This window comes from Luteococcus sp. H91 (genome assembly GCF_038433135.1).
In the GTDB taxonomy this organism is placed as follows: Bacteria; Actinomycetota; Actinomycetes; order Propionibacteriales; family Propionibacteriaceae; genus Luteococcus.
This window is the reverse complement of sequence record NZ_JBCDMV010000008.1, coordinates 111124-166405: the sequence shown is the minus strand read 5'-3', so window position 1 is coordinate 166405 and position 55282 is coordinate 111124. Positions and strand designations below refer to the sequence as shown.

The following is a 55282-nucleotide window of genomic DNA, read 5'->3' as shown; positions in this document are numbered from 1 at the left end:
CAGCCCGGCGGCGTCCTGCACCAGCGCGGCCAGCTGGCCGGTGGTGGCGGCCTCGGCCCTGGTCTGGCCCTCGGCGGTGGCTTTGGCCCACTGATCGGCCAGCGTGATGGCGGGCACTACCAGGGACGACAGGTCAACACGATCACTCATGACTACTCCTGCGGTGTGATGCTGCGCGGTGCTCGGACGTCGTCGTCCGAGGATGTTGCCCACTGTAGAAGCAGGCTCCGACAAATTTCAGGCGCTTGGTGGGTTTGGCGAAAGATCAATCGGTTGCGGAGCCGGTTCAGGTGCCGCATAGACTTGTGGATGCTGCCGCAGCGGCAGCCCCACGTCCTTGGAGGAATCCTGACCAGTCCCGAGTTTGCCCCGCGTGAGTCCCGCGAGATCTCCAGGCAGAGCGCCACCCGTCGGCTCAGCGTCCCCGCGTCCATCCCGATGGTCAACGTGCTGGGCCCCCGCGACGACTTCCTGCGGGTGCTGGAGGAGGAACTGGACGCCGACATCCTGGTGCGCGGCAATGAGGTGATGCTCACCGGCACCGCCGCCGACATCCAGCTGGCCGCCGACGTGTTCACGGAGATGATCACCATCCTGCGTACCGGCCAGGGGCTCACCAAGGATGCGGTGGAGCGGATCGTCGGGATGACCGCCGCCAGCGACGAGGTGAGCCCCGCCGAGGTGCTCACCCACAACATCCTGTCCACCCGGGGCAAGTCGATCCGTGCCAAGACGCTCAACCAGAAGCGCTATGTGGATGCGATCGACGCCAACACCGTCACCTTCGGGATCGGCCCGGCCGGCACCGGCAAGACCTACCTGGCTGTCGCCAAGGCGGTGCAGGCGCTCAACGCCCACCAGATCAACCGGATCATCCTCACCCGCCCGGCGATCGAGGCGGGGGAGCGGCTCGGCTTCCTGCCCGGCACCCTGAACGACAAGATCGACCCCTACCTGCGCCCGCTCTACGACGCGCTGCACGACATGATGGACCCCGAAGCCGTGCCGAAGCTGCTGACCGCCGGCACCATCGAGGTGGCGCCGCTCGCCTACATGCGCGGCCGTACGCTGAACGACGCCTTCATCATCCTGGACGAGGCGCAGAACACGTCCATGGAACAGATGAAGATGTTCCTCACCCGGCTGGGCTTCAACTCCAAGATCGTCGTCACCGGTGACATCACCCAGGTGGACCTGCCCAACGGCCAGCCGTCGGGCCTGCGCGGCGTGCAGCAGATCCTGGACGGGGTCAAGGACATCGCCTTCTGCAACCTGACCAGCCGCGACGTGGTGCGCCACCAGCTCGTCGGCCGGATCGTCGCCGCCTACGATCAGTACGAGAGCACGGACGCGGTGCAGCAGGCCTTCGACCGCCAGCCCAACCGGGCCGAGCGTCGGGCGCGGGACTTTGGAGGGACCAAGCGATGATCGACCTGAACAACGAGTCCGGGCAGAGCGCCGACGAGCAGGGCCTGATCAAACTGGCCAACTTTGCCCTGGCCCAGCTGCGGATCCACCCGCAGAGCGACCTGTCGATCCTGCTGGTGGACGAACCCACCATGGAGAACTACCACCTGCGCTTCATGGACCTGCCCGGCCCCACCGACGTGCTCAGCTTCCCGATGGACGAGCTGCGCGCCCCCGAGGATGACGACGAGGAAGCCCCGCAGGGCCTGCTGGGCGACATCGTCCTCTGCCCGGCCGTCACCGAACGACAGGCCGCGGAGAACGGCCGTCGCCCCGACGAGGAAGCGGAATACCTGCTGATCCACGGCTTGCTGCACCTGCTGGGGCATGATCACGCCGAGCCGGAGGAGAAGGCCGTGATGTTCGGGCTGAACGACAAGATCATCGCCGCGTGGCAGGCGCACAAGGGCGCATGAGGCCTTCGCCGGTGGCGGACGGTAGAATCTGGGGGAATCCCCTGTGAGAGACGAGAGTGATCCGCCCCTGTGACCCAGAACAACTGGATCGAAATTGGCATTGCCCTGGTGTGCGTCGTACTGGCCTTCCTGCTGGCCGCGGCAGAAACCGCGCTCACCCAGATCAGCCGAGGGCGGGCCGAGAAGCTCGTCGAGGAGGAACGCCCCGGCGCGGCGCGGCTGCAGAAGATGGCCGAAGACCCGGCGCCCTATGTGAACACCACCCTGCTGGTGCGCACCATCTGCGAGCTGGTGGCGGTGGTGCTGGTCTGCCAGATCACCTTCGCGCACGTGCAGGGCAGCTGGCAGCGACTGCTGATCGCAGCCGGCCCGATGATCCTGATCAGCTACATCCTGTGGGGTGTCGCGCCGCTGACCATCGGCCGGCAACGCTCGGAAACCATCGCCCTGCGCGCCTCCGGCCCCGTCTCGGTGCTCACCACCATGCTGGGGCCGCTGCCGCAGCTGATGATCCTGATCGGCAACGCACTGACCCCGGGGCGCGGCTTTGCCGACGGCCCGTTCAGTTCCGAGGCGGAATTGCGAGACCTGGTGGACCAGGCCGAGGCGTCGGATGTGATCGACCAGGGCGAGAGCCGGATGATCCACTCGGTCTTCGAGCTGGGCGACACGATCGTGCGCGAGGTGATGGTGCCGCGCCCGGACATGGTCTTCATCTCCGCCGACAAGACGTTGCGACAAGGTCTGTCGCTGGCGCTGAGAAGCGGCTTCAGCCGGATCCCCGTCGTCGGGGAGGGCCTGGACGACATTCAGGGCATGGTCTACCTGAAGGACATGGTGAAGCGCAGCTACGACAATCCCGACGCCGAACGCAACGAGACCGTCGCCCAGCTGATGCGCCCCGCCCATTTCTGCCCCGACTCCAAGGCAGCCAATGAGCTGATGCGGGAGATGCAGCGTGACCGCAACCACGTCGTGATCGTCGTGGATGAATTCGGCGGCACCGCCGGCCTGTGCTCCATCGAGGACGTGCTGGAGGAGATCGTCGGCGAGATCGTCGACGAGTACGACGCCGAACCCACCCACACCGAGGAACTGGAGCCGGGCGTCTTCCGGATCTCCGCCCGGTTGCCGATCGACGAACTGGGCGACCTGTTCGGCCTGGAACTGGACGACGAGGATGTCAGCACCGTCGGCGGCCTGATGGCCAAGCAGCTCAACGTGGTGCCGATCCCCGGCAGCGTGGTCAACTGGGCGGGTCTGCGGATCGAGGCCGAGAAGGCCTCTGGTCGACGCCACCAGATCGACACCTGCCTGGTGCACCGCACCCCCGACGACAGCCCCATCACCGACGACGACACCGAGGACGACCATGCCTGAGCCCACCAAGGACCCGAAGAAGGCTCAGCAGAGCGCTGGCCGGATGCCCACGCTCGACGAGTTGATGAGCGACGACTTCGACCCCGAGACCGACATCGACTGGACTGGGGACAAGACCTTTCGCTCCGGCTTCGCCTGTTTCGTCGGCCGACCCAATGCCGGCAAGTCGACGCTGACCAATGCGCTGGTGGGCTCCAAGATCGCCATCACCAGCTCCAAGCCGCAGACCACCCGGCATTCCATCCGCGGGATCGTGGACCGGCCGGACTCGCAGTTGGTGCTGATCGACACCCCCGGGCTGCACAAACCGCGCACCCTGCTGGGCCAGCGACTCAACGACCTGGTGCGCGAGACCTGGACGGAGGTGGACGTGATCGGCGTCTGCCTGCCCTCCAACCAGCCGATCGGCCCCGGCGACACCTTCCTGGTCACCGAGATCGCCAAGCTGCCCAAGAAGCCCAAGCTGGTGGCGCTGGCCACCAAGATCGACCTGGTCAGCGGCGACCGGCTGCGCCAGCACCTGCTGGACATCCAGGCCCTGGAGGAGAAGCTGGGCATCCGCTGGGAGACGATCATCCCGTGTTCGGCCGTCAGCGGTGAGCAGACCGACGTGGTGGCCGACGAGTTGGTCAAGCTCTTGCCCTACGGCCCCGCCTTCTACCCCGACGGTGAGGTCACCGACGAGCCCACCGAGACGCTGGTCAAGGAGCTCATCCGCGAGGCCGCGCTGGAGGGGGTGCGCGACGAACTGCCGCACTCCATCACCGTCGAGATCGACGAGATGGGCCTGCGCGCCGGCCGGCCAGAGGACAAGCCGCTGCTGGACGTCTTTGCCTCGATGATCGTGGAGCGCGACTCCCAGAAGGGCATCATGATCGGCCACAAGGGGGAACACCTCAAGGAGGTGGGCACCCGCGCCCGGCAGCAGATCAGCGCCCTGCTGGGCACCCCGGTGCACCTGGACCTCAAGGTGAAGGTGCTCAAGGACTGGCAGCGCGACCCCAAGTACCTCAACCGGCTGGGCTTCTGAGCGACGTTCCTCGGGGCCTCGCGCCCCGGACCGAGCTGTGGCAGGATCACGGCATGAGCCACGACGTCGTGACCGAGACCTTCCACAATTCTGGCGGCATCAAGATCGGTGCCGTCGTGCGCCGGGTGCAGCCGACGAGCCTGTCCACCATGGTGTGCTTCACCCGGCCCGAGGGGCTGTACCACGTCGAGAGCCGGATCGAGTTCGACGACGAGAACCCGCGGCACTGGCGGCACTATGTCTGGCACGACGAGCAGAACTTCGTCGAGCGCGACCACGAGCCGAGCGACCCGGCCGATGCCGTTCCCAGCTTCGCCGAATACCTGCTGGTCAAGGAATTGCTGGATTCCGGCGATGCGGAGCTGCCTTTCACCCTGCTGGAGGAGCAGGCCGGCTCGCTGCACCGGGCTGTGCTGGTGCACGAGGCCGACGAGGTCGGCCTGTACGTGGCGGAGAAGCTCACCAACCGGCACCGAGTGGTGGGCGACGAGGTGATCGCCAGCGACTGGAATGGCGCTGGCTCCCGCCTGGTGCATGACCTGGACGAGTTGTTCAGGGGCCTCGACGAGCAGGTCGCGATGCGGGTCCGCACCTTCCTCAAGGGGTGAGGATCCCTCGGCTGGCTGGTGACCACGACGGCCGAGCCTGTGGAGGCCCCTGGGCGGCTCCCGTCCCGAAATCCGGACGGATATCCCACGCGTCGGCCATGGTCTGGCTAGAGTGCCTGACATGGCGTTCGTGAAGCATGGCCTGCCCCCGCGGGTCCGACTGCTCCTTGTCTGCCGCAGCGAGGCCCGGTAACCAATCCGGCCACGGCATCCTCGCTGCGGAGCCCTGTCACGCCATGGCACCCACCCTCCACAGCTTGAGGAGCACCAGCATGACCACCCAGAACCAGTTCGGCACCCGCCCCCAGCAGGGCATTCCCGTCCAGCAGCCCAGCCCGATGCCGTTCGGCCGCTACACCGCCTTCCAGCCCGTCGACGTGCCGGACCGTACTTGGCCCACCAAGAAGATCACCCAGGCCCCGCGCTGGCTGTCTACCGACCTGCGCGACGGCAACCAGGCGCTGATCGACCCGATGACCCCCGCCCGCAAGCGCAAGATGTTCGACCTCCTGGTGGCGATGGGCTACAAGGAGATCGAGGTGGGCTTCCCCTCGGCCTCCCAGACCGACTTCGACTTCGTCCGCAGCCTGATCACCGACGACGCGATCCCGGACGACGTGCAGATCTCCGTGCTGACCCAGGCCCGGGAGGACCTGATCGAGCGCACCGCGCAGAGCCTGGTGGGCGCCAAGCGCGCCAACATCCACATGTACAACGCCACCGCGGAACTCTTCCGTCGGGTGGTCTTCAAGGTCAGCGAGGCGGAGTGCATCGCGCTGGCCACCCGCGGTACCGAGATGGTGATGAAGCACGCCGAGGCCAATCTGGGCGACGTCGAGTTCGGCTACCAGTACAGCCCGGAGATCTTCACCCAGACGCCCACCGACTTCGCCGTCGAGGTCTGCAATGCCGTTGCCGACGTCTGGCAGCCCAGCGAGGGCCGCGAGATCATCTTCAACCTGCCCGCCACGGTGGAGATGAGCACGCCGAACACCTATGCCGACCAGATCGAGTACTTCGGCCGCAACATCCGCAACCGGGAGAATGTGGCGATCAGCCTGCACCCGCACAATGACCGCGGCACCGCCGTCGCCGCCACCGAGCTGGGCATGATGGCCGGTGCGGACCGGGTGGAGGGCTGCCTGTTCGGCCACGGCGAGCGCACCGGCAATGTGGATCTGGTCACGCTGGGGCTGAACCTGTTCAGCCAGGGCATCGACCCGAAGATCGACTTCGGCCACATCGACGAGATCCGCCGCACCGTCGAGTACTGCACCGGTCTGCCCGTGCATCCACGCCATCCCTACGCCGGTGACCTGGTCTACACCGCTTTCTCGGGCAGCCACCAGGACGCCATCAAGAAGGGCCTGGAGATGCTGGAGAAGACCGCGCAGGAACAGGGCAAGGGCATCCACGACGTCGCGTGGGAGGCACCCTACCTGCCGATCGACCCGCACGACGTCGGCCGCAGCTACGAGGCCGTGATCCGGGTGAACAGCCAGTCCGGCAAGGGTGGGATGGCCTACCTGATGAAGACCGACCACAAGCTGGATCTGCCGCGCCGGCTGCAGATGGAGTTCAGCCGCGTCGTCCAGGCACACACCGACACGGAGGGCGGCGAGGTGAATTCGGCCCAGCTGTGGGAGATCTTCTCCAGCGAGTACCTGCTGCGCGACGAGCCGCTGAAGCTGGGGGAGACCTCCACGGCCAGTCAGGCGGGGGTGCACACCATCTCCGCCAAGGTGACCTGGCGCGGAGCGGAGCAGACCATCACCGGCGAGGGCAATGGACCCGTCTCGGCCTTCGTCGACGCGCTGGGCAACCTGGGCGTCGAGCTGCGGGTGCTGGACTACACCGAGCACGCCCTGACCGCCGGCGGCGACGCGCAGGCCGCGGCCTACGTCGAGTGCGAGGTGGGCGGCGAGGACGACGCCCGGATCGTCTGGGGTGTCGGGATCGACCCCGACATCATGACCGCCTCGCTGCAGGGCGTGGTCAGCGCCGTCAACCGGATGGACGTCTGAGCAGTACCCGTCGCATCGCCCACCCGCGCCGGGAGCGCGGGCGGGCGATCCGCGTGGCACGAACGCGGGCGGAGGAGAATCAGTGAGCAAGTGCATGCACTTCACATGTATGACATGCTTGATGCATGACGACTATTCAGGTGCGCAATGTGCCCGAGGAGCTGAGCCGATCGCTCAAGGCGCGGGCTGCTTCCCAGGGGCGCTCGCTCAGCGACTATCTCTTGGGGGAGCTCGAGCAGATCAACCAGCGGCCGGATCGTGCCGAGCTTGCTGAGCGGATTGCTCGTCGCGGGCGGCAGTCGCTGACCCCCGCCAGTGACGTGCTCGCGGGCGAGCGCGCGTCTCGATGACACTGGTTCTTGATGCGTCGGCGGCTGCGGAATTCCTTCTGGGAACGGAGCAGGGACTGGATGTCGGAGTCCACATGGGGAGCCACCCCTTGATTGCGCCGCAGCTTCTGGCTGCTGAAGTGGTCTCGATCCTGCGAGGCTGGAACTTGAGCGGACAACTGGCTTCGGAACGAGTCGCCTTCGCCTTGCAGGACTTCAAGGACCTGGGGGTCCAGTTGTTCGACATGGGTGAGTTGATGTTCCCTGCGTGGAAGCTGCGACACAACGTCAGTGCATATGACGCCATGTACGTGGCGCTGGCGGAAGCGTTTGAGTGCCAAGTGTTGTCCTGTGACCTGAAGCTGGTACGCGCCATGCCCGACCTTGTGATCAGCCCTGCGTAGCCGAGCACCATGAGCCCGAGGGAACCACCCCTCGACAGGCTCGGGACCGTGGTTGGGGCTGGTGACCACGGTGGCCGAGCCTGTCGAGGCCTGGTCAGTGGACGGGTGCCTCGCTGGGCCGGGCCTGGGAGACCTCGTTCGGGATCGCGCCACCGAAGCGCCGGTCGCGGTTCACATACAGCTCGATGGCCTGCCACAGGTCGCGCCGGTCGAAATCCGGCCAGAGCTGGTCCAGGAAGACCATCTCCGCATAGGCCGACTGCCACAGCAGGAAGTTGCTGGTGCGCTGCTCGCCCGAGGAGCGGACGAACAGGTCCACCGGGGGAATCTCCGGGCAGTACAGGTGCTGCGTGATGGTCTTCTCGGTGATCCGGTCCGGATCCAGCTTGCCGGCCTTGGCCAGCCGGGCGATCTCCCGCACCCCGTCGGCAATCTCCGCCTGGCCACCGTAGTTGCAGCAGAACTGAAGCGTCAGGGTGGTGTTGTCCTTGCTCTGCTCCTCGGCCACCTTGAGCTCATTGATCACGCTGCGCCACAGCTTGGGGCGTCGCCCGGCCCACCGCACCCGGACCCCCAGCTCATCGAAATTGTCCCGACGGCGGTGGATCACGTCGCGGTTGAAGCCCATCAGCCAGCGAACCTCGTCGGGGGAGCGCTTCCAGTTCTCCGTGCTGAAGGCGTAAGCGCTCAGGTAGGGGATCCCCAGCTCGATCGCGCCCTCGATCACGTCGAACAGGCTGGCCTCGCCCCGGGCATGCCCGTCGGTGCGCTTGAGCCCGCGCTGCTTGGCCCAGCGGCCATTGCCGTCCATCACGATGGCGACGTGTTGGGGCAGCAGCTTCTGCTCGATCTGCGGCGGGGTGGCACCCGACGGGTGCGGGGACGGGCTGCGCTTGACGGGAAACTTGGTGCTCACACCTGCGAGCCTAGCGCCGCGGCCGTCCCCGCACCCGCGCGTCAGCCGGTCGGGGCGTCGGTGTGTGCCGAGTTGTCCACCGGCTCGTGCTGCACCACCTCGTCCTTGCCCGCCTGGTCATCGCCGGCTCGCATGATCCGGGCAATCTCGTCACGGATCTCCTGGCCGGGCACGCCCCAACCGTCGCGGTAGCCGTAGATCTCCCGCAGGCTCTGGTGACCATTGGTGCCGTGCATGATGTCGACGTCGTCCGGGCTGAGCAGCGCGGGATGCTCGACGCCGGCGGCCTCGGAGACCTTCAGCAGGTCACGCCGCAGGGTCTGCACATAGCGGGCCAGCCGCTCGGCCTTGCCCTGCGGCTCCAGCCCGTGCGCCAGCCACTTGTTCTGGGTGGCGACGCCGGTGGGGCACTCGTCGGTGTGGCACTTCTGCGCCTGGATGCAGCCGATCGCCAGCATCGCCTCCCGGGCGACGTGCACCATGTCCGCGCCCAGCGCGAAGGCGACGATCGCATTGTCCGGCAGGCCCAGCTTGCCGGAACCGATCCACACAACGCGGTCGCTCAAACCGCGCTCGGCGAAGATCCGGTAGACCTCGGTGAAACCCACCCGGAAGGGGTAGGAGACGCTGTCGGAGAAGACCATCGGCGCCGCACCGGTGCCGCCCTCGCCGCCGTCGATGGTGATGAAGTCAACCCCGCGGCTGCCGTCGCTCATCGTGTCGGCCAGCTCGTGCCAGAAGCCCAGGTCGCCGACGGCGGACTTGATTCCCACCGGGAGCCCCGTGCGCTCGGCGACCCGCTCGACGAAGTCCAGCAGCTCGTCGATGTTGCGGAAGGCGGTGTGCCGCGACGGGCTGACCACGTCCTTGCCCTCTTCGACGCCGCGGATCTGGGCAATCTCCGCGTTCACCTTGGCGCCGGGCAGGTGACCGCCCAGCCCGGGCTTGGCGCCCTGGCTCAGCTTGATCTCGATCATCCTGACCGGGGCCGACTCGACGACGCCGGCCAGCTTCTCCAGATCGAAATTGCCGTCGGCGTCGCGGCAGCCGAAGTAGCCGGTGCCGATCTGCAGCATCAGGTCCCCGCCCTGACGGTGGTGGTCGGACAGGCCACCCTCGCCGGTGTTGTGCATGAAGCCGGCCAGCGCGGCGCCCTTGTTGATCGCCTGGATGGCCTGCGGGCTGAGCGAACCGAAGCTCATCGCGGAGACATTCACCACGGAACTGGGGCGGAAGGCCTTGCGTCGGCCGCGCGGCCCTCCGACCACCTTGGCGCAGGGCACGGGACGCGACGGGTCCAGGTGAAGCGGGGAGGCAGGGGCCACGTCGGAGAAGGTGCGGTGCTTGACCACCGGGTACTCCTGGTTCTCCACGTCATTGTCCGTGCCGAAACCGAAGTAGTTGTTCTGTCCCTTGGACGACGCGTAGACCCAGCGCCGCTGGTCGCGGCTGAAGGGGCGCTCCTCGTCATTGCCGGTGACGATGTACTGGCGCAACTCCGGCCCGATCGCCTCCAGGCCGTAACGGGCGCGGGCGAGCACCGGGAAATTGCGGCGCAGGGCGTGCTTGGTCTGCAGGAGGTCCTGGGCGGCGAGCGCGGCCACGGTGGCGGCGGCTGCTCCGGCGGCGGTCTTCTTGAGGCTCATGTGACGATCCTCACCCGGGTGCTCCGGTCAGGGCCAGAGCTGTTCGCCATGGGCATGATGACGAACAGGTGACGGCTCAGCCCCGCCGGTCACCTGCGATTCATCAGTCGGGCGCGATGGTGAACAACAGGTAGTTCTCCATGGCCTTGAGTTCCGCGGTGCCGTGTGAGTGGTACCACGCGGCCCAGCCGTCCTCCTCCTCGTGGGTGGGGGTCCAGGCCTGTTCGAACCAACCCTTTACCCGCTCGAAGTCCTCGGGCCCCGTCTGGCCGGGGTCGAAGGCCACGCGCAGGTGGTTGAACCGGGACTCGTCGTCGGCGTTGCCCTCCAGCGCCCATTGGAAGGCGCCCAGGGGGTTGGGGAGGACAACGTCGTTCCCCTCGTTGCGGTCCATCGGGTCGATCTGGCTGTCCGTCGGCAACCGCAGGAGGCGGGCGAGGGCGTCGATGTTCTCGACGGTGAAGTCGTACTCGCCGTCGAGGATCCTGCTGGCCGTTTCCACCGCGGCCTGCACCTCGGGCGTCGCCTCGGCGGGCTGGGTGAACAGCTCATCCGAGGCTTGCTCGGCCGGCTGCTGCGACGGGGGTTCCAGGCGCATCCGCACCCACTCATCCTCCAGGAACACGTGAACAGTCCAGTCGTTGATCAGCCAGACCTGCTCGTCGCCGTGATCGTCGAGGCACTCCCCATAGGTCTCCTCCAGGACACAGACCAGCTCGTCGAAGAGCGAATCGAGGTCGCGTTCTGGCCAGTCCTCGGCGATGAAGGGGTTGAGGGAGAGCATCTCGAATCGCGCGACAGAGAGGTCGGAGCGGATGGCTGAGACCACGAAGGGTGCCTCGCGACGGTCGAATTCCACCAGCACCGGCATCTCCGGCACCAGACTCACCGGTTCGACCGCGTTCAGCAGGCGGCACAGCCGCCAGGTCTCGGGCTCGCTGGCCAGCAGCTCACGCAGGGCAATGGTGACGGTGTCGATGATCTCGATGCAGCCGTCGGTGATCTGCTCACTGGTGGGAGGGGCGGTCTGCTGGTGACGGAAGTTGTCGGCGATGACGTTCAGCGAGAGCGAGCCCAGGCTCTGCACCAGTTCGAAGTCATGCCCGGTGGGCATCCGCCACACCCGACGGCGATTGCACGGCACATAGCGCACCGTGCCCACCGGATTCCCGAACTGCTCGGTGGCCGCGGCATCTGCGGCGGCGAAGGCCTGGTCCAGGTCAGCGTCGGTGATCAGGGTGCCGAAACCTTGCACGGTGCCGTCCTCGGCCTTGAAGGCGAACCGCTCGCCGTCGGGAAACTCCACGCCCTTGACGCGCAAGCGGCCCAGCGGTGACGCGCCAACACGCTTGGCCAGCTGCTTCACCGAACCCACCCGCCAGTCGAAGGGTGGCTCTGACAGGTCATGGAGACGACGGATGGTCTGATCCAGCTCAAGCGTCGGGTTGGACATGCGTTCAGTCTAGGAGGGGTCGGGTCACCGGCTCCACGGTGCGTGGCAGAATCCATGGGTGCCCACCTATCGTGATGAAGCCGTCGTGCTGCGGACCCACAAGCTGGGCGAAGCGGACCGGATCATCACCCTGCTGAGCCGGCAGAATGGCAAGATCCGGGCCGTGGCCCGCGGGGTACGGCGCACCTCGTCCAAGTTCGGCGGACGGCTGGAGCCCTTCAGCCACGTCGATGTGCAGTTCGCCACCGGGCGTGCCCTGGACGTCGTCGCGCAGGCCGAGAGCCTGCACGCCTTTGGTGAGCCGCTGCTGACGGATTACGACGCCTATTGCTGCGGTCAGGTGATGCTGGAGACGGCGGACCGGCTGGTGGCGGAGGAACGCGAACCGGCGCTGCAGCAGTACCGCCTGCTGGTGGGGGCCCTGCGGGTGCTGGGGAAGGGCACCACCGACGGGCCCCGTCCGGCAACCATGGTGCTGGACTCCTACCTGCTGCGCGCCCTGGCCGTGGCCGGCTACGCGCCGGCGCTGGAGGCCTGCGCCCGGTGCGGCACCGCCGGCCCGCACCAGTTCTTCAACCCGTCGGCCGGTGGGATGGTGTGCGTCGAATGCCGCCCGCCCGGCTCTGCGCGACCCCGGCCCGAGACCATCGGCTACCTGCAGGCCCTGCTCACCGGCGACTGGACGCAGACCCGTGACGTCCAGAGCCCCCGCCAGCGGGAAGGCAGTGGACTGATCCAGGCCTTCGTGCAGTGGCACCTGGAGCGGGGGCTGCGCTCCATGCCCTATGTGAACCGCAGTGACTCGCAGACCCCGGTCACGCGTCCGTTCTGAGGCTGTTCAGCAGACCGAGCAGAGCCCGAAGAGCTCGATCTCGTGCCCCGCATCCCGAAAGCCGTGCTCCGCGGCCACCTCGGCGGCCCACTGCTCCACCACCTTGGCGCTGATCTCCACCGTCCGGCCGCACTCCCGGCAGACCAGGTGGTGATGGTGGCCGTCGGAGCACTGGCGGTAGACCATCTCCCCGTCGTCGGTGCGGATCGCGTCCACCTCGCCGGAATCGGCCATGGCCTGCAGGGTGCGGTAGACGGTGGCCAGCCCGACGGAATCCCCGGCGGCGCGCAATTCCTCGTGCAGTTGTTGGGCGCTGCGGAAGCCGTCGATGTCGGTCAGCAGCGCGCGGATCGCCAGCCGCTGCCGGGTGGTGCGCTGGCCGGTACGGCCGGCCTTGCGGGGCTGAGTGCTCATCTCTGGTTCAGTGCTCATCGAAGTGGTCTCCGTGGGGTGCGTGCCGGTGCCCGTCGTGCAGGTAGTCGACGTGGTCACCGTGCTGGATGGCGACGTGGTCGCCGTCGTGGCTGTGCGGCGGTTCGGCGCAGATGACGTGCTCCACCGGCACCACCAGTTCATGCTTGGCCGCCCATGTGGCGTGCCGGCGGTGCAGGATCGCGGTGAAGGGCCAGGTGGCCAGGAAGAGCGCGATGGCGCAGACCACGATCGTCGCGCCCGACGCCGTGTTCCAGAAGTAGGAGCCGACGGTGCCGCCGAAGGCCACGCTGGCGCCGATCGCCATCGAACCGAACAGGCAGGCCTTGAAGCTGACGAACAGGTTCTGGGCGGTGGCCACCGGAATCACCATCATGGCGCTGACCAGCAGCAGACCGACGGTGCGCATGCTCATGGTGACGGTGACCGCGGCCAGCACCACGATCAGCAGGTTCAGCCAGCGCACCTTCAGCCCCAGGACCTGACTGAAGTCCTCGTCGGCACAGATCGCGAACAGTCGTGGCCACAGCCCGACGCAGAAGAGCAGGACCACGCTGGCCAGGATGCTGACCACCACCAGATCGGACTCGGAGACGGTGGTGAGCGAGCCGAACAGGAATTGGGAGAGCGCGCCGGTGCCCTGACCGCCCAGACCGGCCATCATCACGCCGGAGGCCAGTCCGCCGTAGAAGAGCACGGCCAGCCCGACGTCGCCGGTGGCGCGGCCCTGCTGGCGCAGCAGCTCCACGGCCACCGCGCCCGCCACGCAGACCGCGATCGCCAGTGGCAGGGGAGCGGTGCCGGTGAGAAAGCTCAAGCCCACCCCGGCGACGGCGACGTGGCCCAGTCCGTCGCCCAGCAGGCTGAGCCGGCGCTGCACGATGTAGGTGCCGATCGCCGGGGACATCAGGCCGGAGAGGAAGGCGGCAATCAGGGCGCGCTGCATGAAGGCGACGCCGAACAGTTCGTTCATCGGTTCTCCCGCGGGGGTCGGTTCTCGGCCAGCAGCCGGGGCGCGGGGAGCGGTGGCGCGGTCTGGGGGTTGGTGTAGTGGTGGTGGCCACCGAGACCGGGCCCGGCCAGCAGCGGACCGTCGTGGATCACCTGACCGGTGCGAAGCACGACGGAGCGGTCGATCAGGCCCTCCAGCGGTCCCAGTTCGTGCAGTACCACCAGGATGCCCAGGCCATCCTGCTTGAGCTCGCCGAGCACCGCGGCCAGGGCACGTTGGGTGTCCATGTCCAACCCGGCCAAGGGCTCGTCCAGCACCAGCAGCTCGGGTTCGGTGCACAGCGCGCGGGCGATCAGGGCGCGCTGCTGCTGCCCACCCGACAGCCGCAGGAAGGGTGCCTTGCGCAGTTCGGTCAGCTGCACCCGTTCCAGGGCCTGGCCGATCGCGGCGCGGTCGGCCCGTCGCATCGGGATGAAGGGGCCGCGACGGCCGAGCCGGCCGGTTGCCACCACCTCACCCACCGTCGCATTGGCCAGTTGCAGGGTGACCCGCTGGGGAACATGACCCACCCGTTGCCAGTCGTGGAAGCGCTCCAGTGGGGTGCCGAACAGGCGTCGTTCGCCGGAGCTGACCGGGGCCAGACCCAGCAGGGTGCGCACCAGGGTGGTCTTGCCGGAGCCATTGCCGCCCAGCAGCGCAACGGTCTCGCCGGGCATCACCCGGGCGCTGACCCCATGCAGGATCTCGTGCCCCTGCAGGGCGACGACCAGGTCGCGGCCCTCCACCAGGGGTGTTGCGGAGTGGTTCACTGGCATCCGTTCGCGGTTTTCAGGGCGGCGAGGTTCGCGCGCTGCACTGCAATGTAGTCGGTGCCCTTGGATTCGGGGGTGATCCCCTCGATCGGGTCCAGCACGTCGGTCCTCAGCTTCAGGTCGCCGGCAATCGCCTTGGCATGCCCCGGGGAGGTGAGGGTCTCGTAGAAGATGGTGGTGACGCCGTGTTCCCTGGCCAGCTTCTGCACCTCGGCGATCCGGGTGGGCGACGGGTCGGATTCGGGGGAGAGGCCGGAGATCCCGATCTGGGTCAGGCCGTAGGCATGGGCCAGGTAGCCGAAGGCGGCGTGCGAGGTGATGAACTCCTTGCGCTGGCAGTTCTTCAGCCCGGCGGTGAAGTCGTTGTCCAGCGTGGTCAGCTCGGTCTTCAGCTTGTCCGCATTGGCCGTGAGGGCGTCGGAGCCCTCGGCGTCGACCTCGGCAAGCGTGGTGGCGACCGCACTGGTGATCGCGGCCATGTTGGTGGGGTCCAGCCAGATGTGCGGATCGGTGGCGTGCTCGTGGCCGTCGCCCTCGGAGTGCTCGTGATGCTCGTGACCGTCGTCGGTGGCCGATTCCATCAGTTCGACGGCGGTGCTGACGTCGATCACCCTCTTGGGCTGTGCCTGTTGCACCGCATCGTCGACGGCGCTCTGGAAGCCCTTCTGGTAGATCACCAGATCCGCCTCCGTCAACGAGGCGACCTGCTTGGCGGAGAGGTCTACGTCGTGTGCCTCCTGACCCGGAGAGGTGAGGCTGGTCACCGTCGCCCGCTCGCCGGCGACCCGCTCCGCCACGAACTGCAGCGGGTAGAAGGCCGCCACGACGGTGAGCTTGTCGTCTTCGGCGGCGGGCGTGGTGGAGCCACAGGCCGGGGCGATCAGGAGCAGGGCGGAGGCGACAAGCGCGGTCAGGCGGTTCTTCATGGGAACCATTATCAACAAAGATGAGAATGGTTCGCAAATCGTCGTGGGGAGGCGAACGCTAGGCTCGCGTCGTGATCGTGATCAACCGCTTTCGGGTTTCGGCGTCGCAGCGCCCCTCCTTCCTCGCGCAGGCCGAGGCCGCCGTCGAACTCTTTCGCAGCAAGCAGGGGCTGGAGTCGATCGACCTGGTGCAGAATCTGGACGATCCCGAACTGTGGGCCCTGGTCACCCGCTGGGAGCACGTCGGTGCCTACCGCTGGGCACTGGGCGGCTACGAGTCCAAGATGACGCTGACCCCGCTGCTCAGCCTGTGCATCGACGAACCGAGCGCCTTCGCCGATCCCGAGACGGTGGGGGAGAACCTGCCGAGGAGGTTCTGACGAGTCCGTCTCCGGGGGGGGGGGGGGTCGACAAGCCCGGCCAACGTGGCCGGGGTTCAGCCGTCCTCGACGAGCTCGGCCAGCGGGCTTGGGCTGGGCGCGGAAGGTGCCCGTCGTGTCAAGGGCTGGGCTGGTCGGCAATTCCCGATAGGGTGGACCGCAGCGTGAACGGCCGCACTGTGCGGTGCTGCGCACAGCCCGGCACCCTCCAGGCGTCGGGTCCATTGAGGACATGGAGAAGAAGAAGTGGCACCCAGCACTCTCGACAATGTGATCAGCCTGTGCAAGCGACGGGGATTCGTCTTCCCCTGCGGTGAGATCTACGGCGGCACCCGCGCCGCATGGGACTACGGACCCCTGGGCGTCGAGCTCAAGGAGAACATCAAGAAGCAGTGGTGGCGCTTCATGGTCACCGGCCGCGACGACGTCGCCGGCCTGGACAGCTCGATCATCCTGCCCAAGCAGGTCTGGGTGGCGTCGGGGCACGTCGGTGTGTTCACCGATCCGCTGACCGAATGCCTGTCCTGCCACAAGCGTTTCCGCGCCGACCACCTGGAAGAGGACTTCGAGGCCAAGCACGGCCGCCTGCCGGAGAACCAGGCCGAGGTGAACTGCCCCAACTGTGGCAACAAGGGCCAGTGGACCGAGCCGCGCGACTTCAACATGATGCTCAAGACCTACCTGGGCGTGCTGGAGGACGAGTCCGGCCTGCACTACCTGCGCCCAGAGACCGCCCAGGGCATCTTCGTGAACTTCAAGAATGTGGTGCAGTCCAGCCGGATGAAGCCCCCCTTCGGCATCGGCCAGATCGGCAAGAGCTTCCGCAACGAGATCACCCCCGGCAACTTCATCTTCCGCACCCGCGAGTTCGAGCAGATGGAGATGGAATTCTTCGTCAAGCCCGGCACCGACGAGGACTGGCACCAGTACTGGATTGACGCCCGCACCCAGTGGTACACCGATCTGGGTATCAACCCGGAAAATCTGCGCCACTACGAGCACCCGCAGGAGAAGCTCTCCCACTACTCCAAGCGCACCGTCGACATCGAGTACAAGTTCGGCTTCGCCGGAAGCGACTGGGGCGAGCTGGAGGGCATCGCCAACCGCACCGACTTCGACCTGAAGACTCACTCGGAGCACTCGGGTGTCGACCTGAGCTACTTCGACCAGGCGGCCGGCGAGAAGTACATCCCCTACGTGATCGAGCCGGCCGCCGGTCTGACCCGCTCGCTGATGGCCTTCATGGTGGAGGCCTACACCGAGGACGAGGCGCCCAACACCAAGGGCGGCGTGGACAAGCGCACCGTCCTGAAGCTGGATCACCGCCTCTCCCCGGTCAAGGCCGCGGTACTGCCGCTGAGCCGCAATGAGCAGCTCTCGCCGAAGGCCCGGGATCTGGCCGCCCAACTGCGCAAGAGCTGGAATGTTGACTTCGACGACGCCCAGGCGATCGGCAAGCGCTACCGTCGCCAGGACGAGATCGGTACCCCCTACTGCATCACCGTCGACTTCGACACACTGGAGGACAATGCGGTCACCATCCGCGAGCGTGACACCATGCAGCAGGAGCGGGTGGCGCTCGACCAGGTGCAGGGCTACCTAGCCCAGCGCCTGATCGGCTGCTGACCAACCCATCGGCGAAACGCCCGGAGCCACCTGGCTCCGGGCGTTTCGTCTACCCCGACATCGGGGAACTCCTACTCGGCGCGCATCACCCGGGACCTGGGCGAGAGCACGGTGGCGCGGGACGGGATGTCGTCCATCACCGTCGCATTGGGTCCGATCTGCACGTCGTCACCCACCCGGACGTCGCCCAGGACACAGGCATTGGCGCCGACGGAGACATTGCGGCCCAGCTTCGGCGCCTCGCCGGCGTAGCGGTTCGGGTCACCGCTGATGGCCCCGAGGGTCACTCCCTGCCGGATGATGCAGTCGTCGCCGATCACGCTGAAGGGGTGGATCACGATGCCGTGCTGCTCCACAAAGCGCACTCGGTGACCCACCTGAACGCTGTCCGGAAGGTCAATGCCGTAGACATTGCGGCAGAAGAGCTGTCCGGCCCGACTGACCGCCAGTACGGGCCGACGCAGGACGCCGGGCGCATCGGAGGTGTGTGCCCACGCGCCAACGCGGGCTGCGGCCAGGGCCTGGAAGCCCGGCCGCAGCACCCCGTCATTGGCCCGCATGTCTTCCCGGAGCTGCCCCAGCAGCGGCACCTTCTGGGTCAGGGCGCGTACCCAGCCTCGGCTGGGTGGTGCCGAGACGCGCTCGGCCCACCCCTCACCATGCTGGCTGTCAGCACCCGGCACCTGCTCGGTGCGAGGCCCGGTCTGCTCCTGCTCTGTCATTGATAGAACCCCCCAGGACTGGATTGGAACTCATCCAGACTAGGTTCCAAGAAGCTGCTCCGTGATGTGGTTCGCGATCGGCATAGCCGACGTCGCGGCCGGGGAGGGGGCATTGCAGACGTGCAGCATGCGTGCGGTCTGCAGGAAGTGGAAGTCCTCCACCATCGTCCCGTCGGCCCGGACGGCCTGCGCCCGGATGCCGGGCGGGTAGGGCCCCAGGTCACCAGTGGTCAGCTTCGGACAGTACTTCTGCACCCGCTTGAGGTAGCTGGGCTTGTGCACCGAATCCCACTGTTCCTTGATCCCGGTGCGCAGCATGCCCTTGGCGAGCTTCCAGAAGCCCTTGAAACGGACGAAGTCCACCACGTCGCCGGGCGCGATCGACAGCTTCGGGTAGCCCTCCCGGGCAAAGCCCATCACCGCATTGGGCCCGACGGTGACCGTCCCGTCCATCATCGGCGTCAGATGGACGCCCAGGAAGGGTAGATCCGGATCCGGCACCGGGTAGATCAGGGCGGAGACGATGCTGTTGTGTTGCGGGGCGAGACGGTAGTATTCGCCGCGGAAGGGCACCATCTGGAAATCGGGTTCCAGACCCGCCATCCGGGCCAGTCGATCGGCCTGGATCCCGCCACAAACCACCAGCTGTCGGGCGTAGACCCGCTCGTTGCCGGTGCCACCACCCAGATCCACCGAGACCTCGCTCAGGGACTCGTGGATGCCCGCCACCGGGGTGGACAGCCGCACCGCGCCGCCCAGCGCGACGATCTTGTCGGCCATCTTGGCGCAGACCTCGCGATAGTCGACGATGCCGGTCTGCTTGACCACGATGGCGCCGAGCCCCACCACATTCGGTTCACGACGACGCAGCTCGGCACCGTCGATCAGTTCGACGTCGAGTTCGTTCAGCGTGGCCCGCTCGAAGAGCTTGTGCATCCGCTCGAGCTCGAGCTCGTTGGTGGCGACGATCAGCTTGCCCGTGTTGCGGTATGCAATGCCGTTGGCGTCGCAGAAGTCGCGGGTCCACTGGGCGCCCTGCTTGCAGAACAGTGCCTTCTTGGAACCAGGGGCGTAGTAGACGCCGGCGTGGATCACGCCGGAATTGTGGCCAGTCTGGTGCGCGGCCACCTGCGCCTCCTTGTCCACCACCAGCAGCGAGGATCCGGGGCGCTTCTCCAGCAGGGTGAGGGCGGTGGCGAGGCCGACGATGCCGGCCCCGACCACCAGATAGTCGTACACCCCGTCACATTCGGTGTGCTCGCTCACCGGTCAGCCACCGGGAAGAGTGCGTCCTGTTCGGTGCGCAGCGCGTCGGCCAACCGACCTGCGGGAATCTCGACATCGGCATAGGAGATGACCTCGTCCTTGGCGATGTCGCGCTTCAGTACGCAGCCCTCGGCCAGACCCAGCGGCAGCAGGTTCTCGCCGCGCTGGATCGACGCCTTCTCGCACACGCCGTAGTAGTCGTAGCCACCCTTGGCGTCCAGTTCCTGACCGGCCTTGAGCTCGCGCTTGGCCATCGGCACCACCTCAACCCGCGGCCCGTCGGGCAGCGGCTTGATGCACGCGTCGCCCAGCAGCATGGCGCGGGCAATGGTGTTGGGCACCTCGAAGTGGCACAGGTGGTAAGGCTGGTAGAAGGAGTAGAGCGGTCCCTCACCCAGTTTGTACAGGTTGAGGTAGTGCTGCTGCTTCGGGTCGTCGTGGGTGGCCAGGACGTAGACGCCCGGCCCCGGCTTGGCCTTGACGACGTAGTCCACCGCGCCGCCCAGCGCCTTCAGCTCGGCCAGGTCGTACAGTCCGGTCAGCTCGTCAACGTGGCCCTCGTGGTCCCGGCCCAGGCAGCCGCGCTGGTGCACGGAGAAGCCGGCCGCATTGGCCACCAGGGCCTGCTCCACGCTCACCTTGGTGCCGTCGGCAAAGGAGGTCACCATGTGCGGGTCCTGTCCCCACTTCTTGGCGAAGCCCTCCTGGGTGGTGGGGTTGCGGTACTCGTCCTGCAGGCCCTTGATGTTGCCGGCCACCAGTGGCTCCAGCCCCAGCCCGCGGACAAAGCGGATCAGGTTCATCTGCACGCCGGGCTGGTCACCGTCCATGCCGGTGTACACGACGCCGGCCGCCTCGGCCTTCTTGCACAGGATGGTGCCCAGGGTGGCGTCCACCTCGGCATTCATCAGCACCAGGTGCTTGCCGTGCTCGATGGCGCACAGCGCCAGCTCGGCTCCGAAGAAGACGCTGCCGGTGGCGTCCACCACCACGTCGACCTCGTCGGAGGCGCACAGGGCGGTGTGGTCGTCGGTGACGGCCACCTTGCCCTGTCGGGCGGCGGCGGACACGGCGCTGGCATTGTCCGTGTCCACCACCTGGTCACTGCCGTAGCCGGCGTAGTCGAGCGCGGCCCGGGCCTTCTCCAGCGAACGGGCGTAGACCGCGGTGATCACCATGCCCGGCACGGTGTGGTGGATGTGGTTCATCATGCCGCGGGCCATGAAGCCCGGGCCGACGACGCCGACGCGGATCGGCTGGTGCGCCAGTTCCGCGCGCTGCAGCAGGGTGTCGGTGATGATCACTGAGGAATCTCCTTGCCATCCCAGTCGGGCCAGTTCTGGTCCTTCTCGCTGATCACCTCGACCTCGACGGGCCACTCCAGGCCGAAGGCCGGGTCATTCCAGCGCTGGCCACGTTCGCTCTGAGGGGCGTAGTAGCCGGAGACCTGGTAGGTGACCAGGGTGTCGTCGCTCAGGGTGAGATAGCCGTGGGCGCAGTAGGGCGGGATCCACAGGGCGCGGTGGTTGTCCTCGGAGAGCTCCACCATCACCTTCTTGCCGAAGGTGGGGGAGTCCTCACGCAGGTCCAGGCAGCAGTCGACGATGCTGCCCTTGACGCAGCGCACCAGCTTGCCCTCGGCGTCGGGCTCGATCTGGCGGTGCATGCCGCGCATCGTGCCCTTCTTGTGATTTCCGCTCATGTTGGCCTGCACCACCTCGGTGGGCAGCCCGTGCTCGGCGAACTCCTTGGCGTCGAAGGTACGGGTGAAGAAGCCACGGTCGTCGGTGAACGGCTTGATGTCGATGATCCAGCAGCCGTCGACCTCGGTGGGGGTCCATTCCATGATCAGTTTTCCTTCGTGGTCCAGAAGAGGTCCGGGGTGACCTGCTTGGTCTCGAGCAGGTACTCGATCTGCTTCAGCCGGGTGTGGCCCCGGCCGTTGAAGATCTCCGGGGTGAGCTGGATGGCCTCGAAGACCTCATGCAGCTGCTTGGCGCCGGCGGCCAGGTCCCAGTCGGTGGAGTAGCCCAGGGTGTCGGTGATCTTGTCGAAGTTGACCCGGTAGGAGCGGTTGTCGGCGCTGGGCTCACCGAAGGTCAGCTCGCAGCCGGTGAACTCCTGGGCCACGGTCTCGGCGATCTGGCGCACGGTGTAGTTCTGGTTGTTGGAGCCGACGTTGAAGATCTCCGAATGCACCTTCTCCACCGGGGCATCCAGTACGGCGCGGATGGCCTTGGCGATGTCCAGGCCATGCACCATCGGGCGCCACGGGGTGCCGTCGGAGGTCATCGCGATCTTGCCGGTGGTCCAGGCCAGACCGGACAGGTTGTTCAGCACGATGTCGAAGCGCTGGCGCGGGGAGGCGCCGTAGGCGGTGGAATTGCGCAGGGCGGTGGGATGGAAGTTGTCGTCGGCCATCTTCCACAGGTCATTCTCGGTGAGCACCTTGCACTTGGCGTAGGCGGTCTGCGGGTTGACCTCGCTGGTCTCGTCGGCGACGCCCTCGGCCACCCCGTAGGCGGAGCACGACGACATGTAGACGAAGCGCGGCACGCCGGCCTGCTTGGCCACCTCGGCCACGTGCACCGAACCCTTGTGGTTGATGTCATAGGTGATCGGACCCACCAGATCACCGGTGGGGTCATTGCTCAACTCCGCCATGGCGACGACGGCGTCGAAGCCCTCGCAGTCGGCGACGGTCAGCTCCCGCATGTCCTTGTTCAGGGTCTGCGGGGTCATCGCGACGCCGTTGTACAGCCAGCCGTACTTGTAGAAGCCCGTGTCCAGGCCCACCACCTCATGGCCATCGGCGGCCAGGGTAGGGGCCAGCAGGCAGCCAAGGTAGCCGTCGGTTCCGGTAACCAGGATCTTCATGTTCTTCACCACACCTTCCAGGGCGCGACGCCGTCGGCCCAGAGCTTTTCGAGTTTGTTTCGGTCCTGCAGGGTGTCCATCGGCTGCCAGAAGCCCTCATGCTTGTAGGCATTCAACTGGCCATCGGTTGCCAGCTTGCGCAACGGTTCCTGCTCCCAGACGGTGGAGTCGTCGGTGATGTAGTCGATGGCGCCGGGCTCCAACACGAAGTAGCCGCCATTGATCCAGGCGCCATCACCGTCCGGCTTCTCCTGGAAGCTGGTGATGGTGGATTCGCACTTGCCCAGCGTGATCGCACCGAAGCGGCCGGGCGGCTGCACGACGGTCATGGTGGCGAGCTTGCCCTGCCGGTTGTGGAAGTCGATCGATTCCGTGATGTTGACGTCGCTGACACCGTCGCCGTAGGTGAAGCAGAAGGTCTCGTCACCGATGTAGTCGCGAACCCGGAGCAGCCGCCCGCCGGTCATCGACTTGCCGCCGGTGTGCACCACCGTCACCTTCCACGGCAGATTCATGCGCTTGTGGACGGTTTGCTCACCGGTGGCCAGATCAAAGGTGATGTCGGCATACCGGACGGCGAAGTTGGCGAACCAGTCCTTGATGACGGTTCCCTTGTAGCCCGCGCAGACGATGAATTCGTCGATGCCATGGGCCGAATATTCGTTCATGATGTGGAACAGGACCGGCCACCCGCCGATCTCCACCATGGGCTTTGGCTTGGTCCCAGTTTCCTCACTGAGGCGAGTTCCCAACCCGCCAGCCAACAGCACTGCCTTCATTTTCCAGATCCCCCGATCTCCAGTGGGCCATCGACATCCGACCCGCTGGCAGCAACACTAGGTGGCAGGCATGCCATCCGACAGAGGGCTGGTCCGGGGATGTGGTGGACTGTTCCCCGCACCGAGGAGGGCTTGGTGTGTAACTGCATGGGCGTGCACCAAGCCGCTCTGACTAGGGTGAACAGGGGGAACAATGGCTGCTGTGACGGTCGTCATGCCGACCTATCTTCGTCAGGAGTACCTGCCGAGGGCGATCGGGTCACTGCTTCAGCAAGAGTTCAAGGACTTCACAGCTTTGATCTGTGACAACGCGAACTCCGGCACCACCCGGAGCTTCGTGGAGAGCCTGAATGACCCCCGGTTGGTGTATGTGCCCCGCGAGGAGAACCTTGGTCTGGTCAGGAATTCACTGGAGGGATTCCGGGCGGCTCAGACCGAGTTCGTCACCAAGCTCGATGACGACGATGAATTCGAGCCCACCTACCTGAGTCGTTGTGTGGAAGCGCTTCGCGAGCACCCGGAAGCCGCTTTTGCGTTCACCGACATGCGCTGGATCGGGCCCAAGGGCGAATCGCTGGAGGCCGTGCAGGCCCAGCAGGATGAGTCTCATGGCTACTCCCAGTTGCGGGAGGGGGTGTACCGTCCGCTGAACACCATGCTGGTGCATGGTGTCGTCGCCCTGAATGCCACCGTGCTGCGGACCTCCGCTCTGGACTGGAATTCCCTGCGGGAGGACACCGAGACCGCCTTCGACCTGCACATCCTGCTGGAGGCGGCTCGGGGTGGCGCTGCCGCCTGGCATGTCGCGGAGCGCCTGGTGCGCTACCGGGTGCACCCGACCACCGATTCCGCCACCAACTACGCGCGACAGCTGCGGGGTCGCCTGGTGGCGCTGGAGGATGCCCTGCCGGACGCCGCCGAGTTCGACCGGCCAGCCCTGCAGTCGGCGCTGCAGCAGGCGGCGACCACCCTGGCCAGGGTCGAGTTGATCCAGGGCCATCCGCGGGGCTCGCGGGCGGCTCTGAAGCCGGTGCTGCGCGGCAGCGTGAACCCGGCCATCATGCGACTCGCGGTGCTGGGGCTGCTCCCCGCCCGGGTGACCCAGGGGGTCATGGAGCGGCGCGACGCCCAGTGGCAGAAGCGGCACGGCATGGGCCCGGTCGACCCGCCCCGTCCGAGCTGAGCCGGCCCTCCCGACAACTCACGGCGACCCGCTGGCGCCGGATCAGGTGCGTGCATAGACTGGGGTTAGTTTCGTTTCGACAACAACATCCAATGGAGGATGCCGTGAGCGCACAGGCCCAGATCGTGTTGGAGGGGGCGGGAACGTCCGTCGTGCTGGATTCGCCCGAAGGGGCGCTGCCGCGCGTGGTGCACTGGGGGGCCTCACTGGGGGAGTTGACTGCCGACGACCATGCGGCGTTGGTCCGGGCCACCGCGCACGGGCCGATGCACAATGGCGAGCCCGACGAGGGTTACGCCCTGGCCTTGCTGCCGGAACAGTGGCGGGGCTGGTACGGGCATCCGGGAGTGAGCGGGTCACGCGGTGGCCGCTCCTGGGCGCCGCGCTTCGTGGTGGAGCGGATCGAACTGGACGGCGCCCCAGTCTCCGGTCTGGTGCAGGCATCGCTCGGAACTCTTGCGTGGCACGCCGTCGACCATGACTGCGGACTGGGCCTGACCCTGGAGCTGGAGCTGACGCCGTCCGGCCTGGTGCGTTCCCGCGCCCGGCTGACCAATACCGGCGACGACGGCTACCAGCTGGACCAACTGCTGTTGGCGATGCCGGTTCCGTCGCGCGCCACGGAGGTGCTCGACTTCGCCGGCCGATGGGGCAAGGAGCGCACTCCGCAGCGAAGCCAGATGCCGGTGGGTACGCACTGGCGCGAGGGGCGGCATGGCCGAACCGGTGCCGATTCGGCCTTCGTGCTGCACCTGGGCGAGCCCGGTTTCGGCTTCTCCGACGGCGAGGTGTGGGCCGTGCACACGGGCTGGAGCGGCAACCACATCCACTATGCGGAGAAGAACCTCACGGGCGACCAGGTGATTGGCGGCGGCGAACTGCTGCTGCCCGGTGAGGTGGTGCTGGCGCCGGGCCAGAGCTACACCAGCCCGTGGATCCACTTCAGCCACGGCGTCGGACTGGACCGGATTGCGCAGACCCACCACGAGTTCATCCGCGCCGTGCATCCCGTCAACCCGGAGCGTCCCGTGACGCTCAATGTGTGGGAGGCGGTCTACTTTGACCACGATGCCGAACGCCTGCTGGATCTGGCGCAGCGGGCAGCAAGGCTCGGCATCGAGCGTTATGTGCTGGACGACGGTTGGTTCGGCGCCCGACGCGATGACCACGCCGGGCTGGGGGACTGGGTGGTCAGCCCCGACGCCTGGCCCCATGGCCTGCACCCACTGGTGGACGAGGTCAACCGGCTCGGCATGCAGTTCGGGCTGTGGATCGAACCGGAGATGGTCAACCCCGACTCCGACCTGGCGCGGGCACACCCCGAATGGGTGATGCAGGTTCCCGGCCGGACGCCGCTGGAAGCCCGTCACCAGTGGGTGCTCAATCTGGGCATCCCGGACGCGTATGCCCACGTCCGAGACCAGCTGCTGGCCATCCTGGACGACTACGACATTGGCTACTTCAAGCTGGATCACAACCGGGACCTGCTGGATGCCGGCACCGCCCCGGACGGTCGCCCCGGCGTGCACGAGCAGACGCTGGCGTTCTACCGGCTGGTGGACGAGCTGAAGGCCGCCAAGCCGGGGCTCGAGATCGAATCCTGCAGCTCCGGCGGTGCCCGGATCGACCTGGAGGTGATGCAGCACTGCGACCGCGTCTGGGTCAGCGACAACATCGACCCGACCGATCGGCAGCAGATGATGCGTTGGACCGCCCAGCTGTTGCCCCCCGAGATGCTCGGATCGCACATCGCGTCAGGCGCCTCGCACACCACCGGTCGCCAGCACGACATCTCCTACCGGGCGGCCACCGCGGTCTTCGGCCACCTGGGGGTGGAGTGGGATCTGGCGAAGGCCAGCGACGAGGAGTTCGCCCAGCTGGGGGAATGGATCGCCTGGTACAAGGCCAACCGGGGAGTGCTCAATGCCGGGCGGCTGGCCCGCTCTGAATTGCCACAGTGCCAGGAGGGAACTGCCTTCCTGCATGGCGTCATCACCCCGCAGAAGGCGATCTACGGCTACACCACGCTGACCACCGAGGGGGTCTGGAGCCTGGGGACCATCCAGCTGCCCGGTCTGGAGCCCGACGCCCGCTATCGGGTCAGTCATCTGCCGTTGACAGTGCCTGCCGATCGCGAACCGGCTCCCGAGCCGGTGGTCCTCACCGGCCGGGCGCTGGCCACCGTCGGGCTGCGAGCCCCGATGGTGCTGCCCGAGCGCACCCGGATCCTGGTGGCGGAGCGAGTGGGCTGAACGGGCACCGATGAATCCGCTTCCTGGGCTGGACACGTCGTCGCGACGAGTGGCGCTGGCGGTGCTGCGGCTGGGGCCCGTCTCCCGAACGGAACTCGGCCGCGTGCTGGGACTCTCCGCACCGAGCCTCACGCGGCTGACCAAACCCCTTGTCAAGGAGGGACTGTTGCTGGAAGGGGCACCGGTTGCCCCGCTGACCACCGGCCGCCCGGCTGTGCCGTTGGACGTCGATGCCAGCCGGGCGCACTTCCTGGGGGTCAAGTTCGTCCGGGGCGAGATGTATGCGGTGCTGACCGATCTGAAGGGGGCGGTGCTGGTCAGCGAGGTCTTTGCCGGCGACTACCGGGAGCCGGCGGCGGCGGTCCTGGCCGTGGCCGCCCTGATGGACTGGTGCGGCCAGCGGCAGCCCGACGGGATCGGGGTCTGCCTGGGGGCCAGCGTGGACGAGACGGGAATGGTCTCCGAGGCCGAGTACATGGGCTGGCCGCAGCTCCCACTGGGGACGATGATCCGCGAGCGGACCGGTCTGCCCTGCGTGGTGGAGAATGACGTCACAGCCTTCACCCTGGCCGAGCACTGGTTCGGTTTTGGGCGCGGTGTTCGGGATTTCCTGGTGGTCACCCTGGGGGCGGGCGTGGGCGCCGGACTGGTCTGTGAGGACGAGTTGGTGCGCGGGCACCGCGGGCGCGCCGGACTGATCGGCGGGCTGCGGCTGGACGACGGACGTCGGCTGCAGGACGTGGTGGAAACCGGGGCGATCGTGGCCAGGCTGCAGGACGAGGCGCTCGAGCAGGTACTGCTGGACGTGGCGCAGGCCATGGGCCAGCTGGTGGGACAGCTGTGTGCCGTCACGGCGCCCGAACGCGTGCTGGTCTCCGGCGAGGGCGCGCAGGAGCTCACCGGTCGCCAGGCAAAGGTGCTGACCCAGGCGCTCTTCGATGGCGTCGCCCGCTACACCGATCTGGGCCGTGAGCAGGTCAAGATCGATGCGTTGAACTTTGCCGAATGGGCCCGGGGCGCCGCGACGATGGCGATCCGGGCCCACATGACCACCGCCTGAGGGCCCCTCGACGGACTCGGGGATCGGTGCTGCCCTGGTCAGCCCCTGTTCCTGGCTGCCCGGAGGATCTCGATGATCCGGGGGCGGAGGGTGGCGACGCTGACCACGTCGTCGATGGAGCCCACCTCCACGGCGCGGTGCACATTGTGCACGGCGTCGAACTCCCCGGCGACGGTGGAGATCATCTCCGCCCGGACGTTCTCGCGCAGCTCGGCCAGCTCCGCCTGCAGCGGCACCTTGGCCGCCTCGTCGGCCTGCTCGATCCGGGCCTTGAGTTCCACCAGCCGGGCATCGGCCTCCACCCGCTTGGCCACGTCGCGGGCAAAGACGACCGCGGCGGCGGGGGCGCCGCCGATCACCGACGCGTAGGAGCCCTCCAGCGCCAGCACGGTCATGTTGTCGTTGAGTGCCTTGGAGAAGACCACGAAGGCACCGCCGTGGTAGCGGCTGATCACGACGAAGACGATGGGCCCGTCGAAGTTGACCATCGCCCGGCCGATCTCGGCGCCGTACTCCAGTTGCAGGTTGCGCATCGACTCCGGGGAGCCGTCGAAACCTGACAGGTTGGCCAGCACCACCAGCGGCCGGTTGCCGGAGGCGGCATTGATTGCGCGAGCGGTCTTCTTGGACGAGCGGGGGAAGAGCGTGCCGCCGGTGAAGGAATCCGGGCCGTCGGCGGGCAGGTAACCGGCGCGCGGCGTCGGCTTGGACTCGATGCCCACCAGGCTGATCGGCATGCCGCCGATGGTGGTGTCGAAGACCACCGAGGTGTCGGCATTGGCCATCTGCGCCCAGCGCTCCAGCGGCTCATGATCCGCATCCGCGACCGCGCGCATCACCGTGCGGATGTCAAAAGGCTTCTTGCGCTCCGGATTCTTGTCGGCGCTGAAGATCTCCGCGACGGTGCCGAAGTCGCTGCCCTCGCAGGAGTGCGGGGTCAGGCCGATGTCGCGGCCATCCTCGTCGGTGGTGGGGATCTCCCGCGGGGCGGATTCGCCGGGCGCGATGTAGCTGTGCTCGTGGTGCCGCATCAGGATCTGCTGCGCACCGGCCAGGTCATTGGCCCAGTACTGGGCCTGCCCGTTGGGGCCCATGATCCGGTCGTAGCCGCCAATGCCGTAGTTGTCCTCGGCGGAGACGCCGCCGGAGAAGTCCAGCGACTGCTTGCCGGTGAGCACCATCGCCGAATCCGGGGTCATCACCAGGATGCCCTTGGTGTGCATCAGCATGGTGGCCTCGGCATTCCAGTACGGCTGGGCGCCGACATTGATCCCGGCGACGATCACATTGATCTCACCCCCGCCCTGGGTGAAGTTCACGATCCGTCGCAGCGCGTGCGCGACAGCGTCCATGTTCTCGGTGCCGGACTCCATGGAGATCCGGGCGCCGGAGCTCAGTGTGAACCAGTCCACCGGCACCCCCAGCTCCTGCGCGCGGTCGATCGCGGCGACGATCCGGTCGGCCTCCACACGGCCGATGGACCCCAGGGACTTCAACGGGTCCCCGAAGAGCACCACCCGGCGCACCCCCTCAGGGTGGATCTGGGTGGGGGTGGAGACGTCTGCCACGATGATCCCGGCGCTGTTGCGGCCCGGCTCACGGTCGACGCTCACCAGCGCGCCCGACTCGTCCAGGTCCAGCTCGACCGCGCTGCCGCGGGAGCTGGCCACCAGACCGAACAGCTCGTAGGGGTAGACCAGGCCGCGGCGGCGGGCGCGCAGCACCTTCTCGTCATAGGCGCTCACCGGGGCCAGCGGCTCGGTGGCCGGATCCTGGATCTGGAAGCGAACCCCGAAACCGGGCTGCAGGCTGAACCGCACCACCGTCGGCACCGGCTCGGTCCCGGGGGCACGGGTGACGCTGGCCTGGATCCGCACCTCGGTGATGCCGGCGTCGGCGGTGAGCGGGGCCAGCGTGCGCTCCAGCGAACCCAGGTTGCGCAGGTCGACATCGTGTTCGCCCCAGACATGGATCCAGACGTGGTTGTGATCCAGCTCGCCCTTCTTGGCCCCGCTACGGGCCCGGCGGATGGCGTCGGTGGCATTGATCAGGGCACGCTCCAGGTGGGGCATGCCGGTGACCTGACCGTCCTCGTCGCGCAGGATGCTCAGCCGGCGCACCTGCGCCAGCGCCACCAGCCGCACGTCATCGGGATTGGTCTTGGCGGTGGCCCTCAGCAGCACCGTGGTGCCCGGGGCGTCGAGCCGTTCCAGGCCGAAGTTCTCCAGCCGCCACAGGTTGAGCTGACGGCCCACCATCGGGTGGTGGCCGCGCTGGATCCGGTCCTCGACCAGTCCGTCGGCGCCGGGCCGCAGCGTGAGGTATTCCACCGCGCCGGCACGTAGCGGCAGGATGCTGACCACCAGCCGGCGCAGGTCACCGACGAAGCCCAGCCGCTGGGCGCGGGCGATCACCTCGGCGGCCAGCTCGTCACCGGCAGGAGCGTTCTCGGCGGTCAGGTAGAGGTCGACGACGGCTTGCTGGCCGTCCTCGCGCTGGGCCACCAGCTGACCGACCAGACTGGCCAGCCCGGAGTCGGCGGTGAACTCGTCGTAGCTGCCGATCGCCGAGACCAGCCGGGTGGGCTGCTGGTCGATCCGGTAGTCGGCGGTGACCACGCCGCGGCCGTCCACCACCCGTTCCTGCAGGTTGGTCAGGCCGTGGCCGCGGTAGTGCCGCTGGGCCAGGATGCCCAGCAGCGGCTCCTCGGCGGTGGCGCGACTGGCGGGATCGACGCCCAGGAAGCCGATCAGCCGGTCCGGAGCAGCCACCAGCTCCTCCGCCACGGCCTGCCGGGTGGTGCCGTCGGGCAGAGCCTGCAGGTGACCCAGCAGCTCCGGCACCTGGGCCAGGGCGGTGGCCTGCTGCGCGTCCAGCGCGGGCTGGTCGAACCAGCGGTAGCGGATGCTGCGCGCCAGGTCACCGACCCGCGGGAAGCGACGCTGGGTGGCCAGTACCAGCCGGTCCAGCACCTGACGCGTCTGCTGGCCGGCCTCCCGCGGACGGTCCCGGGCGGCCCACTGCTGCAGGATTCCGGTGACCACCTGCAACGCCGGGGTCCAACGCTGCTGCAGCAGGAAGAGCCGGAAGACGGCCTCCTCGAGCTGTGGGGAGTGGTCCAGGCTGGTGACGCCGTAGTGCGCCAGCACCGTGGTCAGCCGGGTGGCGAAGGCCTCGGGCAGCTGCTCCCGCTCGATGTCCAGGCTGTGCAGGTAGCGCTGGAAGTACTCGCGGGTGGTGTGCACCCGGTCGGCCGGCTTGCCCAGGTCGTCGTCTGCGTGGGTGCGGTCGGGCTGGTTGCGGTGCAGCTCGACGACGTCAGCGAAGACCCCGAGCAGTTCGGCCTCCGGCGCGAGCGTCAGGGCGCAGTCGGGGCGAAGCCCGAGGTAGCGGGTCAGCGGCAGCGCCGGATCCTCCGGGTCGGTGTCAAAACCCAGCAGCACCTGGCGCAGGGCAGCGCGGGCAGCGTCGCAGTCGTCGACGGCATCGGCCTGCGCGGGCAGGTCCAACTCGACGGTCTCCTCCTGCACCTGCTCGGCGCCAGGCTGGGCCAGCGGCTCCAGCCGGGCCAGCGGTGCGCCGGTCTCCACCTGGGTGCCGGCCCGCACCGCGATCTCCTTGATCCGCGCTGCGAAGGGCGCGGTGATGATGGTTTCCATCTTCATGGACTCCAGCACCAGCACCCGGTCGCCGGCGGCAACCACGTCACCCTCCTGCACTGGGGTGGCGACCACCAGCGCCGGCGCCTGGGAGCGGAGCACGCCGCCCTCGTCGCGGCTGATCCGGTGCACCTGGCCGTCGATCTCGATGGTCTGGACCGGGCCGGGCTTGCCCAGCAACACCCGGTAGCCGTGGCCCCCGGTGACCAGGCGCGCGGTGAACTCGTCCTGCCGGGCGAACTCGCACAGGATCGGGCGGGCCCGATCGCCGGAACCCAGCCGCACCTCGAAGGCCTGCGGGCCCATCCGCAGCACCTGCACGGCGTGGGTGGTGCCACGCAGCTTGAGCTCGATCGGGCGGCCCAGCTCGTGGTTGGCCAGCGGCCGGCCACGCCGGGCCGTGTCCAGGAAGCGGGCACGTTCCACCTCCTCGGCGGCCAGGTAGGCCTCGATCCCGGCGACCACCAGCGCGGCGCCGGAATGCGTGCTGCGTTGCAGGCCGCCGGTGGCGCGGGTCCGGTCGATCCAGCCGGTGTCTGCCCAGCCGTCGTCGCCCGAACCGTCCACGACGGCGGGCTGGTCCAGCAGCTCCAGCACGAAGGACTTGTTGGTGGTGCCGCCGTCGATCACCACCTGGGTGTCGGCCATCGCCCGCCTCAGCCGGCCCAGCGCCTCGGTGCGGGTGGCGCCGTAGGCAATGATCTTGGCGATCATGGAGTCGAAGTCGGCCGGAATGGTGTCCCCGGCCTCGACGCCGGTGTCCACCCGGATGCCGGGGCCGGCGGGCAGCACCAGGTGCTGGATCAGGCCGGGGGCGGGCGCGAAGTCGCGATCGGCGTCCTCGGCATTCAGGCGGGCCTCCACCGCATGCCCGATCTCGGTGGGCTTGTCGCCGGTCAACTGGCCACCGGCGGCGACGTGCAGCTGCAGCTTCACCAGATCTGTACGGGTGGTCAGTTCGGTGATCGGATGCTCCACCTGCAGCCGGGTGTTGACCTCCAGGAAGGCGAACAGTTCCTGCTCGGGCTGGTAGAGGAATTCGACGGTGCATGCGCCGCGATAGCCCACGCGCACCGCGAGCCGCTCGGCGCTGACCTTCACCTCAGCCACCTTCTCCGGGCTGAGCAGGGGAGAGGCCGATTCCTCGATCACCTTCTGGTTGCGGCGCTGCACGGAACAGTCACGCACGCCCAGTGCCCAGGCCGTCTGTCCGTCGCTGATCACCTGCACCTCGACGTGCCGGGCACCGGTGACCAGGCTCTCCAGGAAGACGACGCCGGAGCCAAAGGCGCGTTCGGCCTCACCCCGGGTGCGCTCGAAGACGTCGGTCAGCTCGGCGTCGCTGCTGACCTTCTGGATGCCGCGGCCGCCGCCACCGGCAGTGGCCTTCAGCATCAGCGGGTAGCCGATCTGGTTGGCGACACGCAGGGCGTCGTCCAGGCTGTCCACCCCGCCGCGGCTCCACGGCGCCACCGGGACGCCCACCTCCTCGGCGATCAGCTTGGAGCCGATCTTGTCGCCCAGCTGGCGCATTGCGTCGGCGCTGGGCCCGACGAAGATGATCCCGAGCCGCCCGCACAGCTCGGCGAAGGCCGGATCCTCCGCGACGAAGCCCCAGCCCACCCACGCGGCGTCGGCGCCGGTGGCGACCAGGGCACTCTCCAGCACCTCCAGGTTGAGGTAGGGCCGCGCGCTGGCAGGGCCCAGGTCATGCGCAGTGTCGGCCTCCCGGACGAACATCGCGTGCGCTTCGCCGGTGGTGTGCAGCGCGATCACCTGGATCTGCTCCGCGTGCGGCTGCTCGGCGTTCAGCTCCCGCACCGCGTGGATGAGTCGCATGGCGGCCTCGCCGCGGTTGACGATGGCGAGTCGACGGATGGGGGTGGCCGGGGTGCTGGTGCTCATGCGCGCTGAGGTCCTCCAAGGCTGGAAACAGGATCATTGCGACGCTAGTGCGTGCGGATGCTCCAATGCGGCAAGGATTCACGCAGAGTCTGGGGCCGGTTCGTGGTGGGATTCCTACAAAGAGGCTCCTGGCGTCTCCACGGCGTGCGTCGAGGAAGGTGACCTTGCTCCCTGGATGTTGGCGGTGTTCCCGGAACAGTGGCCCTGCCACGGGTATTGCAGTCGTAGAGCGACGGTTGGATCAGCGGGGCGACAAGTGAGAGCGTGGGCCGACCGTTGGAGGAGTATGGCGACGCTTGTGGCAGTGCGCAGCGGTGGCCCGGCGATGACATGCCGGAATTGTCGGTGGGCGCAACTAGAGTTGGTCCGGCCGTTGGATCAGCGGCCACCCAACCGTGAGAGTGAGTTCGTGAGCGTCTATCCGCCCCTTCGTCTGTCGGCACCCAGCAAGACCGATGCCGTGGTCGTCGACACGCCCGTGGTCCTGGCCCCGATGGCCGGCATCACCAATCGCGCCTTCCGGCAGCTGTGCGCCGAACAGGGGGCCGGTTTGTATGTGTGCGAGATGCTCACCAGTCGCGGGATCGTGATTCAGGATCGCAAGACCAAGAAGATGCTCGGATTCGCCCCCAATGAGGTGGTGCGCAGCGTGCAGACCTATGGCGTGGATCCGGAGATGGTGGCCCGTGCCACCCATGTGCTGTGCGATCAGTACGGCGTCAACCACGTCGATTTGAACTTCGGCTGCCCGGTGCCCAAGGTCACCCGCAAGGGCGGCGGCGGTGCACTGCCCTGGAAGCAGGAACGATTCCGCGCGATCCTGCGGGCAGTGGTCAAGGCGGCCGATTCCTACGGCGTGCCGGTCACCATGAAGACCCGCAAGGGAATCGACGATGACCACCTTTACTACCTGGAGGCCGGTCGGATCGCGCAGCAGGAGGGTGTTGCCGCCATCTGCTTGCACGCCCGCACCGTCGGTGAGGCCTATTCCGGCGAGGCCGACTGGGACGCGATCGCGCGGCTGGTGGAGCACGTCGGCATCCCGGTGCTGGGCAATGGGGACATCTGGGAGGCCAGCGACGCGATGCGGATGATGGCGCAGACCGGCGCCGCCGGGGTCGAGGTGGGCCGCGGTTGCCTGGGCCGTCCGTGGCTCTTCCGGGATCTGGCCGACGCCTTTGCCGGCCGGGAGACCCAGCACAAGCCGACGCTCGGCGAGGTGTCGGCGATGGTGCGTCGGCATGGCGAACTGCTCGCCGAGATCATGGGGGAGAAGCACGGCCTGACCGACCTGCGCAAGCACATGGCCTGGTACTTCAAGGGCTTCCCGGTGGGCGGTGAACTGCGGCACCAGTTGGCGATGATCAGCGACTTCGAGACCTTCGACGCGCTGCTGGCGCAGCTGGACCACGACGCGCCCTTCCCGGAACTGGAGCTGGGCAAGCCGCGCGGACGCCAGGGCACCCCGCGCGCCAAGGTGATCCTGCCCTACGGCTGGTACGACGACACGGACGGCCGGGACCTCGAATTGGCCGACGACGATGCCGCGGGTTCGGGAGGATAGGCGCATGTGCAATGGGTGTGAGTCGGAGCAGGGCCTGAAAGAAGCCGCAACCAAGGGCCCCGAGCAGAACCCCGCCACGGTCCCCGAGCCTGTCGAGGGGCAGCCCGGGCTCATGCCGCGTGCCGTTGCCTGGGCCAGGACCATGCACGGCCACGGCGACGACGAGCTGGTGCTCGCACACGAGGACACCCACGCGTCGATGGAGCCGGGTCCGGTGCTCGGGCGCGAGGCCCGGGAGGAGCGGGAGGCGGCGATGCTGCGCCCCGGCGCCACCTTGGCCCGGGGGGCCGGCAACCGGGCCGTCGAGGAGGAGCCGGACAGCGAGCGCACCTGCTTCGAACGCGACCGGGACCGGATCGTGCACTCGCCCGCCTTCCGACGGCTGGCCGGCAAGACCCAGGTGGTGGTCTACCCGACCGACCACCAGCGCACCCGGCTGACCCACGCGCTGGAGGTGGCGCAGGTGGCCACCTCGATCGCGCGAGGGGTCGGTGCGAATGTGTCGCTGGCCGACGCCATTGCGCTGGGTCATGACTGCGGCCATGGGCCGGGCGGGCATGCGTCGGAGGACGCCTTCGACGCCTTCATCCCCGAGGGCTATGACCACGGGCCGTGGGGTGCCAATGTGGTGCTGACCAGCCTGAACCTGTGTACCGAGACGCTGGACGGCATCCGCAACCACTCGTGGAGCCGGCCCGCGCCGGGCACCATCGAGGGCGAGATCGTCAGCTGGAGCGACCGGATCGCCTACTGCGCGCACGATCTGGAGGACGCCATCCACGCCGGGATCGTCACCCTGGACGACCTGCCGGAGGAGGTCGCGGCCATCGCCGGAATCGGGCGACGCGCCCAGCTGGGAACCTTCATCCGCGCCGTGATCCACACCACCAACACCACCGGCCAGGTGGGAATGGACGCACAGACCGCGTCGGCGCTGGCCGCGCTGCGGCGGTTCAACTACGAACGGATCTACACTCGGCCCGACTCGGTGGCGCAGTCGCATGCCGTCGTCGAGGTGCTGCAGGGGCTGGTGGAGCGCTATGTGGCCCAACCCGAGCTGATGCCCGTCGACTATCGCTGGGATGACCTGGTGCGCGGCGCCGTCACCTATGTGGGCGGGATGACCGACAGGTTCGCCTTCGACCAGGCCGAGGAACTGCTGGGCTGGAGCAGCGACCGGCTGCCCAGGGGGATCGGGCGCGGCGCCTAGGACTCCCGGAGGCCTCGACAGGTTTGGCCATCGTGGTTGCGTTGCAGGAACGCGACCACGGCGACCGTGGCCAATGAACCCAGCCACGGTTCCCGAGCCTGTCGAGGGGTGGTTCAGCCCTCAACCAGCACTCAAGGTGCGCGTGTTGCACCGGTGTGATTCTGGTTACGGTGGTTGTGTCGCGCAGCTTTCGCGACGGCGGCACGGACAGCGGAGGTGAGCATGGCGGAGGGACGCCACAAGGGCAGCGACCCGACGATCCTGATTGTGCTGCTCATCTGCGTGATCGTCGGGATGATCCAGGGCGCCCGCGGCCTGGTACACAGCTCCGGCGACGGCTTCAACGGATTCCGGCGGGCCAAGGCCGTAGCCGTCGAGAATGTCGACAACTTCCGGGGCACTCTGCGGGTGAGCACCTCGGCCTGCCAGGACACGCCGGCACTCGATGAGGTGCGCTACCAGGTGACCGACAAGAAGGGCACCGAGGTGGCCAACCTGACCCGACCGCTGGTCTCGGGCCGGGAACGGCAGAGCGCCGACGTCGGCAAGAACCTGGGCTCGGGCCGGTACAAGGTGAGCGTGAGCTGCATCTGCGATGGCAAGCCCACCGGCGACCAGAAATCCACCCGCGTGACGGTCCAGAACGACGGCCAGGAAACGGCCAGCGTGAAGCGGCCGAACAGACTGCCGCACACCGGCCGCTGACCGGCACTGGGTGAAGCAGCGGCGCGTCACCCTTGTTCGGCACAGCTGGGGTTCGGCACAGCCGGGTACTTCCCGCATCAGGGGTGCAGCGTCTCCCGAAGATCCGACGGCAGCAGCTTCGCTCGGCGCATCAAGTCATTGGCCACCACCACGGTGACGCTTTGGCCAGCCATGATGCCAATCAGCACCAGCACCTGGGCGGCGCCGGCCTGCAGCGCAGAGCCGCCACCCAGGAGCACGCCGACGAAGGCGCCGGGCAGGGTGACCAGCCCCACGGTGCGGGTGGTGTCCAGATTGGGCACCAACGCCTCACCGGCGGTGCGTTCGGTGACGATCCGAATGGCCCGCGGCCGGTCCATCCCCAGCGACAGTGCTGCCTCGTAGCTGCCGACGTCGTCGCGCAGGGCGGCAAACTGGCGCCGACCGAACAGCGTATGCGCGGTCATCATGTTGCCGATGATGATGCCGGCCACCGGCACCAGCGCCGCGCCGTTCAGGGGCGAGACCCCCGTGCCGAAGACCACGGCCAGCACGGGCAGCACACCGCAGGCCATCGCCAGGGTGGTCCACGGCCAGGCCGAGCCGACACCGGTGCGTTTCACGGTGGTGCGAACCGCCACCACGAACATCAGCAGGCTGAACAGCGCCGCCAGGGCCAGATGGCGCAGACAGATCACGACGATGAAGGAGACCGCCGCCAGTTGCAGGGCAGCCCGTAGCCCGGCCACCAGCATCGAACGCTCGTGGCCCAGCTGGCCGGCGCGGGAGGCCGCCATGGCAAGCAGGAGCAGCAGGGCGAGGGCCAGCGCGAGTTGCCAGCCGAGGGTCACGATCACCGTCGAATTCTACGCCCGTCGGACTGGGACGGCAGCGGCGCTAGACTCCCTCCCATGGCCGGACGGATCAACGACGAGGACATTGCGCTGGTCCGCGAACGGGCCCGGATCGATGACGTCGTCAGCTCCCATGTGACCCTGAAACCGGCCGGCGGCGGCTCGCTGAAGGGCCTGTGCCCCTTCCACGACGAGAAGACGCCCAGCTTCCAGGTGACCCCGGCACGGGGCTTCTACTACTGCTTTGGCTGCGGTGAGGGCGGCGACGCGATCACCTTCCTGCAGAAGATCAGCAACCTGTCGTTCACCGAGGCGGTGCAGCAACTGGCCGACCGCACCGGCGTGCAGCTGCGGATCACCGACGACGGCGGCCCCCGCCAGGAGCCGGGGCTGAGGGTGCGGATCATGGAGGCCAATCTGGCCGCCGCGGAGTTCTACGCCGCGCAGCTGCTCACCCCCGGCGCGCTGGCGGCCCGGCAGATGCTGGATGGGCGAGGTTTTGATCGGGCGGCGGCTGAGACCTTCGGCGTCGGCTATGCCCCGCGCGGCGGGCGCGACCTGAAGAACCACCTCAACCGGCAGGGGTTCAAGGATGCGGAACTGGTCAAGGCCGGCCTCATCCGCGAACACGGCCACGACTTCTTCCAGGGCCGCGTGCTGTGGCCGATCCGGGATTCCGGCTCCGCGGTGCTGGGTTTTGGCGCGCGCAAGCTCTACGACGACGACCGGATGCCCGCCAAGTACCTGAACACGCCGGAGACGCCGGTCTACAAGAAGTCCCACGTGCTCTATGGGCTGGATCTGGCGCGGCGCAACATCGGCAAGAAGTCGCAGGCCGTGGTGGTGGAGGGCTATACCGACGTGATGGCGGCCCACCTGTCGGGCGTCGACACCGCCGTGGCATCATGCGGTACCGCCTTCGGGGACGACCACGCCCGGATGCTGCAACGCTTGATGGGCAACCAGGGGGCCTTCTCCGGCGAGGTGATTTTCACCTTCGACGGCGACCAGGCCGGCCAGAATGCCGCGATCAAGGTCTTCAACGGTGACCAGAACTTCATTGCCCAGACCTATGTGGCGATCGAGCCAAGTGGCCTGGATCCGTGTGACCTGCGGCTGCAGCAGGGCCAGGCGGCGGTGCGGGAGCTGGTGGGGCGACGGGTGCCGCTGTACCGCTTCGTGATGGAGAACACCCTCAAGGGCTACGACCTGGATCGGGTCGACGGCAGACTGCAGGCGCTGCGCGCCGCCGCACCCCTGGTCAGCTCCATCCGGGACACCTCGCTGGTCAACGGCTACCTACGGGAACTGGCGTCGATGCTGGGGATGGACGTCGACGAGGTGCGCGCCGAGGTGCACCGGGCGGCGCGTCGCAAGGCCAACGAGAAGACCGATCCGCGACGCCGGGAGCCGGTGATGGATCGGTCGCCCAGCGAGCAGCCGGCGCAGCAGGAAGGCCAGCAGCCCGGCCTGCCCTGGCCCGACCCGCGAGACCGCACCCTGGGGGTGGAGCGGGGCACGCTGAAGCTGATGCTGCAACACCCGACGCTGTTTGACACCGCGTGGAACCAGGTGCAGCCCGAGGACTTCAGCCACCCCGCATACCGCGCCGTCTTCGAGGCAGTCCGCTCGGTGCCGTGGTGTCCGGATCGCTGGAGTGACAAGGTGCGCGAGGCCACCACCGACGAGGTCGCTCAGCAATTGGAGATCGCCCTGCTGGTGGAGCCGGTACTGCGCGCCCCCGACGAGGCCTATGCCACCGCCTACGCCGCCCGGCTGCAGCTCTTGCAGACCGACCGGGAGATCCGAGACCTGAAGAGCAGGCTGCAGCGCACCAATCCCGTGGAGCACGCCACGGAGCACCGGCAGATGTTCTCCACCCTGCTGGAGCTCGAGGTGCGCCGCAAGCAGCTGCAGCAGACCTCGCTGGGCGCCTTGGAATAGCTCGGCCACGATCCCCGAAGCACCCGGCCCAGTCACGATCCCGAGGCACCCAGCCGGCCACGGTCCCCGAGCCTGTCGAGGGGTGGTGACCAGGCAGTCATCGCACAGTCTCGCAATCCCTTGCCCCACAGGGATACCAAATCTGTGCAGCCTGTGGATGAGAAGGTGTCTTCCGAATGCGGACTCCACATCAGCCGGTTTGCTCTGGGAATTGCGGTCGGCGGGGGAGAGGCTCGGCCTCATGAGCGTGATGGTGATGGAGACGAGGTTGCTGCCCGATCTACTGACGGGCGAGCAGGAAGTGTTGTTGGCGCAGCGAATGGAGGCCGGTGTTCTGGCGGCCGCCGCACTTGTGGGTACCCAAGCGCGTCCGCCGGGCGCCACCGATGGCGACTTGCGGGAGTTGGTGGCGCTGGGCCTGCGGGCGCGGGAGCACTTCATCCTGGCGAACCTTCGGTTGGTGGCGCATGAGGCGCATGCGACGGCCAGACGAACCGATGTGGACTTCAACGAGCTCTTCCAGGAGGGCTGTGTGGGGCTGGTGCAGGCGCTGGAGCGCTTCGACCATCGGCAAGGGGTGAGGTTCTCCACCTATGGACAGCCGTGGGTGCGCAATGCGGTGCTCCAGCATGCGCTGCGTCGCGGCGGAATGCTGGAGGGCCCGGCGTGGCGCAACCGTCTGGGGCATCGGCTGCGCAACAGATTGGCGGAGTTGGAGACCCAGCTGGGGTTGCCGGCAGCACTCACCGTGCTGGCAGCCGAGACCGGTCGGGACGAGGTCTGGGTGAACGAGGTGGTCACCGGCCAACGCCGAGTCTCACTGGAGGCGGTGCAGTTCTCGACGGAATTGGCCTGTCCCCGCGCCGCCAATGACTTCGCGGCCTGTGAGGACTCGCCGCCCGATTGGCTTCGGCTCCTGGGCAGTCAGGAGGTCCGCGTTCTCAGCCTGCTCTACGGCCTGAGCGACGAGGGGGAGTGCAGCTATGCCCAGACTGCAGCACGGATGGGGGTGTCGGTCAGCACGGTGCGACGCCTGGAACGCCGAGCGCTGGAGCACGCCCGGGAGCTGTTGGTCGACGAGGAGGTGGTGGAGCCGAACGCCGCATGAGTGTTGGAAAGCTCCTCGATGAAGAGGTCAAGGGCGATGATGTCTCTGGGGCGGCCCGCAGAGCGGAACGTGGCGTCACCCGTGTTCCCGCGACGTCATGGTGCGTGCACGCGAGAACCAAAAAAGGCCGTTTGACTGGCCTGTGGCCTAGTCAAACGGACTTTCGATGGCTCCCCGGACTGGACTCGAACCAGTAACCCTCTGATTAACAGTCAGATGCTCTGCCAATTGAGCTACCAGGGATCAGCGCCTTGCGCGAGATGAAACATTACACAAACTTCGTCAGAAGTCATAATCGGCCCGCAACCGGGCCAGGGCCTCCTCTGCCAGTGCCTTCACCTGAGGGTCCTCCATTCGGGCGCCGCGCACCGCGAAGGCGGTCCAGATCAGCGTCGGTTGCCTCTGCGACAGGTCCCGACGGGCGGTGAGCACCACCGCGCCGCCGCCCGGGACGTCGAAGCGGTCCTCGACGGCGATCGTCGCCTGCACTCGTTCCCGGAAGACGGTCGGCAAGCTTCGGGGCTCGGTGAGCTGCACCGCATCCTTGCTGCCGTCGGTCAGCCGCCAGTGCATCTCGTCGCGTTCGGCTTTCCATCCGCCGGTCTGCACCTGGTGCCAACCGACCTCCCGCCAGTCGTCGCCCACCCGCACCGCAAACCGATCGGCGAAGGCCAGGATCTCCACCTTGGGGCCGCTGGCCGTCGCCAGGACGCGGCCCGTCGTGCCAGTAGCGCGGTGGTGGTCGGCGATGACTGCGGCGTCGGGGCGGGACTTGGTTCGAGACAGGAAGGACATGGCCACTATTGTGCTCTCACCAGGAAAACCCAGACTGGCTCCCGCCCGACGCGGCTCGACTCGCCCATGGCAGGAGCAAGATGGATGGGCCCCGCGTGGCCGCGTGCAGCGAGGAGTGATTGCGCCTAACCTGTCGATCGATGACCGGGCGAGCCGGTCCGCGGCACCCCCGAGGAATCACGATGAAGTGGGACAACAGCCCGGTCTACCGGCGGCGGCGACGGATGGCACTGGCGGTGGTGCTGCTCCTGTTGGCAACGATCATCGCGGGCATCGTCGGGCTGGTAAGGGCGCTGAGCCCGGACAATCCGGCGGAACAGACCGCCCCGCTGCCGGGCGAGTGGCGACGCAGCGGCAAGGCCCAGAGCATCACGCTGGCCTTCGGCGGCGACACCCAGGCGCACAACACCGCCGCACGGATCAATGAGGTCGGTCTCGGGGAGACCGGCAAGGTGCTGGCCAAGGCCGATCTGGCGATGGTGAATCTGGAGACCGTCGTCGCGGAGGACCGCACCGGCCTCAAGCCCCAACCCAAGCCTTTCACCTTCGCCACCGGGCCCAAGATCCTCGACTCGCTCAAGGAGGCCGGGGTCGACGTCGTCACCGCGGCCAACAACCACGGGATGGACTTCGGCGAGGAGGGCATGAAACGAATGCTCCAGGTGAAGGCCAAGGCGCCGATCCCGATGGTGGGCCTGGGCAAGGACGACGCCGAGGCTTGGGCCCCGTGGAGCACCGAGGTCAAGGGGCGCAAGGTGGTGATCTTCGGAGCGACGGACGTTCTTGACGAGCACCTGGACTGGAAGGCTGCCCCCGGCAAGCCCGGACTGGCCAAGGTCAAGGACGAGGAGGGTTTCACCAGGCTGGTGGAGGGAGTCAAGGCCGCACGAGCTGCCAGCCCCGACGGCGTCGTGGTGGTCTACCTGCACTCCGGCACCGAGTTGGTCAGGTGCCCCACGCCCCGGCAGCGGGAGACCATGAAGGCCTTGTCGGAAGCTGGTGCCGACGTGGTGATCGGCAGCCATGCGCACATCCTGCAACCCACGGCCACGAACGGGAACACGGCGATGGCCTACGGCATGGGCAACTTCGTCTTCGGCAGCGGCGCGCCGCAGACCCGCTCCACCGGAGTGCTCACCGTGACCGTTCCGGGCTCCGACGGTGCACCGACGATGGCCTTCGACCCCGCTCGGGTCACCAATGGTCTGCCCGTGCTGCTCACTGGAGCCGAACGCGAGCAGGCGATGGTCAGCTGGCAGCAACTGGGGCAGGGCTGCTCCTGAGTCGGGAACCACCCTCTAGAATTCCCGCTAGGCTAGGAGAAATCCCGGTCCAGGAGGTAGCCAGTGCCCACCATCCCGTCGTCCGAGCCCATTCCGAGCGGGCGGCTGCACATCGGTGAGGTGGCACGGTTGACGGGTCTCAGTCTGCGCTCGATCCGGCACTACGAGGACATGGGGTTGGTGCAGCCACCATCCAGGACCGTCGGAGGCTTTCGGGTCTACGACAGTGAGTGCGTCGAACGACTGCGGCTGGTGATGAGCCTGAAGGTGGTCGGCCTGAGCCTGGAAGAGATGTTGCCCATCGTCGACGCCTGCCGGGCCAGCGAGTGCGGCCCGGGCACGAACGGACCGGACCACGCGGTGCTCGCCGAGGCCGCGCACCTGGTGGAGCAGTCGATGGCCGATCTGCAGGCTCGGATGGATTCGGCTCGTGGCTTGCGCGAGCGGTTGGTCAAGGCAGCCGCAGCGGCGCGTCAGGCCATCTGACGTCGGCCCGGGGCTGCCGCCTGGATCACCGTGCGGGGCGCGTAGGCCCTGCCGCCCGCGGGAACGTCCTTGGTGACCACGGCATTCGCCCCGACGATGGCGCGTTCACCTACCTGGACCGGGCCTACCACCACCGCGCCAGCGCCCAGCTGGGCTCCGCGCAGGATGTGTGGAACATGGGCAGACTGGTCGCCAGTCACGTCCCCACGCAAGCCGATCGTAACGCCTTGGCGGATCAGCACCTCGTCGGCAATCACCGCATCCTTGTGAATCACAATCCCGTTCTGGTGGGAGAGCCTGACCCGGCGGCCGATGCTGGTCTCCGGTGACACCTCGATGCCATAGAAGTTGCGGCAGAACCACAGCCCGGCCCTGCCGATGACTCCAGCGGGAATGGCCATCCGGGATCGGTAGGGCGCGCTTCGCCAGTTGGCCAGCCGATGGAAGGCCAGCGTCTGGGTTCCCGGACGCAGCAGGCCAGCGTTCACCTGTCGGTCCTCCCGGATCATGTCGACGATCGGGTAGCGGCGCGCAAGCTTCTCCACCCACCATCGTTGGGCTGGTACTCGCTGACTCTCGCTCCGGTCGTCGTCCGCGTCTGGATCCGAAACCGGCGGCCATTCGTCGTGGACAGTTCTCATGCGTTCCCCCTCGCCTGAGCTCATGTACAGGGAAAACCCTACCCTGACGTAAGGGTCAATTTAAAGGTCCATGGCGGACAACGAACGGACAACAAGCGGACAACACCGGGACAACACATTCCCCTTGAGCCAGCCTGATTCGCGGCCGAGAGTTGGGACATGACCACGATGACCACCCCGAGGACGGGGCTTGCCTACACCGATGATGACCACGACACCCTGCTCGCGATGCTGCGGGAGGGTGCCTCCACCGGGGAGATCGCCGTCGCCCTTGGGCGCACCATCAAGTCCATCGAGCAGCGCGCCCGCAAGCTGCTGCCGCCTGGCCAGCGGCATTGCCCCCTGGATCGGGTGATGCCCACGCTCGCTACGGTCTGTGCGGAACCGGACTACGACTGGCGCACCACCATCAGCCTTGACGATCCGCCGGCCCCGATCAACCGGATCGAGCGGGTCGGCATCGAGGGGCTGACGGACGAACAGTTGGTGGAGTGTGCCCACGCTGTGGCGGTCTGCCTGCCGCACGGGGCCATCTTCGAACTGCTCAAGGACGAGACGAACAAGCGCCGGCTGGTCCACGAGGTCGTCCGGCGGCATGCGGTGCACCGGCATCTGGGTGAGCAGGCCGAGCCCGAACAGGCACAGGACATCAGCTCTGCCTGGGCCCAGGCCGTGGGCTTCGAGACGTCCTTCAATCGCTACCACCCCGTCTACCGGGGCGACTGGGACTGATCTTGGAAGGTGCGGATGAACGGCCGGGTCAGTGGCGCACCAGCGGGTGCCGGGTCGGGCGGGCGATGATGGCGAAGACACCGGTGGCAGTGGCCAGGGGAGTCTGTTCACCGTCACGGGTGCAGGTGCCGTCCACGTAGGCCAGGGTTCGTCCGACCCGGCGCACGGTGGCGGAGGCCACCAACGTGTCCCCGATCCGGCCCGCATTGAGGTAGTTGACGGTCATCGAGGAGGTGACGGCCATCTTCTCGGGTGGGAGTACCAGGATGACATTGCCGCCCATCACGGCATCCAGCATGGCGGAGATCAGGCCGCCGTGGATGCCGCCCCCGACATTGGCATGGTGCTGCTGGGTGGTGCAGCGGACCACCTCGCCGTCCCAGACGATGCCGTTGTGGGTGCGGAAGGGGGCCACCATGCGTTCGCTGGGCGAGTTCTCAGACACGGGTGAGATTCTCCTCCGGTGCGGCACTAGGGTGAAATCCATGGTTCGTCTCGACGTCTGGCTGTGGTCCGTGCGGTTGTTCAAGACCCGCTCGGCCGCCAACAAGGCCGTCGCCGGTGGGCATGTGCGGCTGAACGACTCCCCGGTGAAGCCCGCCCATTCCGTGGTGCCCGGCGACGTGGTCACGGTGCGCGAACCGGGCTGGGAGCGCAAGTACGAAATCACCCAGACGATCGCCAAGCGGGTAGGGGCACCGGTGGCCCGCACCTGCTACATCGACCAGTCGCCACCCAAGCCGGAATACCTGATGGCCGGCCCGGTCGCCCGCCGGGACAGGGGAGCGGGCCGGCCCACCAAGAAGGATCGCCGGGAGATCGATCGGTTGACCGCGGGCTTCAAGCACCTCTGACCGGGTGGCCTCGACAGGCTCGGCCGCCGCTCACAGAAGGCCTTGACAGGCTCGGCCATCGTGGTTGCGGCACTGCCTACCTGACACGGTCCCCGGTCCCGTCGGTGGCCGGTTCAGGCGGGCAGGTTGCGACGCCGGTAGCCCACCAACCCGACGACGAGCAGGGCCACGGCCATCGCCAGCTCAACCAGGAAGGCGGTCCAGTCCATCGGATCGCGTGGCGGGTGCGCCAGATGCCCCCAGGGCTGCAGCTTGAGCAGCCATTCGGGCAGGTCAAACAGCACCGCGAACCAGGTGCAGAACATCGTCCAGCCGAGCACCACCCAGACCAGACCGGTCAGGCGAGGCAGCCAGCCGATCAGCACCATGGCCAGGCCGATCACCAGCAACAGCCCGGGCACCAGCGCTGCGGCCGTACGCAGATAGGTACCCACCAGCGACCAGTCACCACCGTGTTGCGCCTGCACCAGCGGCATCGTCGCACCCACGGCCAGATAGGCCAGCGTGGGTATCACCAGCGCGGGGACGAGGTGGCTCAGGGCCAGTTGCCACCGGCTGGTCGCCGTCGCCAACATCATCTCCGCATGGCCACGACCTTCCTCCGAGCGAAGCCGGTTCAAAACCACACAGGCCATGATCGCCACCACGGTGCCCATGATCCCGGTCATCGCAATGTAGAAGGCGTTCTGCAGGTTGCCGGTGCCGCCCATCTTCTGCAGCATCTCGCCCATCTCCGGGTTGGCAGCCAGTGACTCGTCCATCTGGCTCATGATCGAGCCCATGCCGATCGAGCTCAGCACGACGGCGGTGCTCCAGCCGATCAGCGTGCCGCGCTGCAGCCGCCAGGCCAGGCCCCACGGGCCAGACAGCCAGCCGGGGGCCTCGCCCCGGCCGGGGCGGCTCTGCCGAAGGCCTGCCAGATGGTCCCGGGCGGATTCCAGCCCGAAGGCGACCACCGACGTGACCACGAACAGTGCCAGTGGAAGCAGCAGGACCCACCAGCGCTCGTCGGACCAGGGGCGGACCAGTATGCCCCACTCCATCGGCACCAGCCATCGGGTCCAGGCGTGACGCGCCTCGGGCCCGGCGCCGTCGATCATCATGCGCAGCACGAACATCCCGCCCCAGAGCAGCCCGATCGTCCAGTAGCGAGCCGTCCGGGCATTCTCGAAGACCTGGGCGCACACAGCACCAATCCCGGCGAAGACCAGCCCCTCGACGGCCAGCGCCGATCCGGCCGCGAAGGAACCAGCTGCCGGAAGCCCGGCGCCGATCGCCCACCCGGCGGTCACCAGGCCCAGTACCAGGCAGCCCAGCGCACAGGTGGCCAGCGCGCTGGCCAGCGGTGCGTGGCGCCCGATGGCGCCAGCCCGCAGCAGTTCCAGTCGGCCCTCTTCCTCCTCGCCCCTGGTGGCGCGGATGATCGCGAAGCCGCCCAGCATCCCGGCGAACATGCTGCAGAAACCGCCCACCCGCCAGAAGACGAAGCCGGCCTTGGAATAAACGTCGAAGGGTGGGCCCAGCAGGGCCAGCATGGACGGGTTGTTGCGCAGCGGCTCGATGGTCAGCCGCGGATCGGTACCGGGCGGGATGATGGTGTCGTACTGGCTGGCCGTGACCGGCATCAGGCAGGCCAGACCGATGATCCACAGCGTCCAGAAGAGCCAATTGCGGCGCAGCATGATCCGCATCATGACGCCGGTGCCCTGCAGCGTGTTCATCGCGGGGCCGCCTCGGCGGTGGCCTCATAGTGGCTGAGGAAGAGCTCCTCCAGACTGGGTGGGGCCGACGTCAGGTTGCGCACGCCGTGCTGGCTGAGCAGCGCGAGCAGTTCGTTCAGGGCGTCCGCGTCCACGTGGGCTCTGATCCGGTGACCATCGACCCTCAGGTCGTGCACCCCGTTCAGGGCGGCCAGCCCGTCGGGGATTCGCTCCAGCTCCGCCGTCACCTCCAATCGGTGCAGGTGACGCAGGTCTTGCAGGGTGCCCGATTCCACGATCCGGCCGGCCTTGATGATGGAGACGTGGTCACACAGCGCTTCCACCTCGCTGAGGATGTGGGAGCTGAGCAGCACGGTGCGGCCCTGGTCTCGTTCGGAGCGGATGTGGTCGGTGAAGACGCGTTCCATCAGCGGGTCGAGGCCGCTGGTCGGCTCGTCGAGGAGCAGCAGGTCGACGTTGGAGGCCAGCGCCGCGACCAGCGCCACCTTCTGCCGATTGCCCTTGGAATAACTGCGACCCTTCTTGCGTGGGTCCAGATCGAACTTGTCGATCAGTTCGGCGCGTTTGGTCTTGTCCAGCCCGCCGCGGGCACGGCCGAGGATGTCGATCGCCTCCCCGCCGGTGAGGTTGGGCCACAGGTTCACGTCGCCGGGCACATAGGCCAGGCGACGGTGCAGCTCGGGGGCCTGGGCCCAAGGGTCGCCGCCGAGCAGCGACGCGTGGCCGGAATCGGCCCGCAACAGCCCCAGGAGCACGCGAATGGTGGTGGACTTGCCGGCGCCGTTGGGGCCGAGGAAGCCGTGCACCTGGCCGGTGGGCACGCTGAGATTCAGGCCGTCGAGCGCGCGAACCGTGCCGAAGGTCTTGACCAGGTCAGTGGTCTGGATTGCGAGGGTTGTGGTCATTCCCGTCTCCCGGGGTGCTGGTGTTGGCGGCCCGCAGGGCATCGAGGTAGGCCTCGGTGAACAGGCCATGGGTGAAGACTTCGGCGGCAACCAGTCCGTAGCGTTCGGCGACGTCGGGATCGTTGAGTTGCTGGCCACCGAGTCGACGGGCGAACTGCCCGCCCAGCATCAGGAAGCCAAGCGAACTGGCAACGAGGAAGGCGACGCTGGCCTCGCGGTCCTCGGGGACGCGGACCAGCCCGTTGGCGTCGGCGAGGGTGATCATCTCGTCGGTCATCTCCACCATGCGGTCATAGATCCGGTCGGCGATCTCGCCACCCTCGCGCAGTCCCGTGACCAGATAGGCCATGATCGGGGTGTACTCCGGGTGTTCGTCGAGGTAGTCGCGCAACCGGGGCTGGGGGCCGATGGTGAGCAGTGCCTTCTCCTGGGCGAGCGCCTCGATGACCCAGTCATCGCAGACCGCACGCAGCTGGTTCTTGCTGCCGAAGTGGTGAATCACGAGGCCGGGGGAGACGCCGGCGCGTGTGGCGATCTGGCGGATCGTCGTCTTCTCGAAGCCCTGGGCGCCGAAGAGCTCCAGAGCCGCCATGCGGATGCGCGCTTGGGGCAGGAGATCGGCAGGGTTTGAACTCACGTTCAATAGATTAAACGGGAGTTCAGTGCCCGTCAAGTACCCCGGGGATCGCACGGCAGGAGGACGGATGTGAGCCGGGGTTAGGCTGGCGGCATGTCAGTCGTGAAGATCAATGCCATCGACGTCCCGCCGCAGGCCAGCCCCGAGCTGGAGCGCCGCTTCGGTGAGCGCGCCCACACCGTTGACACCGCCCCGGGCTTCCTCGGCTTCCAGCTGCTGCGCCCGGTGGCGGGGGAGACCCGCTACTTCGTCGTCACCCACTGGGCAGATGACGCTTCCTATGAGGCCTGGCGCGACGGCGACAGCCGCGCGGCGCACAAGGGTGAGCACGGCAAGCCGGTGGCCACCGGTGCCAATCTGTTGGAATTCGAAGTCGTGCTGGACGTCAATCCGCGCGGCTGATCACGCCTGCCCGGGCCGCCCCGGGCCGAGCGGGAAGAGCTCGTCCTGATCCTCGGCGGGCTCGTCCTCACGCTCCCGGTGGGCCTCGAAGTTGAGTGAATCCGACGGTGGACGATGCTGGTAGCAGTAGGGGCTCCCCGGGCGGCGGCACTGGAGGCCTGACTGGGTGATCCCGCTGCACCGTTCGTCGTTCATTCCGCACAGGCTAGCGTCTCGTTGTCGGGATGTGCATCCCACATCGCGAGACGCGCCCTTGTGGCGTCGTGGGGTGACGGGTGACTATTCGTCGTCCGTTCGTCCACGTCCCGCAGGAGACCCACGTGTCCTCCCCAGCTTCCTCCCACGCCCCGCGCGAGCAGTGGCAGTCCCAGATGGGCTTCATCCTTGCCGCGGTCGGCTCGGCCATCGGCTTGGGCAATATCTGGCGCTTCCCCGGTGTCGCGTACACCAACGGCGGTGGCGCCTTTCTGATCCCGTACCTGGTGGCCCTGCTGACCGCTGGCGTGGTCTACCTGCTCTTCGACTGGGCGCTGGGTCACCGCTATCGCGGCTCGGCCCCGGCCATCTTCCGTCGGATCCACCCCAAGTTCGAGCCGCTGGGCTGGTTCCAGGTGGGCCTGTGCTTCGCGATCATCACCTACTACGCCGTGATCGTGGCGTGGTCGGTCCGCTATGTCGGCTACTCCTTGACCCGCGCGTGGGGTTCGGATCCGGCCGGCTTCTTCGTCAAGGACTTCCTGCGCCTGCTGCCAGAGTCCCAGGCCCACGTCACCGGCGACGTGGTGCCCTCGGTGATGTGGCCCCTGGTGCTGGTCTGGCTGTTCACCACCGCCATCATGGCGCTGGGCGTGGCCGGTGGCCTGGAGCGGATGAACAAGATCTTCCTGCCGCTGCTGGTGGTGATGTTCGTCGGCATGGTGGTGCGCGCCGTCACCCTGCCCGGCGCCGTCAACGGCCTGAACTCCTTCTTCACCCCCAAGTGGTCGGCCCTGGCCGATCCGCACGTCTGGGTGCAGGCCTATGCGCAGATCTTCTTCTCGCTGTCGGTGATGTTCGGCATCATGATCACCTACGCCTCCTACCTGCCGCGGCGCGCCAATCTGGCGCCGACCAGCTTCGTCGTGGCCTTCTCGAACTCGTCCTTCGAGCTCCTGGCCGGCATCGGCGTCTTCTCGACGCTGGGCTTCATGGCCGACCAGCAGGGCATCAAGGTCTCCGAGCTGGAGGGCATCACCGGCCCGATCCTGAGCTTCGTGACCTTCCCGCAGGTGATCTCGATGATGCCGGGCGGCCAGTTCTTCGGGGTGCTCTTCTTCGGCTCGCTGGCGTTGGCCGGCATCACGTCGCTGGTGTCGCTGATCCAGGTGGTGACCGCCGCCGTGCAGGAGAAGTTCGGAATGGGCCGCACCGCCAGCTCGGTCGTCGTCGGACTGCTCTCCGCGGCGTTGTCCATCGGCCTGTACAGCACCTCCAACGGCCTCAACACGCTCGACGTGGTGGACAACTTCGTCAACAACATCGGCATCGTGCTTTCCGCCGTCCTGACCGTCTTCCTGCTCACCTTCGTGGTGCGACGGCTGCCGGAACTGCACCACCACCTCAGCGAGCACTCCGCGAGCCCGCTGGGCGGCTGGTGGCGGGTCTTCGCGGGCTACGTCACCCCGATCATGCTCACCGTGATGCTGGTGCTGACCGGCGTCGATCTGGTCACCAATGGCTACGGCAAGTACCCGGAGAAGTTCACCCTGCTCTTCGGTTGGGGCTCGCTGGCGCTGATCACGATCGCGTCACTGGCGCTCAGCGCCCTGCCGTGGCGCACCTCGGTTGACCACTTCCGGCCCGCCCGGCTCGACGGGATGGAGCACCGTCCCTACCACCACCACAAGCACCACGACGACGCCGACCTGGCACTGGAGGAGACCCGATGACCCCGACCGCGCTGATCATGCTGATCCTCTCGCTCGCCCTGGTCTGGGGCGGTCTGGCCGCAGCCATCATCAACCTGCGTCGCCACCCCAGCCCCTACGAGGACTGAGCACCAAGCCACTGCACGAAGCCCACTGCACGAAGCGCCCGGCACCCCGATGAGGGGTGCCGGGCGCTTGGCGTGTCAGCAGTCCCTCACGCGATCCGTGCGCCTGCGACGGGGGCGCTGATCAGCACTGTCGCGGAGCCTCGAGATCGCTGACCTGGTCGATCACCCAGCGGCCCGGCTCGGAGCTGAGCAGCACCTTCTGCTTGTGCACCCGGCAGGTCTTGCCCGGCCCCTCCAACTGCACGGTCCAGATCAGGGTGTCGGTGAACTGGTCGCTGATCTCCAGGTTGTCCACATTGGCGGCGGTCGCCCGGGCACCCTTCAGCGATGCAATGAACTTCTCGGGGCTGCCGAAGGACTTCTGCCGCGCCGTCGAGAGACCGTGCCAGGCCACCTGGCTGCCCCGCTGACCGGACGGATCCGCGTCCTTGGGGTAGGACAGGCCCCACAGGTAGCGGTTGAGGGCGGTCTTGATCGCCGGGGCATCCGGATGGATGGAGGTCATCGACGGCGGGCCGTCCTCCTTGCACTTGGCCAGCTTGGTGGCCTTGCCGGCCGACTGCCACTGCTTGACCTTCGCGGAGACGGCCGACGCCGGGACGGCGTGATGGGTGCCTTTGCCGTCGGGGCTACTGGCCAGCTCGATCGCGGCCACCGTGCCCGCGGAATCCAGCAGCGGGGCGCCGGAGACACCCGGCTGGGCATTGGCGGTATGGCTGAGCAGCCCCGTGAGCGGGGCGCCGGCGACCGTTGCCTGCTGGTCGGCCTGCTGCACCTGCCCGGCCGCCTGGTGTGCGCCGAGCCCGGTGGGTAGGCCCAGCATGGTCAGCTTGGCCCCGGCCGCCGGGGCCGCGGAGGCGAGCGAGAGGCCCGGGCCGGTGAGCTTGCCGTTGTCCCGGGTGGGCAACAGTCGCACCAGGGCCACGCCGGTTGCGTCGTCCTTGCCGAGCAACTCGCCGCGGACCACGCCGGTGGTGTTGTGCACGCTGATCGACGAGGCATTGTCGAAGACGTGGCTGGCGGTGAGCACCACATCCGGGCCGACGTAGAAGGCCGCTGCCTGGGCCATGGCGGTGCAGTTGTTCACCTGGACCCGTACCAGCGACGCAGCCGGTCCGCCCGACAGCGGCGCGGCCGAGGCCGGCGGCGCGACCGGTTCGGCGGGCGGCATGGCCATCGGCCCCGACGGCCTGGCGGAACTTGGTGCGGCCGAACTGGCGTCGGGCGTGGCCGACGGCTGGGTCGCTGCGCTGCTGGCCGCCCCCGAGGGGTTGGGGGTCTGCTCCGGCGTGGAGCCTCCCCCCGAACAGCCGGCGGCTGCAGCGAGCCCCGTTGCGATCATGACGATGTAGAACTTCGATCCCCGAGAAGTCATGTCTCCCACCATGTCATGTCTTGCGGGCCATCCCCGGGAAAAGAAGCGGTGCCCGACCCCAAAGGGGCCGGGCACCACAGCTGTTGTTCAGCTCCAGCGGGTCCGCTGGCTCACTTCTGGACGTTGTCCTTGGCGCTCTTGGCCTGCTGCTTCACGTCCTGCTGGGCGCCCTTGGCCTGGTCGGCGACGTCCTGCTTCGCGGACTCGGCCTCGCCCTTGACGTTCGCGGCCGCCTGGGTGGCGGTCTCCTTCACGCTGGCGACGGCCTCCTGGGCGGGCTGCTGCAGCGAGTCGGCCGCGTCCTTGGCGATGTCCTTCGCCTGCTCCAGATAGGGCTGGGCCTGATCCTTGGCCTGCTCCACGTAGCGCTTCTCGGCCTTGCTGGCCGGCATCATGCTGCCAACCAGGGCACCGACGCCGAAGGCGATCAGACCAGCGGCCAGCGGGTTGCCCCGGGTGCTGCGCTTGACCTGGGTGGGCGCATCGGCCAGGTTCTGGCGGGCGTCATCGACGGCGCCAGCGGCGCGGTTGCGCACATCCTGCACCGTGCCGGAGGCCTGCCCGGCCAGGCCGTCGTCGGCGAAGTCGTCCTCGCTGCCGAAGACCTTCTCCTTCACCTGGGTGACCTTGTCGCTCACCTGCTCCTTGGCCTTGTCCACCTGGTTCTGCGCGATGTTCTTGGGGTTGGCATTCTCGGTGAGCGCGTTGACGTCCTCGCTCAGGTTGGCGCGGGTGCGCTCGATGTCGTGGCGGATCTCGTCGGGATTGCTCATCGGTTCTTCTCCTCATGGCCCTTCAGGGCATCCGGAATTTGCTTGGCGGTTTCGGTGGTCTGCGGCAGGCCGTCGACGTCCTGCAGGGCCTTCTTGCCCAGCATGGCGAGGACGCCGGCGATGATCGCCCACAGCACGGCCAGGATCAGGCCGGACCAGCCCAGAGCCGGGTGGTCGTGGTTGCCGATCAGGATGGCGATCGCCCACCACAGGCCCAGGGTGCCGAAGGTGAGGGCGAGATGGGCGGCGATTCCCGCGCCGCCGAGCATGCCCGCTCCCTTGCCGGCCCGGCCGGCATCCTGCTTCAGCTCGGCCTTGGCCAGCTCGAGCTCCTGGTGCACCAGGGTGCTGAAGTTGCGGCTCAGGTCACCGACGATCTCGCCGATCGACCGGTCGTCGTCCGCACCGGGGTGCGACGGCTGGATCAGGGGTGAACTCATCGAAGACCACCGTCGCGCAGATCCTGGGAGGCGAAGTGGGCGGCGTCGACGTCACGGACGTCGGTGGTCAGCCGGTCGGTGCTGCGCACGGGCTCGGTGACCTGGTACTGGCCGCGCGGGGCGGGAGCAACCGCGGGACGCTGCTGCTCGTCCTGCGACAGGTCGCGGGTGCCGCGGGCCAAGCGCCCGGCGATCAGGCCGGCGCCGGCGGCCAGCGCCAGGAAGGTGGTGGGCTTGCGCGCGGCGAAGCGACGCACCTCGACGAGCACGTCGTCGGGTTCGTGGTTCTCCAGCCAGCTGGCCAGCTGCTCGCCCCGCGACGCGATGTCGCCGGCGAACTGGGCCACCGGACCGCTCGCGGAGGATTCGCGGGTGAGCTGCTGCAGCTCCTGACTGAGGCTGCCGACGGTGCCGGCCAAGGCGGTCTGGCCCTCGCTGGCGCGGCCGCGGACCTCGCCCAGGGTGGTGTCCACCAGCCCACGGATCTGGTCCTGCGCCTCGGTGGCCACCTGCTGGGCCTCCTGCTTGGCCTGGCCGGTCACCTTGGTGGTCGCCTCGGCGGCGGTGTCCTTGACCTCTGCGGCCTTCTGCTTGGCGTTCTGGCCGAGCTGCTCGGCCTCGACGCGGGCCTGCTCGGCCTTGGCCTTGGAGGAATCGGTCGGGGGCACGTTCTTGTTCTGCTGGGTCATGAACACTTTTCTACGGGGTGAACGGCGATTCGTCAGCACCGATTGGGCCAAACCCACCCCGAAGGGTGAGGCTTTTCCGCCGACGGCGCACAACGGGGGCCCGGGGCACGTCCCAGCGAGCCCGGGCACCGAACTAGGCTGGGCCATCGCTGGATCGCTGTTCTTCGACTTCACTTCCCTTGATCAGGCGCGCAAAGCCCTCACCGTCGCCAAGGAACGGGACGTCCAAGCTGAACTGCTGACCGGCACCGAGGCAGCGGCGACGATTGCGGTGCCGCAAGCCGAGCTGCTCCAGGCCGAGGTGCTGCTGCTGCGCCATCGCGGGCACCTGCGCGAGCAGACGGCCAGCACAGCGGGTGAGGAGGCTTCGGCCCGGACCGCCACCCTCGCGCCGCCGCCGGAGGCCTGAGCCGGTCGGCCGAGTCGGCGACCAGCCGCCAGGCCCAGGTCAGGCGGCGCCCAGATCGGTCAGGAAGTCATTGGCCCAGTCGTCGATCTGGTGGGCGAAGACGTGCTTGCGCAGGGCCCGCATCCGTCGCGAGCGGGACGCCTTGGTGTCGTTCACCGCCCGCATGATGGTCTGCTTCATGCCGTTCAGGTCGTGCGGATTGCACTGGTAGGCCTGCTTCATCTCCTTCGCCGCACCTGCGAACTCGCTGAGCACCAGCGCGCCGTTGTTGTCGGCGTGGCAGGCCACGTACTCCTTGGCCACCAGGTTCATGCCGTCGCGCAGGGGAGTGACCACCATCACGTCGGCGATCGAGTACATCGCGGCCATCGACGTGCGCGGGTAGGACTCGTGCCGGTAGACGAT

56 protein-coding genes and 1 tRNA gene (2 of these 57 running past the window's edge) are annotated in these 55282 nt (G+C 67.8%); 28 read left to right on the top strand and 29 right to left on the bottom strand.

The window, feature by feature from the left end; translation table 11 throughout:
- Positions 1 to 150, bottom strand: the start of a protein-coding gene (locus tag AAEX57_RS06030; protein WP_342091412.1) for a bifunctional proline dehydrogenase/L-glutamate gamma-semialdehyde dehydrogenase. 3243 nt of this gene lie to the left of the window's left edge; only the first 150 of its 3393 coding nucleotides appear in the window; the start codon lies at positions 148 to 150; its stop codon lies off the left edge, out of view.
- Positions 151 to 438: 288 nt separating this feature from the next.
- Between AAEX57_RS06030 and AAEX57_RS06025 the strand changes: the two genes are divergently transcribed.
- The 8 genes from AAEX57_RS06025 (at position 439) to AAEX57_RS05990 (ending at position 7658) form a co-directional block, all read left to right on the top strand.
- Positions 439 to 1428, top strand: a complete 990-nt coding sequence (locus AAEX57_RS06025) for a PhoH family protein (RefSeq protein ID WP_342091567.1) — start codon at positions 439 to 441, stop codon at positions 1426 to 1428.
- Positions 1425 to 1883, top strand: a complete 459-nt coding sequence (gene ybeY, locus AAEX57_RS06020; RefSeq protein ID WP_342091413.1) for an rRNA maturation RNase YbeY — start codon at positions 1425 to 1427, stop codon at positions 1881 to 1883. Before AAEX57_RS06025 ends, ybeY begins: the two co-directional genes overlap by 4 nt.
- A gap of 69 nt (positions 1884 to 1952) precedes the next feature.
- On the top strand, positions 1953 to 3263 hold the full coding sequence (locus tag AAEX57_RS06015) for a hemolysin family protein (protein WP_342091414.1): 1311 nt from the start codon (positions 1953 to 1955) through the stop codon (positions 3261 to 3263).
- Positions 3256 to 4293, top strand: coding sequence for a GTPase Era (era, locus tag AAEX57_RS06010; RefSeq protein WP_446721098.1), 1038 nt, complete (start codon positions 3256 to 3258; stop codon positions 4291 to 4293). The genes AAEX57_RS06015 and era overlap by 8 nt, the downstream gene beginning before the upstream one ends.
- A gap of 53 nt (positions 4294 to 4346) precedes the next feature.
- The gene (locus tag AAEX57_RS06005) at positions 4347 to 4901 is read left to right on the top strand and encodes a hypothetical protein (protein ID WP_342091415.1); all 555 of its coding nucleotides are present in this window, start codon (positions 4347 to 4349) and stop codon (positions 4899 to 4901) included.
- 272 nt (positions 4902 to 5173) lie between these two features.
- Positions 5174 to 6925 carry a 2-isopropylmalate synthase gene (leuA, locus tag AAEX57_RS06000; protein WP_342091416.1) on the top strand — a complete coding sequence of 584 codons (1752 nt, stop codon included), beginning with the start codon at positions 5174 to 5176 and terminating at the stop codon, positions 6923 to 6925.
- A gap of 125 nt (positions 6926 to 7050) precedes the next feature.
- Positions 7051 to 7275: a FitA-like ribbon-helix-helix domain-containing protein gene (locus tag AAEX57_RS05995; RefSeq protein WP_342091417.1), complete on the top strand. Its 225-nt coding sequence runs from the start codon at positions 7051 to 7053 to the stop codon at positions 7273 to 7275.
- Complete coding sequence (locus AAEX57_RS05990; RefSeq protein ID WP_342091418.1) at positions 7272 to 7658, top strand: type II toxin-antitoxin system VapC family toxin; 387 nt, start codon at positions 7272 to 7274, stop codon at positions 7656 to 7658. The genes AAEX57_RS05995 and AAEX57_RS05990 overlap by 4 nt, the downstream gene beginning before the upstream one ends.
- 94 nt (positions 7659 to 7752) lie before the next feature.
- On the opposite strand, the gene AAEX57_RS05985 is transcribed toward AAEX57_RS05990, so the two are convergent.
- The 3 genes from AAEX57_RS05985 to AAEX57_RS05975 form a co-directional block, all read right to left on the bottom strand.
- The gene (locus AAEX57_RS05985; RefSeq protein ID WP_342091419.1) at positions 7753 to 8574 is read right to left on the bottom strand and encodes an isoprenyl transferase; all 822 of its coding nucleotides are present in this window, start codon (positions 8572 to 8574) and stop codon (positions 7753 to 7755) included.
- 41 nt (positions 8575 to 8615) lie between these two features.
- Positions 8616 to 10220: an FMN-binding glutamate synthase family protein gene (locus AAEX57_RS05980; RefSeq protein ID WP_342091420.1), complete on the bottom strand. Its 1605-nt coding sequence runs from the start codon at positions 10218 to 10220 to the stop codon at positions 8616 to 8618.
- 103 nt (positions 10221 to 10323) lie between these two features.
- Positions 10324 to 11673 (bottom strand): hypothetical protein, encoded by a 1350-nt coding sequence (locus AAEX57_RS05975; RefSeq protein WP_342091421.1) that lies wholly within the window; start codon positions 11671 to 11673, stop codon positions 10324 to 10326.
- A 58-nt stretch (positions 11674 to 11731) separates the two neighbouring features.
- On the opposite strand from AAEX57_RS05975, the gene recO reads away from it, so the two are divergent.
- On the top strand, positions 11732 to 12505 hold the full coding sequence (gene recO, locus AAEX57_RS05970; protein WP_342091422.1) for a DNA repair protein RecO: 774 nt from the start codon (positions 11732 to 11734) through the stop codon (positions 12503 to 12505).
- 6 nt (positions 12506 to 12511) lie between these two features.
- On the opposite strand, the gene AAEX57_RS05965 is transcribed toward recO, so the two are convergent.
- Genes AAEX57_RS05965 through AAEX57_RS05950 form a run of 4 tightly spaced genes read right to left on the bottom strand, consistent with a single transcriptional unit; the run spans position 12512 to position 15627 of the window.
- Positions 12512 to 12937, bottom strand: coding sequence for a Fur family transcriptional regulator (locus AAEX57_RS05965; RefSeq protein WP_342091423.1), 426 nt, complete (start codon positions 12935 to 12937; stop codon positions 12512 to 12514).
- Positions 12927 to 13910, bottom strand: a complete 984-nt coding sequence (locus AAEX57_RS05960; protein WP_342091424.1) for a metal ABC transporter permease — start codon at positions 13908 to 13910, stop codon at positions 12927 to 12929. Before AAEX57_RS05960 ends, AAEX57_RS05965 begins: the two co-directional genes overlap by 11 nt.
- Positions 13907 to 14704, bottom strand: a complete 798-nt coding sequence (locus AAEX57_RS05955; RefSeq protein ID WP_446721099.1) for a metal ABC transporter ATP-binding protein — start codon at positions 14702 to 14704, stop codon at positions 13907 to 13909. Before AAEX57_RS05955 ends, AAEX57_RS05960 begins: the two co-directional genes overlap by 4 nt.
- Positions 14695 to 15627, bottom strand: a complete 933-nt coding sequence (locus AAEX57_RS05950; RefSeq protein ID WP_342091426.1) for a metal ABC transporter substrate-binding protein — start codon at positions 15625 to 15627, stop codon at positions 14695 to 14697. Before AAEX57_RS05950 ends, AAEX57_RS05955 begins: the two co-directional genes overlap by 10 nt.
- Positions 15628 to 15698: 71 nt before the next feature.
- On the opposite strand from AAEX57_RS05950, the gene AAEX57_RS05945 reads away from it, so the two are divergent.
- Together AAEX57_RS05945 and AAEX57_RS05940 are read left to right on the top strand one after the other, a co-directional pair.
- Positions 15699 to 16007 (top strand): antibiotic biosynthesis monooxygenase family protein, encoded by a 309-nt coding sequence (locus AAEX57_RS05945; protein ID WP_342091427.1) that lies wholly within the window; start codon positions 15699 to 15701, stop codon positions 16005 to 16007.
- 246 nt (positions 16008 to 16253) lie between these two features.
- The gene (locus AAEX57_RS05940) at positions 16254 to 17633 is read left to right on the top strand and encodes a glycine--tRNA ligase (protein WP_342091428.1); all 1380 of its coding nucleotides are present in this window, start codon (positions 16254 to 16256) and stop codon (positions 17631 to 17633) included.
- A gap of 71 nt (positions 17634 to 17704) precedes the next feature.
- Here AAEX57_RS05940 and AAEX57_RS05935 read toward each other — a convergent pair whose 3' ends face one another.
- From AAEX57_RS05935 to rfbF, 6 genes are read right to left on the bottom strand one after another with little or no spacing between them, the layout of a single operon-like run.
- Positions 17705 to 18355, bottom strand: a complete 651-nt coding sequence (locus tag AAEX57_RS05935; RefSeq protein WP_342091429.1) for a serine O-acetyltransferase — start codon at positions 18353 to 18355, stop codon at positions 17705 to 17707.
- A gap of 39 nt (positions 18356 to 18394) precedes the next feature.
- A complete protein-coding gene (gene lhgO / locus AAEX57_RS05930; protein WP_342091430.1) occupies positions 18395 to 19621 on the bottom strand; it encodes an L-2-hydroxyglutarate oxidase in 1227 nt (408 codons plus the stop codon).
- Positions 19618 to 20925, bottom strand: coding sequence for an NAD(P)H-dependent oxidoreductase (locus AAEX57_RS05925; protein ID WP_342091431.1), 1308 nt, complete (start codon positions 20923 to 20925; stop codon positions 19618 to 19620). The genes lhgO and AAEX57_RS05925 overlap by 4 nt, the downstream gene beginning before the upstream one ends.
- Positions 20922 to 21467: a dTDP-4-dehydrorhamnose 3,5-epimerase gene (gene rfbC / locus AAEX57_RS05920; RefSeq protein ID WP_342091432.1), complete on the bottom strand. Its 546-nt coding sequence runs from the start codon at positions 21465 to 21467 to the stop codon at positions 20922 to 20924. The genes AAEX57_RS05925 and rfbC overlap by 4 nt, the downstream gene beginning before the upstream one ends.
- A 2-nt stretch (positions 21468 to 21469) precedes the next feature.
- Positions 21470 to 22498 carry an NAD-dependent epimerase/dehydratase family protein gene (locus tag AAEX57_RS05915; protein WP_342091569.1) on the bottom strand — a complete coding sequence of 343 codons (1029 nt, stop codon included), beginning with the start codon at positions 22496 to 22498 and terminating at the stop codon, positions 21470 to 21472.
- 5 nt (positions 22499 to 22503) lie between these two features.
- Entirely contained in the window at positions 22504 to 23277 is a 774-nt protein-coding gene (gene rfbF, locus AAEX57_RS05910; RefSeq protein ID WP_342091433.1) for a glucose-1-phosphate cytidylyltransferase, read from the bottom strand.
- 214 nt (positions 23278 to 23491) lie between these two features.
- Between rfbF and AAEX57_RS05905 the strand changes: the two genes are divergently transcribed.
- The 3 genes from AAEX57_RS05905 to AAEX57_RS05895 all read left to right on the top strand — a co-directional run bounded on the left by AAEX57_RS05905 (position 23492) and on the right by AAEX57_RS05895 (position 27772).
- Positions 23492 to 24460 (top strand): glycosyltransferase family 2 protein, encoded by a 969-nt coding sequence (locus tag AAEX57_RS05905; RefSeq protein ID WP_342097762.1) that lies wholly within the window; start codon positions 23492 to 23494, stop codon positions 24458 to 24460.
- Positions 24461 to 24564: 104 nt separating this feature from the next.
- Positions 24565 to 26712 (top strand): alpha-galactosidase, encoded by a 2148-nt coding sequence (locus tag AAEX57_RS05900; protein WP_342091435.1) that lies wholly within the window; start codon positions 24565 to 24567, stop codon positions 26710 to 26712.
- Positions 26713 to 26722: 10 nt separating this feature from the next.
- Complete coding sequence (locus tag AAEX57_RS05895; RefSeq protein ID WP_342091436.1) at positions 26723 to 27772, top strand: ROK family transcriptional regulator; 1050 nt, start codon at positions 26723 to 26725, stop codon at positions 27770 to 27772.
- A 38-nt stretch (positions 27773 to 27810) separates the two neighbouring features.
- Here the strand turns inward: AAEX57_RS05895 and AAEX57_RS05890 are convergent, their stop codons facing one another.
- The gene (locus AAEX57_RS05890) at positions 27811 to 33336 is read right to left on the bottom strand and encodes an ATP-binding protein (protein ID WP_342091437.1); all 5526 of its coding nucleotides are present in this window, start codon (positions 33334 to 33336) and stop codon (positions 27811 to 27813) included.
- A gap of 409 nt (positions 33337 to 33745) precedes the next feature.
- On the opposite strand from AAEX57_RS05890, the gene dusB reads away from it, so the two are divergent.
- The 3 genes from dusB to AAEX57_RS05875 all read left to right on the top strand — a co-directional run bounded on the left by dusB (position 33746) and on the right by AAEX57_RS05875 (position 36815).
- A complete protein-coding gene (dusB, locus tag AAEX57_RS05885; protein ID WP_342091438.1) occupies positions 33746 to 34900 on the top strand; it encodes a tRNA dihydrouridine synthase DusB in 1155 nt (384 codons plus the stop codon).
- Between the two features lie 142 nt (positions 34901 to 35042).
- Positions 35043 to 36110, top strand: a complete 1068-nt coding sequence (locus AAEX57_RS05880) for an HD domain-containing protein (protein ID WP_342091570.1) — start codon at positions 35043 to 35045, stop codon at positions 36108 to 36110.
- A 222-nt stretch (positions 36111 to 36332) separates the two neighbouring features.
- A complete protein-coding gene (locus tag AAEX57_RS05875; RefSeq protein ID WP_342091439.1) occupies positions 36333 to 36815 on the top strand; it encodes a hypothetical protein in 483 nt (160 codons plus the stop codon).
- 77 nt (positions 36816 to 36892) lie between these two features.
- Here the strand turns inward: AAEX57_RS05875 and AAEX57_RS05870 are convergent, their stop codons facing one another.
- Complete coding sequence (locus AAEX57_RS05870) at positions 36893 to 37651, bottom strand: ABC transporter permease (protein WP_342091440.1); 759 nt, start codon at positions 37649 to 37651, stop codon at positions 36893 to 36895.
- Between the two features lie 54 nt (positions 37652 to 37705).
- Here AAEX57_RS05870 and dnaG point away from each other — a divergent pair, with 54 nt between their 5' ends.
- Together dnaG and AAEX57_RS05860 are read left to right on the top strand one after the other, a co-directional pair.
- A complete protein-coding gene (gene dnaG, locus AAEX57_RS05865; protein ID WP_342091441.1) occupies positions 37706 to 39592 on the top strand; it encodes a DNA primase in 1887 nt (628 codons plus the stop codon).
- A gap of 241 nt (positions 39593 to 39833) precedes the next feature.
- Positions 39834 to 40700 carry a sigma-70 family RNA polymerase sigma factor gene (locus AAEX57_RS05860; protein WP_342091442.1) on the top strand — a complete coding sequence of 289 codons (867 nt, stop codon included), beginning with the start codon at positions 39834 to 39836 and terminating at the stop codon, positions 40698 to 40700.
- A 167-nt stretch (positions 40701 to 40867) separates the two neighbouring features.
- On the opposite strand, the gene AAEX57_RS05855 is transcribed toward AAEX57_RS05860, so the two are convergent.
- Together AAEX57_RS05855 and AAEX57_RS05850 are read right to left on the bottom strand one after the other, a co-directional pair.
- Positions 40868 to 40943 (bottom strand) — tRNA-Asn (locus AAEX57_RS05855).
- A gap of 39 nt (positions 40944 to 40982) precedes the next feature.
- A complete protein-coding gene (locus tag AAEX57_RS05850; protein WP_342091443.1) occupies positions 40983 to 41495 on the bottom strand; it encodes a hypothetical protein in 513 nt (170 codons plus the stop codon).
- A 182-nt stretch (positions 41496 to 41677) separates the two neighbouring features.
- Here AAEX57_RS05850 and AAEX57_RS05845 point away from each other — a divergent pair, with 182 nt between their 5' ends.
- Both AAEX57_RS05845 and AAEX57_RS05840 read left to right on the top strand, forming a co-directional pair.
- A complete protein-coding gene (locus AAEX57_RS05845) occupies positions 41678 to 42778 on the top strand; it encodes a CapA family protein (RefSeq protein ID WP_342091444.1) in 1101 nt (366 codons plus the stop codon).
- A gap of 63 nt (positions 42779 to 42841) precedes the next feature.
- A complete protein-coding gene (locus AAEX57_RS05840; RefSeq protein ID WP_342091445.1) occupies positions 42842 to 43264 on the top strand; it encodes a helix-turn-helix domain-containing protein in 423 nt (140 codons plus the stop codon).
- Here AAEX57_RS05840 and AAEX57_RS05835 read toward each other — a convergent pair.
- Positions 43252 to 43809, bottom strand: a complete 558-nt coding sequence (locus AAEX57_RS05835) for a serine O-acetyltransferase (RefSeq protein WP_342091446.1) — start codon at positions 43807 to 43809, stop codon at positions 43252 to 43254. The two genes, AAEX57_RS05840 and AAEX57_RS05835, sit on opposite strands and share 13 nt — an antisense overlap.
- A 255-nt stretch (positions 43810 to 44064) precedes the next feature.
- Between AAEX57_RS05835 and AAEX57_RS05830 the strand changes: the two genes are divergently transcribed.
- Positions 44065 to 44637: a hypothetical protein gene (locus tag AAEX57_RS05830; RefSeq protein ID WP_342091447.1), complete on the top strand. Its 573-nt coding sequence runs from the start codon at positions 44065 to 44067 to the stop codon at positions 44635 to 44637.
- A gap of 28 nt (positions 44638 to 44665) precedes the next feature.
- Here the strand turns inward: AAEX57_RS05830 and AAEX57_RS05825 are convergent, their stop codons facing one another.
- Complete coding sequence (locus tag AAEX57_RS05825; RefSeq protein ID WP_342091448.1) at positions 44666 to 45082, bottom strand: PaaI family thioesterase; 417 nt, start codon at positions 45080 to 45082, stop codon at positions 44666 to 44668.
- A 40-nt stretch (positions 45083 to 45122) separates the two neighbouring features.
- Here AAEX57_RS05825 and AAEX57_RS05820 point away from each other — a divergent pair, with 40 nt between their 5' ends.
- A complete protein-coding gene (locus AAEX57_RS05820; protein ID WP_342091449.1) occupies positions 45123 to 45491 on the top strand; it encodes an RNA-binding S4 domain-containing protein in 369 nt (122 codons plus the stop codon).
- A 113-nt stretch (positions 45492 to 45604) separates the two neighbouring features.
- Here the strand turns inward: AAEX57_RS05820 and AAEX57_RS05815 are convergent, their stop codons facing one another.
- Genes AAEX57_RS05815 through AAEX57_RS05805 form a run of 3 tightly spaced genes read right to left on the bottom strand, consistent with a single transcriptional unit; the run spans position 45605 to position 48754 of the window.
- Positions 45605 to 47212: an ABC transporter permease gene (locus AAEX57_RS05815; RefSeq protein WP_342091450.1), complete on the bottom strand. Its 1608-nt coding sequence runs from the start codon at positions 47210 to 47212 to the stop codon at positions 45605 to 45607.
- Positions 47209 to 48117 (bottom strand): ABC transporter ATP-binding protein, encoded by a 909-nt coding sequence (locus tag AAEX57_RS05810; RefSeq protein ID WP_342091451.1) that lies wholly within the window; start codon positions 48115 to 48117, stop codon positions 47209 to 47211. Before AAEX57_RS05810 ends, AAEX57_RS05815 begins: the two co-directional genes overlap by 4 nt.
- A complete protein-coding gene (locus tag AAEX57_RS05805; protein ID WP_342091452.1) occupies positions 48086 to 48754 on the bottom strand; it encodes a TetR/AcrR family transcriptional regulator in 669 nt (222 codons plus the stop codon). The genes AAEX57_RS05810 and AAEX57_RS05805 overlap by 32 nt, the downstream gene beginning before the upstream one ends.
- Positions 48755 to 48847: 93 nt before the next feature.
- On the opposite strand from AAEX57_RS05805, the gene AAEX57_RS05800 reads away from it, so the two are divergent.
- Positions 48848 to 49156, top strand: coding sequence for an antibiotic biosynthesis monooxygenase family protein (locus AAEX57_RS05800; protein ID WP_342091453.1), 309 nt, complete (start codon positions 48848 to 48850; stop codon positions 49154 to 49156).
- Here the strand turns inward: AAEX57_RS05800 and AAEX57_RS05795 are convergent, their stop codons facing one another.
- Positions 49157 to 49351, bottom strand: a complete 195-nt coding sequence (locus AAEX57_RS05795; RefSeq protein WP_342091454.1) for a hypothetical protein — start codon at positions 49349 to 49351, stop codon at positions 49157 to 49159. It lies immediately after the preceding gene.
- A 125-nt stretch (positions 49352 to 49476) separates the two neighbouring features.
- On the opposite strand from AAEX57_RS05795, the gene AAEX57_RS05790 reads away from it, so the two are divergent.
- Together AAEX57_RS05790 and AAEX57_RS05785 are read left to right on the top strand one after the other, a co-directional pair.
- Positions 49477 to 51084 carry a sodium-dependent transporter gene (locus tag AAEX57_RS05790; protein ID WP_342091455.1) on the top strand — a complete coding sequence of 536 codons (1608 nt, stop codon included), beginning with the start codon at positions 49477 to 49479 and terminating at the stop codon, positions 51082 to 51084.
- A complete protein-coding gene (locus AAEX57_RS05785) occupies positions 51081 to 51191 on the top strand; it encodes a methionine/alanine import family NSS transporter small subunit (protein ID WP_342091456.1) in 111 nt (36 codons plus the stop codon). The genes AAEX57_RS05790 and AAEX57_RS05785 overlap by 4 nt, the downstream gene beginning before the upstream one ends.
- A gap of 121 nt (positions 51192 to 51312) precedes the next feature.
- Here the strand turns inward: AAEX57_RS05785 and AAEX57_RS05780 are convergent, their stop codons facing one another.
- Positions 51313 to 52368: a S1 family peptidase gene (locus AAEX57_RS05780; protein ID WP_342097761.1), complete on the bottom strand. Its 1056-nt coding sequence runs from the start codon at positions 52366 to 52368 to the stop codon at positions 51313 to 51315.
- Between AAEX57_RS05780 and AAEX57_RS05775 the strand changes: the two genes are divergently transcribed.
- A complete protein-coding gene (locus AAEX57_RS05775) occupies positions 52361 to 52543 on the top strand; it encodes a hypothetical protein (protein WP_342091458.1) in 183 nt (60 codons plus the stop codon). The two genes, AAEX57_RS05780 and AAEX57_RS05775, sit on opposite strands and share 8 nt — an antisense overlap.
- A gap of 133 nt (positions 52544 to 52676) precedes the next feature.
- Here the strand turns inward: AAEX57_RS05775 and AAEX57_RS05770 are convergent, their stop codons facing one another.
- From AAEX57_RS05770 to AAEX57_RS05760, 3 genes are read right to left on the bottom strand one after another with little or no spacing between them, the layout of a single operon-like run.
- Complete coding sequence (locus AAEX57_RS05770; protein ID WP_342091459.1) at positions 52677 to 53339, bottom strand: DUF3618 domain-containing protein; 663 nt, start codon at positions 53337 to 53339, stop codon at positions 52677 to 52679.
- Entirely contained in the window at positions 53336 to 53779 is a 444-nt protein-coding gene (locus tag AAEX57_RS05765; RefSeq protein ID WP_342091460.1) for a phage holin family protein, read from the bottom strand. Before AAEX57_RS05765 ends, AAEX57_RS05770 begins: the two co-directional genes overlap by 4 nt.
- Positions 53776 to 54468 (bottom strand): hypothetical protein, encoded by a 693-nt coding sequence (locus tag AAEX57_RS05760; protein ID WP_342091461.1) that lies wholly within the window; start codon positions 54466 to 54468, stop codon positions 53776 to 53778. Before AAEX57_RS05760 ends, AAEX57_RS05765 begins: the two co-directional genes overlap by 4 nt.
- On the opposite strand from AAEX57_RS05760, the gene AAEX57_RS05755 reads away from it, so the two are divergent.
- On the top strand, positions 54467 to 54877 hold the full coding sequence (locus AAEX57_RS05755; RefSeq protein WP_342091462.1) for a hypothetical protein: 411 nt from the start codon (positions 54467 to 54469) through the stop codon (positions 54875 to 54877). The genes AAEX57_RS05760 and AAEX57_RS05755 overlap by 2 nt on opposite strands.
- Positions 54878 to 54916: 39 nt before the next feature.
- On the opposite strand, the gene AAEX57_RS05750 is transcribed toward AAEX57_RS05755, so the two are convergent.
- Positions 54917 to 55282: the 3' end of an alpha,alpha-trehalose-phosphate synthase (UDP-forming) gene (locus tag AAEX57_RS05750; RefSeq protein WP_342091463.1), read on the bottom strand. 1023 nt of this gene lie beyond the right edge of the window; the window shows 366 of its 1389 coding nt (coding positions 1024–1389); its start codon lies beyond the right edge, outside the window — the gene reads right to left on this strand; its stop codon occupies positions 54917 to 54919.

Bases quoted from the DNA above. Each gene is read 5' to 3' on its own strand.
- AAEX57_RS06025 (WP_342091567.1), top strand. From the start codon at position 439: ATGGTCAACGTGCTGGGCCCCCGCGACGACTTCCTGCGGGTGCTGGAG.
- ybeY (WP_342091413.1), top strand. From the start codon at position 1,425: ATGATCGACCTGAACAACGAGTCCGGGCAGAGCGCCGACGAGCAGGGC.
- era (WP_446721098.1), top strand. From the start codon at position 3,256: ATGCCTGAGCCCACCAAGGACCCGAAGAAGGCTCAGCAGAGCGCTGGC.
- AAEX57_RS06005 (WP_342091415.1), top strand. From the start codon at position 4,347: ATGAGCCACGACGTCGTGACCGAGACCTTCCACAATTCTGGCGGCATC.
- leuA (WP_342091416.1), top strand. From the start codon at position 5,174: ATGACCACCCAGAACCAGTTCGGCACCCGCCCCCAGCAGGGCATTCCC.
- AAEX57_RS05995 (WP_342091417.1), top strand. From the start codon at position 7,051: ATGACGACTATTCAGGTGCGCAATGTGCCCGAGGAGCTGAGCCGATCG.
- AAEX57_RS05990 (WP_342091418.1), top strand. From the start codon at position 7,272: ATGACACTGGTTCTTGATGCGTCGGCGGCTGCGGAATTCCTTCTGGGA.
- AAEX57_RS05980 (WP_342091420.1), bottom strand. From the start codon at position 10,220: ATGAGCCTCAAGAAGACCGCCGCCGGAGCAGCCGCCGCCACCGTGGCC.
- AAEX57_RS05975 (WP_342091421.1), bottom strand. From the start codon at position 11,673: ATGTCCAACCCGACGCTTGAGCTGGATCAGACCATCCGTCGTCTCCAT.
- AAEX57_RS05965 (WP_342091423.1), bottom strand. From the start codon at position 12,937: ATGAGCACTGAACCAGAGATGAGCACTCAGCCCCGCAAGGCCGGCCGT.
- AAEX57_RS05960 (WP_342091424.1), bottom strand. From the start codon at position 13,910: ATGAACGAACTGTTCGGCGTCGCCTTCATGCAGCGCGCCCTGATTGCC.
- AAEX57_RS05955 (WP_446721099.1), bottom strand. From the start codon at position 14,704: ATGCCAGTGAACCACTCCGCAACACCCCTGGTGGAGGGCCGCGACCTG.
- AAEX57_RS05950 (WP_342091426.1), bottom strand. From the start codon at position 15,627: ATGAAGAACCGCCTGACCGCGCTTGTCGCCTCCGCCCTGCTCCTGATC.
- AAEX57_RS05935 (WP_342091429.1), bottom strand. From the start codon at position 18,355: ATGACAGAGCAGGAGCAGACCGGGCCTCGCACCGAGCAGGTGCCGGGT.
- rfbC (WP_342091432.1), bottom strand. From the start codon at position 21,467: ATGGAATGGACCCCCACCGAGGTCGACGGCTGCTGGATCATCGACATC.
- AAEX57_RS05915 (WP_342091569.1), bottom strand. From the start codon at position 22,498: ATGAAGATCCTGGTTACCGGAACCGACGGCTACCTTGGCTGCCTGCTG.
- rfbF (WP_342091433.1), bottom strand. From the start codon at position 23,277: ATGAAGGCAGTGCTGTTGGCTGGCGGGTTGGGAACTCGCCTCAGTGAG.
- AAEX57_RS05905 (WP_342097762.1), top strand. From the start codon at position 23,492: ATGCCGACCTATCTTCGTCAGGAGTACCTGCCGAGGGCGATCGGGTCA.
- AAEX57_RS05895 (WP_342091436.1), top strand. From the start codon at position 26,723: ATGAATCCGCTTCCTGGGCTGGACACGTCGTCGCGACGAGTGGCGCTG.
- AAEX57_RS05890 (WP_342091437.1), bottom strand. From the start codon at position 33,336: ATGAGCACCAGCACCCCGGCCACCCCCATCCGTCGACTCGCCATCGTC.
- AAEX57_RS05880 (WP_342091570.1), top strand. From the start codon at position 35,043: ATGCACGGCCACGGCGACGACGAGCTGGTGCTCGCACACGAGGACACC.
- AAEX57_RS05875 (WP_342091439.1), top strand. From the start codon at position 36,333: ATGGCGGAGGGACGCCACAAGGGCAGCGACCCGACGATCCTGATTGTG.
- dnaG (WP_342091441.1), top strand. From the start codon at position 37,706: ATGGCCGGACGGATCAACGACGAGGACATTGCGCTGGTCCGCGAACGG.
- AAEX57_RS05860 (WP_342091442.1), top strand. From the start codon at position 39,834: ATGAGCGTGATGGTGATGGAGACGAGGTTGCTGCCCGATCTACTGACG.
- AAEX57_RS05850 (WP_342091443.1), bottom strand. From the start codon at position 41,495: ATGTCCTTCCTGTCTCGAACCAAGTCCCGCCCCGACGCCGCAGTCATC.
- AAEX57_RS05845 (WP_342091444.1), top strand. From the start codon at position 41,678: ATGAAGTGGGACAACAGCCCGGTCTACCGGCGGCGGCGACGGATGGCA.
- AAEX57_RS05830 (WP_342091447.1), top strand. From the start codon at position 44,065: ATGACCACGATGACCACCCCGAGGACGGGGCTTGCCTACACCGATGAT.
- AAEX57_RS05820 (WP_342091449.1), top strand. From the start codon at position 45,123: ATGGTTCGTCTCGACGTCTGGCTGTGGTCCGTGCGGTTGTTCAAGACC.
- AAEX57_RS05815 (WP_342091450.1), bottom strand. From the start codon at position 47,212: ATGAACACGCTGCAGGGCACCGGCGTCATGATGCGGATCATGCTGCGC.
- AAEX57_RS05810 (WP_342091451.1), bottom strand. From the start codon at position 48,117: ATGACCACAACCCTCGCAATCCAGACCACTGACCTGGTCAAGACCTTC.
- AAEX57_RS05800 (WP_342091453.1), top strand. From the start codon at position 48,848: ATGTCAGTCGTGAAGATCAATGCCATCGACGTCCCGCCGCAGGCCAGC.
- AAEX57_RS05795 (WP_342091454.1), bottom strand. From the start codon at position 49,351: ATGAACGACGAACGGTGCAGCGGGATCACCCAGTCAGGCCTCCAGTGC.
- AAEX57_RS05785 (WP_342091456.1), top strand. From the start codon at position 51,081: ATGACCCCGACCGCGCTGATCATGCTGATCCTCTCGCTCGCCCTGGTC.
- AAEX57_RS05775 (WP_342091458.1), top strand. From the start codon at position 52,361: ATGGCCATCGGCCCCGACGGCCTGGCGGAACTTGGTGCGGCCGAACTG.
- AAEX57_RS05780 (WP_342097761.1), bottom strand. From the start codon at position 52,368: ATGGCCATGCCGCCCGCCGAACCGGTCGCGCCGCCGGCCTCGGCCGCG.
- AAEX57_RS05770 (WP_342091459.1), bottom strand. From the start codon at position 53,339: ATGAGCAATCCCGACGAGATCCGCCACGACATCGAGCGCACCCGCGCC.
- AAEX57_RS05765 (WP_342091460.1), bottom strand. From the start codon at position 53,779: ATGAGTTCACCCCTGATCCAGCCGTCGCACCCCGGTGCGGACGACGAC.
- AAEX57_RS05755 (WP_342091462.1), top strand. From the start codon at position 54,467: ATGAACACTTTTCTACGGGGTGAACGGCGATTCGTCAGCACCGATTGG.
- AAEX57_RS05760 (WP_342091461.1), bottom strand. From the start codon at position 54,468: ATGACCCAGCAGAACAAGAACGTGCCCCCGACCGATTCCTCCAAGGCC.